The sequence below is a fragment of the Burkholderia sp. Bp9140 genome, assembly GCF_003853425.1.
Taxonomy (GTDB): domain Bacteria; phylum Pseudomonadota; class Gammaproteobacteria; order Burkholderiales; family Burkholderiaceae; genus Burkholderia.
Map to the genome: position 1 here is coordinate 1 of NZ_QTPQ01000006.1, position 57,671 is coordinate 57,671.

Below are 57,671 nucleotides of genomic sequence, written 5' to 3' on the forward strand. Positions count from 1 at the left end.
CTGCGCTCGCTCGCCAAGGGCGAGGCGATCACGCAGGACACGTCCACGCTCGAGAACCCGGCGATCCTCGACCAGCTTGGCCAGTCGCTCTGAATGACGCGGCCGGCATCGACGGCCCCACCCGACATCCTCGACGCACCGCGTTCGGGCGCCCATCCCCGCCCTGAATGCGTCGCACGCGGCCGACACCCCGCCGCGCGCGTGCGTCCCGCCGCGCCCCACCCTGCGTGCGCGGCCCGCGCGACGGACACCGCCATGCGGGCGTCCGTCGCATCCCCTGTTCGATGCATGGACGTACAACAACACTGGAGACACCCAATGAAAAGCAGAATCGTGATCGGTTGCGCCGCGCTGGCAGGCGCGATGGCCAGTTCGAGCGGCTTCGCGCAAAGCAGCGTGACGCTGTACGGCAACCTCGACGCCGCGTTGCTTTACACGAGCAAGACGCGCGACGCCGCCACCGGCGCGAACGCAGGCCGTCAGTTCGCGATGACCGACACCGGCATGACGCCGACGACGTTCGGGATGACCGGCACGGAGGACCTCGGCGGCGGCCTCAAGGCGAAATTCCAGCTCGAAAGCGGCTTTGCCGTCACCAACGGCGCGTTCGCCCATTCGAATGGCAACTTCTTCGGCCGCCAGGCGTGGGTCGGGCTCGACGGCGGCTTCGGCACGGTCAAGGCCGGCGTGCAGTACTCGCCGTTCCTGCTCGCGATCTTCGATTCGGATCCGCGCAGCTTCTCGCACTTCGGCAGCGGGCTGATCAACTACGTCGACAACGTGCTCGTGACGGGCCTGTTCAACCCGAACGCCGTGTCGTATACCAGCCCCACGATCGCCGGCCTCACCGGCAGCGCGATGTTCGCGTTCGGCGGCAAGGCCGGCGACTTCCAGGCCGGACGCCAGTATTCGGCGAGCCTCAAGTACGAGCATGATGGCTTCATGATCGATGCCGCGTTCTACGACGGCAACGACGGCACCAACCCGACGCCGACGCCCAGCACCGTCGCGTTCGTCGGACGCACGATCGGCGCCGCGTACCGGTTCGGCCCGGTCACCGCGAAGGCGTCGTTCGCGAGCTACAAGGTCGGCGGATCGTTCAGCAACAACGTGTACGGCGGCGGCCTCGACTACCAGGCGACGCCGGCCGTCGACCTGAACGGCGGCGTCTGGTTCACCAGTGACCGCAACGACACGGCGAATCACTCGCTGCTCGCGGCCGTCGGCACGACCTACAGCCTGTCGAAGGCGACCGCGCTGTACGCACAGGTCGCGATGGTCAACAACCACGGCGCGATGAATACGGGGCTCGGGATCACCAACGCGCTTTACGCGGTCACCGGTACGACCGTCGGCGCGAACGTCGGGATCCGCCACATGTTCTGATGCGCGGGGCGGCGGTTTCGGCATCGCATCGCCGCCGCCATGCATTCGCACTCCGAACCATCTCGCGCCGGATTCGGCACGCGACGGCGCGTCCGGATTCGGTGCGACCTCCCTCGCGTGCGCAACCGTGCGCAACCGTGCGCGACGCTTTGTCCGCGTCATGCCCGCACGATCCGCGACGTGCCGCGGCCCTGCGCGTCGCGCGCCCGGTATAGACTGCTATCGGCGCAGTCCGGACCGCCAGGCGCTGGCCGAGCGCCGGCCTGACGCGTTGCCCGTCTGCGCCATCCGTGTCGTTTACGACCGGTTTCCGGGCGCATGACCGATAGTCCGCTCTCCCCGTTTCTCTACACTGCTTCACACCAACACACCTGCCGGGTGTCGTGTGCCGCGCGCCGCGCCACCGACGTCACGGCGTCCCCGAGACAACCGCCTTCGTCCCCGACGGTCCCGCGCCCGCCCCGCCGCGCACCCGTTCGGCCGGTCGCGAAGGCTCCTTCCAGGAGCGTTCATTGAGTTCATCGCAAGCGCACCCCGCGAAAGCCCGGTCTTCGCGCAAGGCCCTCAAGCCGGACGACATCACGATCGTCGACCCTGCCGTCCTGAAGCGTGCCGTCGGGGCCATGGCGTTCGGCAATGCGATGGAATGGTTCGACTTCGGCGTCTACAGCTACATCGCCGTCACGCTCGGCAAGGTGTTCTTCCCGTCGAGCAACCCGTCCGCACAGCTGCTCGCGACCTTCGGCACGTTCGCGGCCGCGTTCCTCGTGCGTCCGCTCGGCGGCATGGTGTTCGGCCCGCTCGGCGACCGCATCGGCCGCCAGCGCGTGCTCGCCGCCACCATGATCATGATGGCCGTCGGCACCTTCGCGATCGGCCTGATCCCCAGCTACGCGTCCATCGGCATCATGGCGCCCGTGCTGCTGCTCATCGCCCGCCTCGTGCAGGGCTTCTCGACCGGCGGCGAATACGGCGGCGCCGCGACCTTCATCGCCGAGTTCTCGACCGACAGGCGCCGCGGCTTCATGGGCAGCTTCCTCGAGTTCGGCACCCTGATCGGCTACACGCTCGGCGCGGCCACCGTCGCGATACTGACGGCGACGCTGTCGCAGGAAGCGCTGCTGTCGTGGGGCTGGCGCGTGCCGTTCTTCATCGCCGGCCCGCTCGGCCTCGTGGGCCTGTACGTGCGGCTCAAGCTCGAGGAAACGCCCGCGTTCAAGAAGGAAGCCGAGGCGCGCGAAGCGGACGAACGGTCCCGCCCGAAGCAGTCGTTCGGCACGCTGCTCGTCGAACAATGGAAGCCGCTGCTCCAGTGCGTCGGCCTCGTGCTGATCTTCAACGTGACCGACTACATGGCGCTGTCGTACCTGCCGAACTACCTGTCGGCGACGCTGCACTTCAACGAAACGCACGGCCTCTTCATGGTGCTGCTCGTGATGGTGCTGATGATGCCGATGACGCTCTACGCGGGGCATCTGTCGGACCGGCTCGGCCGCAAGCCGGTGATGATGTTCGGCTGCGTCGGCCTGCTCGTGCTGTCGGTGCCCGCGCTGCTGCTGATCCGCAACGGCGGGATGCTGTCGGTGTTCGGCGGGATGATGATCTACGGCACGCTGCTGTCGACCTTCACCGGCGTGATGCCGTCGGCGCTGCCGGCGCTGTTCCCGACGCGGATCCGCTACGGCGCGCTCGCGATTGGCTTCAACGTGTCGGTATCGCTGTTCGGCGGCACGACGCCGCTCGTCACCGCGTGGCTCGTCGATCGCACCGGCGACCTGATGATGCCGGCCTACTACCTGATGGGCGCGTCGTTCATCGGCATCGTGTCGGTGCTCGCGCTGCGCGAAACGGCACGGCGGCCGCTGCCCGGCTCCGCGCCGTGCGTCGCGAGCCGGGCGGAGGCGCAGGACCTGATTCGCCGCGGCGCCGACGAGGGCCGCGTGCGCGACCGCAAGTTCACGCCGGTCGGCGAACGCGCATAACGCCGTATCGCAAGCCGTTGCGTGGCAACGCGACACCGCGCGGCGCCCGCCGCCGGCCGGCGTCACGCGCGGCGGTCAGCCCGCCGCGAGCTGCTGTTCGTCGAACCAGTCGAGCAGCATCCGCGTGACGAACGCGGGGTTCTCCAGGTTCGAGATATGGCCGGCGTCGGGCACCAGCGCATGGCGGCAGCCGATCACGTTCGCCATCTTCACCGTCTCCGACGGCGGGCGTGCCATGTCGCCTGAACCGCACATCAGCAGCGTGCGTTCGGCGTCCAGTCCGGCGAGCGCGGCGAGCGTATCCGGCCGCCCGAAGATCAGCCGGCCGAGCGGGACGATCGATTCCCGCAGCCGGTCGGCCGGCAGGCTCGCGAGCGCGGTGCGAAAGGCGCTCGGCACCGGGTCCGCGAGATTCACGCCCGGCCGGAAGAACAGCGGCACGATCGCATCGAGCAGCGGCGGCGCGATGCAGCCGGCGGCGGCGATCGCGTCGAGCATCCCGAAGTAGCGCCCACGTGTCGCGTCGGGTTCGGCCTCGAGCGACGCATCCATCAGCACGAGCGAGCGCACGCGCCGCGGTTCGCGCAGCGCGAGCCGCGCGCCCCACATCCCGCCGACGCTGAGCCCGACGACCGCGCACTGCTCGATCTCCAGCGCATCGAGCAACGCGCTCGCGTGCGCGGCGAGATCGTCGAGCGTGTGCGAGCCCTCGGGCAGCGGGCCCGACGCGCCATGCCCCCACAGGTCCGGCACGATCACGCGATAGCGGCTCGACAACGCGTCGATCTGCGGCGCCCACATCGCCGCGTCCCACAGATAGCTGTGCCCGAGCAGCACCGGAAAGCCGGTGCCGTGATCCTGGTAATGCAGGGTATTGCCGTGAACGATTCGAGTGGGCATCGGGCCTCCGGGTATGACGACGATCGGCAGTTGCCCGCAAGCGGGCGCTGGGTCAGCGGCGCGTTGCAGGAAACGCGGCGCCGCGCATCATCGCACAGGTCGGTGACGATGCGGACGACGGATCGCCGCCCGGTTCGCGTGGCAGCACATCCGTTCGCGTCGCGGCCGCATGGATACTTCCCGATTTCATCGACGTGCCCGGTCACGTGGCGATCTGCACAAGGCCGACTCAGGCCGGGATTCGGCCCGCGCGCTCAATCCGGAAGACCGACATCGCGGACTGCATCGAGCTGGCCTGCTGCTCGAGCGCGGTCGCGGCGGCACTGGCCTGTTCGACGAGCGCCGCGTTCTGCTGCGTCATCCGGTCCATCTGCGTGACCGCCTGGCCGACCTGGTCGATGCCCGCGCTCTGCTCGACGGTGGCCGTCGTGATCTCGGTCATGATCGTCGCCACGCGCCGCACCGACGACACGATCTCGTCCATCGCCTGTCCCGCCTGCGTCACGAGCGCATTGCCGTCGCGCACGTCGTCGATCGACGCGCCGATCAGCTGCCGGATCTCGCGCGCGGCGCCCGCGCTGCGCTGGGCCAGCGTGCGCACCTCGCCCGCGACGACCGCGAAGCCGCGCCCGTGCTCGCCCGCCCGCGCCGATTCGACCGCTGCGTTGAGCGCGAGGATGTTGGTCTGGAACGCGATGCCGTCGATCATCCCGGTGATCTCCGCGATCTTCTGCGAGCTCGTGTTGATCACGCCCATCATGTCGACGGCCCGGCCGACCAGTTCGCCGCCGTGCTGCGCGAGGTCCGCCGCGCTCGCGGCGAGCGTGCTCGCCTGCTGCGCGTTGTCCGCGTTCTGGCGTACCGTCGACGTCAGCTGCTCCATGCTCGCGGCCGTTTCCTCGAGCGACGCGGACTGCTGCTCGGTGCGGCTCGACAGGTCGAGGTTGCCCGCGGCGATTTCGCGCGCGGCCGTGTGGATCGCGTCGCTGCTGTCGCGCATGCCGGTGACGGTCGCGGCGAGCCCTGCCTGCATCCGCTTCATCGCCGCGAACAACTGGCCGATCTCGTTGCGGCCGCCGTCGGGCACCTTCACGGTCAGGTCGTTCGATGCAATGCGGTCGAGCAGCGCGGCCGCGTTCGCGAGCGGCCGCGACACGATCGCGCGCAGCGCGAAGTGCGTCGCGGCGATCAGCGCCAGTGCCAGCGCGACACCGATGCCGACCATCGCGATGATGCGCGTGTACGCGGCGTTGTCGTCGTCGATCGTGTCTTCCGCCAGCTGATTGGCCGTGCGCTGGAATTTCTCGACGTTCGCCGAATACACCTGGCCGGCGAGCGTGATTTCCTTGTCGTTGATCTCGGCATACGCGGCGGTATCGCCGTTGCGCAGTGCGTCGGTCGCGCGTGCGAGGACGCTCGCGAGATGCGTCGACGATTCGACCAGCGCCTGCTTCAGGTCCGCACCGAGGCTGCCGATCGGCGCGGCATCCTTGAACGCCAGCGTTTCCTTCGCGGACAGGTCGAATGTGCGCTGCGCGCTTTGCAGCGCCGAGTCGCGCTGCGCCGGGTCGTTGCGCTCCTTCAGCGCCGAATACGCGCGCACGAGTGCCGAGCGGGTGCGGGTGCTGTCCTTGTACGCATCGTTGACGAGCAACGTCTGCGTTGCGATGGCGTGCAGGCGTTTTGCGTTCGTGTTCGCGCTGCCGAGCGCAACGACCCCGATGATGCCGCCGATGATGATCATCGCTGCAAACGCGGCCAGAACCGCGAGCAGACTGTTCTTTACCTTCAGATCGCGCATGGTGAATCGACTCTCGAAGTTGTCCTTTGTCGGTTAACGACAGCGGCTTGTTCAACTTGAGCCGATCGAGCGCAATTTCGACGCACGACCCTGCATCGCATGCGGGTGCAAGCCGCGCAACGAGCGGCACGCCGCGGCACGCGAGCGATGCCGCCCGTTGCGGCGCAAGTGAATCAGTTCGTCCCGTCGTACGTGACGATCTCGACCCAGTTCGCGCCCTTGCCGACAGGATACTTGCCGATCGCGTCGAGGTGGCCGCTGTGCCGGTCGATCCGGTACACCGCGAGCGTCGGCGACCGTTGCCCGGCCGCGAGCAGGTACGTGCCCGACGGATCGATCGCGAAGCCGCGCGGCTGCTGCTCGGTCGCGAACGTGCCGATCCGCGCGAGCTTGCCCGACGCCGCGTCGACACGGTACGCCGCCAGCGTGCTCGACGTGCGCTCCGACGCGTAGAGGAATTTCCCGTCCGGCGTCAGGTGCAGGTCCGCGCCCCACGGCTTGTCGCCATGAAAATCCGGCGGCAGGATCGACACGGTCTGGATCGGCCTCGCATCGGCACCGCCATGCGACATCGCAAGCACGTGCAGCTTGCCGTCGAGCTCGTCGATCAGGTACGCGAACCGCCCGTTCGACGAAAACACGAAATGACGCGGCCCCGACTTCTCCGGCAGGCGGTACGCGGGCTCGGCCGCGTCGGTCAGCTTGCCGGTCGACGCATCGAACGGCAAGCGCAGCCAGGCATCCGCGCCGAGCACCGACGCGAACGCGTAACGGCCGTCCGGCGACTGGCGGATCGCATGCGCCATCGGGCCGGTCCTGACCGTCTGCTGCACGTCGCCGGCCACGCCGTTCTCGCCGATCCGGTTGACCGCGAGCAGGTTGCCGCCGTACGACGCGGAGAACAGGTAGCGGCCCGACGCATCGGTCGACACATAGGCCATGCTGTCCGCGAGCGGCGCGCGGCCCAGCTCGATCAGCCGCCCGTCGAGCGGATTGATCGCGAAGCTGACGACGCGATACGGCGTCGAGCGCAGCGCCGCGTACAGCCGGTGATGATCGGGCGACAACGCCATCGGCATCACGGTGCCGTCGACCGGCACGGTTTCGATCGCGCGCAGCGCGCCGGTCGACGTGTCGACGCCGAACACCGAGATGTCGCGGCTGTCGCCGTTCGAAACGTACGCATACGTCGCGGCGTGCGCGAGCGATGCGGCCAGCGCGAATGCGGCGGCCGCGACGGCGCGCCATGCAGTCTTCTTGTTCATGTGGATATGTGGGTGAGGCAACCGTTGACGTGATTGCAGCGCCGGACAACCTCGGTCATCCGGCGCCGCGACGGGCAAGACCGGCGGTCAGAACACCGCGTGGCCGCTGATCAGGCTCGGCAGCCAGGTCGAGAAGAACGGCATGTACGTGACGATGTTGATCGCACTGAAGATCGCGAGGTAATACGGCCACGCCATCTTCGTCGTCTCGCCGATCGACACGTTGCCGATCGCGCAGCCGACGAACTGCACCGAGCCGATCGGCGGATGCACGAGGCCGAGCGAGCAGTTCAAGAGCAGCATGATCCCGAACTGCACCGGCCCGACGCCGCACGCCATCGCGATCGGCAGGAACAGCGGCGTCGTGATCAGGATGTGCGCGGCCATGTCGACGAACGTGCCGAGGAACACCTGGATGATGTTGATGTACAGCAGCATCAGCCACGGCGCGGCGGTCGACTGCTTCAGCAGCCCTTCGATCGCATCCGGAATCTCCAGGTACGACATCTGGAAGCGCAGCATGTTGGACACGGCGATCAGCAGCAGCACGACGCCCGTCGTGCGCGCCGCATGCGACAGCGCGCGGCGCAGCTTCTCGGCGGTCAGCGTGCGGTACACGATCGCGGTCAGCACGAGCGAATACACGACGGCGATCGCGGCCGCCTCGGTCGCGGTCGCGATCCCCTTCGCGACGCACACGAGGATGATCGCGATCACCATCAGGCCCGGCACCGCGCCGACGAAGCTGCGCAGCACCGCATACCAGCCCGGGAACGACGGCAGCGCGGACGAACCGTCTTCGCGGCGCGGATAGCCGTGACGCACGGCCTGCCAGTACGCGGCGGCGAGCACGAAGCCCATCACCCACAGCACCGGCAGGAGGCCGGAGAACAGCAGGTCGCCGATCGACACGCCGCTCACCTGCTGGCCGTGCAGCATCCCCGTGATCCCCTGCGCGGCGAACGCGTAGATGATCATGTTGGTCGAGGTCGGCATCAGCGCGCCGGCGAGCGATGCGTGGGTCGTCACGTTGACCGCGTAAGCCGCGCTGTAGCCTTCGCGCTTCATCAGCGGAATCACCACGCCGCCCATCGCCGACGTATCGGCGGTCGGCGAACCCGACACGCCGCCGAACAGCGTGCACGCGACGACGTTGGCCATCCCGAGGCCGCCGCGGAAGTGGCCGACGGTCGCCTGCGCGAAGCGCAGGATCCGGTCCGCGATGCCGCCGTGCAGCATCAGCTCGCCGGAGAAGATGAAGAACGGCACCGCGAGGAACGAGAACGCGTTCATCCCCGAGATCATCGACTGCATCGCGGTCGCGATCGGCAGCCCTTCGACCATGTAGGTCAGCACGCACGAAATGCCGAGCGCGAACGACACGGGCACGCCTAGCACGAGGAAAATCAGAAAACTGACGGACAGGATCGCGAGTTCCATGGCGTTATTGTCCCGACGAAGAACGACGAAGCGCGAGCAGATGCTCGAGCGAGAAGAGGATGATGGCGATCGCCGCGGGAATCGTGATCAGGTAGCGCACGCCTTCGGGCAGCCCGATGATCGGAATGCGGTCGCCCATCGTCTCGGCGGCCATGCTGCCGCAGCCGGCCATGATCGCGATCGCGAACGCGATCAGGCTCAGGTGCTGGATCGCGATCACCACGGTGCGCGCGCCCGGCGACAGGCGCCGCACGAGCGAGTCGAGGCCGATGTGGCCGCCGTCGCGCACCTTCATCGCCGCGCCGAACATCGCGATCACGATCACCAGCAGCAGCGCGATCGGCTCGACGAAGTCGGGCGCGTTCTCGAACACGTAGCGCATCACGACCGCGTAGAACACCAGCACCGTGAGCGCCGCGAGACACAGCGACGCGATCACGGCCAGCGCGCGGAACAGCAGGTCGTTCGCGCAGCGCAGAAGCGGCGCCGCCGCGCGCGGCCGGCACGGCGCCGCGCCGTCCGCGGCGGCCGCGTCCGGCGAGCCCACGGCCGCGGCGCCATTCAGGGAAGTCCGACGGGTCACTTGGTTGCCTCGATCTCGTCGACGATCTGCTTCATCTGCGGCGTCTTTTCATACTTCGCCCACAGCGGCTGCATCGCCTTCACGAATGCCGCGCGGTCGATCTGCGCGGCCGGCAGGATCTTCGCGCCGCCCTTCGTCACCGTCTGCTGCGCCGATGCCTCGCGCGCGGTCCACAGCTTCTGGTAGTACGGCACCGAATCGGCCGCGGCCTTCCTGATCGCGGCCTGTTCCTGCGGCGACAGCGTGTCCCAGATCTTCTTCGAGAACACCAGCACCTCCGGCGTCATCGCGTGCTGCGTCTCCGAGTAGTCGGGCGCCACCTCGAAGTGCTTGGTTTCCTCGTACGACGGCAGGTTGTTTTCCGCCGCGTCGACGAGGCCCGTCTTCAGGCCCGTGTAGACCTCGGCGAACGGCATCGGCGTCGGCGTGCCGCCCATCGCCCTGATCTCGTCGACCATCAGGTCCGACGGTTGCACGCGCACCTTCAGCCCCTTCATGTCGGCCGGCGTGCGCACCGGGCGCTTCGCGTAGATCGAGCGCGCGCCGCTCTCGTAGAACGTCAGCGCGATCATCCCCTTCGCCGCGAACGCGTCGAGGATCTTCTGGCCGGCCGGGCCGTACATCGCCTTGCGGAAATGGTCGACGTCGCGGAACAGGAACGGGAACGACGGGATCAGCGACTCCGGCACGATCTCGTTGAACGACGCGCCGTTCACGCGCGCCATGTCGATCGCGCCGATCCGCACCTGGTCGACCGTGTCCTTTTCGGAACCGAGCGCGCTGTTGCCGAACACCTTGATCGAGTCCTTGCCGCCCGTCAGCTTCGACAACGTGTCGCCCATGTACTTGACCGCCATGTTGGTCGGGAAGCTGTCGCCATGCACGTCCGCCGAGCGGAACACACGGGCCTGCGCGGACACCGCGAAGCCGGCCATCAGCGCGACGGCCAGTGCGGTACGGGAGCGGGTGAATCGGTGCTTCATCGTCAGTCTCCTTGCTGGTTGCTCGTTGTTTGGCGGCGATCCCGGCGGCATCCGCAACCGTCGTGGTACGGCTTCCGCTGAATCGCAGTCATACGTTGTATGACGTGTCGGAGCGAATGTACGTCGGTTAATCGTTTAACTCACTTGGTGCATACCCCTATAAGCGCCTCTGTAGCGGCTTTGCGGCGAGACAAGGGGAAAAGCCTTCTCCGCCTGGCGGGTTATCAGCGAAACGTTTTCCGGAAACGGCTCTGCATTTGAATCGGCACGGTGCTGTGTCGTTTTCCCGACGCCGCGCACCGTCTTTCGCTTCCATTTCCTTCGTTATAGGATGACTGACCACAATGCAGCCACGGCCCCGCGACGCCACGAGCCCGCGCCGGCCGGACCGCCTGCGCGGCGCCCTCCACGACGACCTGCGCCGGAGGCCCGTCGCCGGAAGCCCGTCGCCGCCGTTTCATCGCTTGCCGGCTGGACCGGCACGCGGCGCCTGCGCGCCGTGCGGCCGTGCCCCGCCCGACTGACCCGATACCCACCCGGCGGCGTCCGCGGACGCCGCCTTACCAGGAGACATCCGTCATGACATCCCGACTTTCCGGGTCGACCGCCCGCCCGCGCGTGCTCGGCCTGTTCGCGGCGCTCGTCGCGACCGCCGCCGCGCTGAGCGCGTGCGGCGGCGACGATTCGAGCGCTGCCAGCAGCACGGCCGCGACCACGCCGCCCGCCGCCGCCGTGTTCCAGGTCGGCACGACCACCGTCGACCCGGCATTGCCGGCCGAGCCGGCGCTGCCCGCCGATACGCAGGTGTGCAGCACGCTGGAAGCCGCCAATACGCTCGTGAGCCGCCCCGACGGCTCGCTGCCGCCGGAGGCCGATCCGTCGATCGCGGGCGTCGGCAAGGCGGTGTCGACCGCGACGGCGAACCCCGACCAGGCGCGCATCCAGGCCGCGCTCGACGCGTGCGGCGCGGCCGTCGACGCCGAGGTCGGCGCGACGATCGTGGCCGCCGACGCATCGGCCACCGCCGCGCAGAAGACGGCAGCCGTGCCGAACGTGAACATCGCCGGCGCGTCCGGCGAGGAGCTGGCCAGGCCGACGTACCGCGCGAGCAAGTTCGCGGTGCGGCTCGTCGTCAACCAGACGGGGCCCGGCAACGGCTTCATCAGCGGGCCGCTGACGCTGCCGTCCGGCGTGACGCTGTGGCTCGACAAGGGCGTCACGCTGTACGCGTCGCGCGACGCGAAGGCGTATGCGCCGAACGTCGCCGGGCCGTATTGCGGCAACACGGCAGTCAGCGCGACGAAGGCCGGCAGCTCGTCGAACTGCCTCGCGCTGATCACCGGCACGAACCTCGTGAATTCGGCGGTGGTCGGCGACGGCCGGATCGACGGGCGCGGCTACGCCGAACTCGTGACGTCCGACGCGAAATACCCGCTGATGAAGGTCGACCTGACCTGCTCGAATACCTACGCGGCGTACAAGAGCGGCACCATCGCGCCGGACGGCACCGCGTGCGATGACGGCGGCACCGTCGTCGATTCGAAGTCGACCGTGCGCAACATGACGTGGTGGGATCTCGCGTATCTCGGCAACATGGTGCAGAACGGCACGACCGGCTTCGGCTCGCAGTCGAACTTCCGGCTGATGGTGTTCAACTACGCGAAGAACCTGACGCTGTACCGCATCACGCTGAATAACAGCCCGAATTTCCACGTGGTGCCGAGCGGCATCGACGGGCTGACGATCTGGAACGTGAAGGTGCAGACGCCGACGCTCGCCGCGTTCGCGAACCCGGCCGGCAACGGCAACCCGCTGTACAACGGGCAGACGTTCAACGCGGACAACGTGAAGAACACCGACGCGTTCGACCCGGGCTCCGCGTCGAAGCCGACCTCGACGACGCTGTCGACCGGCAGCGCGACCGCCTCCACCGGTGCGATCTCGTTCGACGGCTACCTGAAGAACTTCGTGTTCGCGTACAACTACGTGAGCACCGGCGACGACGACATTGCGCTCAAGGGCAGCAACAACCCGTCGCCCGCCGGCTCGGGGCTGTTCGGCATCGACGGCAATCGCGACGTGCGCTCGGATCGCAAATGGGGCGTCGTGATCGCGCACAACCACATCTACTGGGGGCACGGGATCTCGGTTGGCAGCGAGACCAACGGCGGCGTGACGAACGTTCAGGTGTACGACAATTCGTTCCGGGATTCGGAGGAAGGCTTGCGGATCAAGTCCGACTACGCGCGCGGCGGCGAAGTGAGCAACATCCACTATTCGAACATCTGCATCCAGGATGCGAAGAACGCGCTGCTGTTCACGCCGTACTACAGCACCAAGGCCGTGCCGGCGAGCGGGCCGCTGTATCCGAACTTCCACGACATCTCGCTCGCCAACGTCGTGATCATGGGCACGGCCGGCGTGAAGCTGCAGGGGTTCGAAGCGAATACCGGCGGCTACGGCGAGCCGGCGTTCCCGCTCGTGATGTCGTTGACCGACGTGGTGGCCGACACGCCCGACGGGATCTCGACGATCGCGTCGGATGCGAACCTCACGCTGCACAACGTGAATCTCCCGGTGTTCGCGTCGACCGCGAACCGCGTCGTCGTAAACGGCGCGGCCACGCGCAACGCGCGGCCGGCCGACGTGCTCGACTGCAGCAAGGCATTCGTCGACTTCCCCGGTATCGACCAGTCGAACCCGTTCGGCTCGACGTGGGCGCCGTCGTTGTAATGACGACGCGATGACGTCGATGCCCCGCCGTCATGCCGGGCATCGCGTCGTCGCTGCCGGCGCGCCTGTCGTCTGCACTTCCCGCACGCGGGCCGGACATGGCGCGCGTGTCGTCGCAGCGGGCACGCGCGATGCGTGCCTGCCTCGACATCGGCAACGCGCAAGGAGGTGTGCGATGCAGACGACCAGAAGGTCGGCGGGGCAGCGTCAGGACACGCCGTTGAACCCGGGCGACGAAGGACCTCCCGATGCGCCGGGCGTCGGCGAGGATCCGTGCGGCGTGTGCCGCGGCACCGGCATGGTCGAAGGACAGCCGTGCGTGGTGTGCAGCGGGACCGGCAAGGTGCTGCAGGGAATCGGTGGCGGGTAGTCCGGGTGAATTCCGGAATCGGGGCCGTGCGGCTTTACCGTAGCAGAGCGATGTTCTCATCGATTCGGCTTTGAATCGTGTGCAACGTCTGCTCGGTGATCACGTGTGGATACAGCTTCCTCGCCAGGGCCGCAAACTGGCTGGCCACGTTGCAAAAGCGGTCGATGATGCCGCCGGCCGCCGCCGCTTGAATTTCAGCTTCCTCCGCGAGGCGGAGCATCCCCTCTCTGCGGATCCGCAGGGCCTCCCCCATGACGTCCATCTGGTGGTACCCACCCGGCCCCTCGCAAAATGTGACGTCGTAGGCCGGTGCCAGCTTCCACTCGCCGGATCGCAACATGATGCAGGCGAAGTTCTTGGGATGATCGTCCCGATTGTTGAACGCGACATTGAAGACGGCTCGCTCAAACGCCAGCCCCTTCTGCCGTACATCATTGGTGCATAGGTGGATCGCGCGCAGGAAGTTCACATAGTCCAGGGAACCCGGGTTTCTGTAATCGGCACCGGTAAATGCGGCAAGACTTTGCATGGGCACGCGCAGGCCGTCCTGTCGGTCAAACCGTTTCGACGCGAATGCCGCCATCCGATCGGGTAAATCGAAATACAACGTGTCCGGGGTCTCGATACCGCACATGCGCAAGCATTCGGCATAGACCATCTCGATCGCACACACCTCGGGGTGTTCCTGTTGCGCCGGGAATTTGACGAGCCAGGCTTCAAAGTCCGGCTCTGCGACCGTGGTCAAGGTTCCGGAGCGCGGATCACGATAGACCAGTGCTTTTGGTCGGGCACCTTGCGGAGAGCCGCCTATCCGCAGTAACTGCTGCAGGAAGGCTCCGCCTTCACCATTGATGACGTCCTGCACCTCCACCGCAAGCTGATCGAGGGGAATGTGAATCTGCGCCTCCCGAGCCTCGGGCGCCACGGGCTCGAACGACATGGCCCCCATCGCATTGTTGCCAATGTAAGCCAGTCGCTCCAGCGGCCCGACGCGCGCCACGTTCAAGCCTCGGCGTTTGAACAGACGATCCATCAGCAACATGCCCCAGCCGTCGGGCAGCGCGTCGTAGACCGGCCCGGGCAGTCCCAACTGGTGGGACGGGAAGTCTCTCCGTAGCCTGGGCCCGTTCAAGGGGAGCGCATGGGAAGAAAGCTCCAGCCCTCTCTTCCTCGCCTCGTCGCTATACTCGAACACAACCAGCGGGCGCCCCGTGATGGCTGTCGTGGAAACCATCGATCCCCACCGCCAATGTTCCCCCCAGCCATCGTAGTAGACGTCTACTCGCTCAATCATTTCTGGTTGCCTTCCTCGAACGCTGACGTTTAGCTGTTTCTTCGTACCGGAGAATGTCGTCGAGACTGTCCAGCTTCGGCAAGAACAGCCCTTCGAGTTCCTTGCTGCGGCCAAGAACCATGGCCACACGGACCACACTCTCGAGACTCACATTGCGTCCCGCTTCCAGGTTGGACACCGTATTGGCTGCGACGCCGGCGCGTGCTGCCACATCAGCCTGTGTCATCCGCAATGCCAGCCGCTCCGTGCGAAGTCGCCCGCAAAGCAGTGTGACGACTTCACCAGGCTTACTGAAGCTCAACTCCAACATAATGGGTCTTCCTGCCTGATAGGCCTCATAACTCACAACATTATAGAATTATCTGTCGCCCGCCTCAAAGTTGAATAATTCCATATTATTGTGGTTTAACCTTGAAAATACGGAACAATTCCACAGCAAGACGGAATTAACCGCCTGAACCGGATCGCTCCCCAAAATTGACGCCTGTGCGGCCATCGAATGCTTGCTTCGTCATTCCCGCTTCGTCAGGACGATCCGGTGGGCCTGCGTATCGCCCGGGAGAGACCACTGATGAACTGGCGTCAGCGCTTTCAGCGTTCGGCGGCATGCACTGGACCCGTTACGTGAACATCCTGAACGGCTACATTCAGCCGCGCGCCCAGCGTTCAGCAAGTTCCACGAGCGCTTCTTCGCCCGTCGTCTGCGAACCGTCGCTGCATCGGGAGGTTCGTTCGAAGGCGTCACGGTCAAACGATTGTCATGGCGGGGTCAGCAGCGCCGGATTCGGATGGCGATACATGGCCGGACATCGACCTGTCATTCATTCGGCCCGATCAAACAGGAATCCTGAAAATCACGCGGCACGCACAGGCCGGTTCGACGAATCAGGCAGGACAATCGACCAGAGAACCCGACGGACAAGATCCATCCGCCGGAAGCGTGCCGCGCGAAACGCTGGAGTATCCGCCAGATCGCGTGCGTAAACGCCCTCAACGACCCAGACGCCGATCCCGCAGAAACGCATTCAACTCGCCGCCCGCATGCTCGATATGACGCTTGAGCAGCGATGCCGCCGCGCGCGCATCGCCCTTGCGGCACAGCGTGACCAGCTCGGCGTGTTCGGATTCGGCCACGTCGCGCGCGGCCTCGGACAACGACAGCTGCACGCGCGTGTAGCGGTCGGTCTGCTGCAGCAGCGACGCGACGATCGCCGCCGTCTTCGGCTGGTCGGCGCGCGACAGCAGCAGATGATGCAGTTCGGTGTTCAATTCGCCCCAGCGCCCGGACTGGCTCGCATGCAGCACCGCGCTGTATTCGTCGAGGATCGCATCGAGCCGCGCGAAATCCTCGGAGGTCAGTTTCGGAACCGACTTTTTCAGCAGCACGGGTTCCAGCAGCGCGCGCAACTCGAACAGTTCGGTGATGTCCTCCGGCGACAACTCCGAGACGATCGCCCCCTTGTGGGGCAGGATCTTCACCAGCCCTTCACTCTCGAGCTGCACGAGCGCCTCGCGCAGCGGGATGCGGCTGATGCCGAGTTCGGTCGCCAGCGCATCCTGGCGAAGCTGGTAGCCGTCGACATACTCCCCTGTCAGGATACGGCGGCGCAATTCGTTCGCAGCGGCTTCGGCGCGCGTGGCGTAGACAAGAGCAGGGCGTTTCTCGTTCATGTTGCGGTTCGGACTGGGGAAGGCGGAAAGGCAAGCGCCGACGCGGCGATGGATATTGCATATTTTCTACAATATTAGCAGAGCGCCTTGGCGGCCGAGCGCCGACGGCAGCATATCGTCAGGCCACCGCGCCCTTCGTTCAGCCAACAAAAAGTTCTCCGCGGATGTCGCTTGTCGACCCGTTTCCGCCGGTCGCGTAGTAGGGCATTCGAGGGCCGCCAACCGATTGGTCCGGTCGTCCGCGCGAGCGTATCGGCATGTCGGCGATAGCAAAATGTCCTTTGCATACGTTCGCCGATCGGCGCCACGAGGGTCGAACCTCGCCGAGAATGCGCGAAATCGTGCGTTCGCCAACGATTCGGAAACGCGACTGGACTGCAACAATCACGTTGGCCGACCGGCCTTGCCGCTTGACACCTGTCCGGGCGACAGCAAGGCCCCGACACAAAGGCCCCCATCAAGGCCCGCGGGCATCAAACGGGGGGATCGCCCTGTACGAAGGCGAAACCGAAAAACTTTTTTGTTCTCAACCTTTCGCTCCCGTCTTTTTCCCCGTTCCCGGTTCTTGCACTATTCGCCACGTCAACACCGAGCACGGTGCTGAATCGCCCGGTGAACGTGCCCCGGCCGTTCCAGCGAAGCGCCGTCATGAATGAACGGCAGCACGCAATCGTCCCATGCCCGCTGGCATGAACGGAAAAATGAAAGGAGACACCCCATGTCCTCACACCCCGCCATGCCGGTGGACGCCGAACGAGCGACCGCCGATGCAACCTTCCGGCGGGCAGCGTGGCACTTCATGCCGTTGCTGTTCGTCTGCTACGTGGTCGCATACCTTGACCGCGTGAACGTCGGATTTGCCAAACTGCAGATGCTCAACGATCTGCACTTCAGCGACGCCATCTACGGACTCGGCGCCGGCCTCTTCTTCGTTGGCTACTTTTTCTTCGAGATTCCGAGCAATCTGCTGCTGCATCGCGTAGGCGCCCGGCGCTGGATCGCGCGCATCATGGTGACATGGGCACTCCTCTCGCTCATGACGGCCTGGGTGACGACGCCTGTGATGTTCTACGTCGTGCGCTTCCTCCTCGGTGTCGCGGAAGCTGGGTTCTACCCCGGCATGATTCTTTACCTGACTTACTGGTTTCCGTCACACCGCCGCGGGAAGATGATGGCCGTGCTCACGGCCGGCAATCCCGTGTCGGGCATGATTGGCGGACCGCTCTCCGGATACATCATGCACACGTTCGCCGGAACCGCCGGCTATGCAGGATGGCAATGGCTTTTCATCATCGAGGCCGTGCCGGCGATCATGCTCGGGGTCGTCGTCTATTTCTTTCTCGACGACCGTGTGCAGGACGCGAAGTGGCTAACCGGGCAGGAAAAATCGCATATCGCGCGCGAGATTGGTGAGGACGCTGCAAAACGCTCGCATGGATCGCTCAAGGACGCCTTCACGTCCAGGTGGGTCTGGTTACTGTGCGTCATCCTGTTCGGCATCATCATGGGATCGTATGCGCTCGGATTCTGGCAGCCGACGATCATCAAAAGCGCGGGTGTCAACGATCCGTTGACGGTCGGTCTGCTCACGGTGATTCCCTACACCTGCGCGCTTGTTTCCATGATTCTGGTTGGCCGCCACGCGGATCAAACGCGGGAACGCAGGTGGCATGTGAGCGCGCCAGCTCTCGTTGCAGCCCTTGGATTCCTTCTGTGCGCGCTCAGCGGCAATCAGCTGATTCCTTCAATGATCGGCTTGTCCCTGGCGGCAGCAGGCATCATCTCCGCGTTACCCATGTTCTGGGCGCTTCCGACCTCGTTCCTCGGCGGAACTGGCGCCGCAGCCGGCATCGCATTGATCAACTCGACGGGCAACCTCGCAGGCTTCGTCAGTCCGTCGGTGATGGGATGGCTCAAGACCGAGACGCATTCGCTGACGTCAGGCCTTTACCTGGTCGCAGGCAGTCTCGCGCTTTCCGCGATTCTGATTCTGGTTTTTCTTCCCGCTCGCGTCGTCAATCGTTGAGATTCCCGGCCCGTCGAGCGCGCCGCAAGCGCCGACCAAGCCGACACGGCCCGTGCGATCGGGCGCACTGCATTCGATGTTTATCTGGAGAAAGTCATGGCTGACAAGAAAACTGCCGCCCAGGCACCCGTGGAAGCTACGGGCATGAAGCGTGGACTGACGTCTTACGGCGATCAGGGATTCTCGCTTTTCCTCCGCAAGGCGTTCATCAAGGGCGCCGGATATACGGACCAGGCGCTCGATCGTCCCGTCATCGGCATCGTCAACACCGGCAGCGGTTTCAACGCATGCCACGGCAACATGCCGCAACTGGTCGAAGCAGTAAAGCGTGGCGTCATGCTCGCGGGCGGCTTGCCGGTCGACTTCCCCACCATCTCGATCCACGAAAGCTTTTCATCGCCGACGTCGATGTATCTCCGCAATCTGATGTCGATGGATACCGAAGAGATGATTCGCGCGCAACCGATGGACGCCGTCGTGTTGATCGGCGGATGCGACAAGACAGTCCCGGCGCAACTGATGGGTGCGGCATCCGCCGGGATTCCGGCGATCCAGCTGGTCACCGGTTCGATGCTTACCGGATCGCATCGCGGTGAACGGGTCGGTGCGTGCACTGACTGCCGGCGTTACTGGGGAAAGTTCCGCGCGAGTGAAATCGACCAGGACGAGATCGCCGACGTCAACAACCAGCTCGTCGCGAGTGTCGGAACCTGCTCGGTGATGGGCACCGCCAGCACCATGGCCTGCATCGCCGAAGCGCTGGGCATGACCGTGCCCGGCGGGGCGACCCCGCCTGCCGTGACGTCGGACCGTATCCGGGTTGCCGAACAAACCGGCACGGTTGCCGTCAGGATGGCGAGCGAACGACTGACCATCGACAGGATCCTCACGCCGAAGGCCTTCGAGAACGCGATGCGCGTGCTGCTTTCGATTGGCGGATCGACGAATGCCATTGTCCACCTGGCTGCCGTTGCGGGTCGACTGGGCCACAAGATCGACCTGGACATGCTTGATCGGATGGGCAAGGAGACGCCGGTGCTGCTGGACCTCAAGCCGACCGGACAGCACTACATGGAAGACTTCCACAAGGCTGGGGGCGTGGTCACCTTGCTGCGCGAGTTGAAGCCCCTGCTGCATCTGGATGCGCTTACCGTGACGGGACGCACCCTCGGAGAAGAGATTGAAGCCGGGGGCGCAGGGTTCAGCCAGGATGTCGTGCGTTCGCTGTCCCACCCGATCTATCCGCAGGGCGGCCTTGCCGTGCTCCGTGGCAACCTCGCGCCCGCAGGAGCGATCATCAAGCAGTCGGCCGCCGATCCTGCGCTCATGGAACACGAGGGCCGGGCCGTCGTGTTCGAAGACGTCGAGGACCTGATCAACCGGATCGACGATGAAGCGCTCGACGTCAAGCCGGACGATGTCCTCGTCCTGAAGAACATCGGCCCGGTGGGCGCGCCCGGCATGCCGGAAGCCGGCTATATCCCGATCCCCCGCAAACTTGCGCGGGCCGGCGTGAAGGACATGGTGAGGATTTCGGATGGACGCATGAGCGGAACGGCTTTCGGGACGATCGTCCTGCACGTGACGCCCGAAGCCGCGATCGGAGGACCGTTTGCCTATGTGCGCAACGGCGACCGCATTCGCCTGAGCGTGTCTCGTCGCGAGATCTCGTTGTTCGTTTCCGACGACGAGATGCAGAAGCGCGCGGCAGCGGCGCCGGTCACGCGGCCAACCGCCGACCGCGGGTATCGCAAGCTTTTCCTGCAAACGGTCACGCAAGCCGACGAGGGTGTCGACTTCGATTTCTTGCGCGCAGCAAGCCTGCAGAAAGAGCCGGTGTCGAAGCCCGAATAGGAATGCAATACAGGTATCGCCTCTCCCTGCCGCATCGTGGCCCCGTCCAGGCGGGGCCTTTTTAGCTTGTCAATGCTTTGACGCGGGCTACACATCCGGTCCGCGGCGTGACCAGGACGGTCACGGCTGCAGGTCGCCTTGAGGACGATTAAACAAACCAAGCGCCTCGCGAGCAAACACCTCCACCAGCGCAAACCGGGGCGTATGGCGCGCCATGATCAGCCCAATGCGCCGAACCGGCGCGCGTTCAGGCAGCGGTATGCGCGTGATCTCCAGCCCGCTCGTCCACATCGACGGCCAATCCGGCAATAGAGAGACGCCGAGCCCCTTGTCGACGAGCGTTGCGATGGCAAGCAAGCCGTCGATTTCCAGTCGAGATCGCGTATGTATATGGTGATCGCGAAGATATCTGTCCGCGAGTTGCCCGCCGAGCACCGAGCGCGCGTAGCGAATGAACGGTTCATTTTGCAGCACCTCGTGGGCATCGCGCCCAGCCATCGACTTGTGGGCCACAACGACAAGAGGCTCCTCGGTGAGCGGTTGCCACTCGCAGGTCTTCGGGATCGCGAACTGAGGCTCCACTACGATTGCAACGTCCAGTTCGCTGGCAGCCACCTTCCGGCAAAGTTCGACCGAGCTACCGGGTTCCACGAAGAGTTTGACATCGGGATGACGGGCATAGACGCGCTGCAGCACCAGCGGCAAAACGCTCACCATTGCCGACACGAACACCCCAACCCTCAACTCCCCAATCTGCGTTTGACCATCCTGCGCGATCGCCTGCATGTCGCGCATGGCACGCAGCAGCGCCTGCGCGCTGTCGAGAACCTTCATGCCTTCCGCTGTCGGTCTGACATATCGGCCGGAACGCTGGATGAGCGACGTGCCCAGGGTCTCTTCCAGCGACCGGAGGCGAGCCGCTACTGCCGTTGCGGTCAGTCCAAGGCGTCGCGCGGCTTCTGCAATCGACCCGCTTTCGACCACCGCGACGAAACTTTGCACGTAACGAATGTCCATGACCCATTCTACGATGTGACGCACGATATCCAAAAGCTGACACTCGCGCGTGCCGACCTGACACAAATAACTTTTGGGTGTGAAGGTGACTTCCTGTTGGTTCAGTCCGTGTTCTCCTTGCGATACTTTTCCTGACCTTGAAGCCTCACCGGCAGGTGATGGTCGAACAGAATCGCAGAGGAGACGGGCATGACGGAGTTTGACAGGAAGCGGCGAACGACGCTCATTGCATTGGGCGCATTGGCTACTTCGAGTGGCGGATTGGGCATCGCCGGATGCGCACAATCGCTTCCCGCGAACGTCCCGTGGTCAACGGGGGCAACACGCACCCGGATCAGAATGCCAGCCGACGCAACCGATTGCCACCATCACATTTATGACCATGGCTATCCATGGGCACCCGAGGCAACCTTGAAGCCCGGAAGCGCAACGGTCGACGATTATCGACTGCTGCAGCAGCGCATCGGCACAAGCCGCAACGTCGTCATACAGCCGTCCAGCTACGGCATCGACAACCGCCTGTTGCTCGCCTCGATTGCACGATTCAACGGTCGCGCGCGCGGTGTGGCGGTCGTCAACACGAGTGTGACCGACGCACAGCTGGACGAACTTCATCAAGGTGGCGTTCGCGGAATCCGCTTCAACCTCGCGCCACCGGGGACCACAACGCTGGATATGGTCAAGCCTCTCGCGAAACGAGTGGGACCGATGGGCTGGCATATTCAGGTGAACGCACCGGCGGATTATCTTCTGGATGCCAAAGATATATGGTTCGATCTGCCATGTCCGGTGGTCTTCGATCACCTTGCCCATGTACCCGAGCCGGATCCGCTGAATCACCCCGCATTCGAAATGGTGGCGAATCTCCTGACGAACGGCAAAGCCTATGTCAAGTTGACCGGCTTTTACATGGATACGCGCGTCGGGCCACCCGCCTATGCAGACAGCGTCAAGGTTGCATCGGCCTATGCAGCGATCGCCCCTGATCGCGTATTGTGGGGCAGCGACTGGCCACACCCGACCGAGCAGGCCCGTCACCGGATTCCGGACGATGCGCTGTTGGCTGATCTGTTGAAGATCGTCATCCCGGACGAAACGATGAGGAACAAGGTATGGGTCGATAACCCGGCTACGCTCTACCAATTCGCGTAGGCTTGCGCTTGCGTCCTTTCGATGCCTGCTTAAATCACAATCGGAGTCGTATGTAACGACCGCAGACCAACCGCCGCCTCGCTCCATTAAGCGGGTGCGCTTGTTTCGTGCCATGGGTGATGGGCACCCGACAGGCTATGGAGATTCAGGCAATTGCTGCCCCATCGTTTCCGGCGCGCGTTCGGCCGGTTCCGAAGGCAACCGGCCGTTGAAATGACAGCGAAGTCCGCCTCGCGAACGGCAACTATTTGCCGAACGCCGACGGCCCTCCCCCGCGCTCCGCGAAAACCGGCGACGAACCACAAAAAAGCCACCCTCTCGAGTGGCTTCCCCTTTGCGATCACGCCCGCATCACGCGTGCGTCCGGCGGCTTGCCTCCGCATCGACCTCACGCAGCGACTTGCCGCGCGTCTCCTTCGCAAGCCCGACGCACACGATCGAGATCACAGCCGCGGCGACCAGATACAGCGCGATCGGCGTCGACGAGTGATACCGCTCGAGCAGCGACAGCCCGATCAGCGGCGCGAGCGAGCCCGCCATCAGCGGCGCGACCTGGTAGCACAGCGACAGCGCGGTGTAGCGCACGTTGGTCGGGAACATCTCGGTCATCAGCGCCGAATACGGCGAGTAGGTCATCGATTCAATGAACAGGCCGAGCACGATCGCGGCCATGATGATCCAGTCGTTGCCGGTGTCCATCATCGGGAACGCGACGAAGCCCCAGCCGGCGGTCAGCACCGCCCCCGTCAGGTACACGGGCTTGCGGCCGACGAGGTCCGACATCAGCCCCATCAGCGGGATGAAGAGGAAGTGGATCGCGTTGGCCGCGAACATCAGCTTCAGGATCCGCGTGGTGTCGAAACCGACGACGAGCTTCAGGTACGTCAGCGAGAACGTGACGACCATGTAGTACAGGATGTTCTCGGCGAAACGCGCGCCGATGCCGATCAGCACCTGCCGCCAGTGATGCTTCAGCACGTGGGCCACGCCGAGCTGCTTTTCCTGCTTCTGCTCGCGGCGTGCCTGCGCCTCCTTGAAGATCGGCGCATCGTCGACCTTGCGGCGAATCCAGAAGCCGATCAGCACGACCACCGCCGAGAACCAGAACGCCGCGCGCCAGCCCCATGACAGGAAGTCGGCCTCGGACAGCGAGCTCGACAGCACCAGCAGGATGATGGTCGCGACCAGGTTGCCGGCCGGCACGCCGGCTTGCGGCCAGCTGGCCCAGTAGCCGCGGCGGTTGTCCGGGCTATGCTCGCTGACCAGCAGGATCGCGCCGCCCCACTCGCCGCCGAACGCAAAGCCCTGGATCAGGCGCAGCGACACCAGCAGCACCGGCGCCCAGTAGCCGATCGCATCGAAGGTCGGCAGGCAGCCCATCAGGAAGGTCGTGATGCCGACCACGATCAGGCTGACCTGCAGCAGATACTTGCGGCCGAACTTGTCGCCGTAGTAGCCGAACACCAGCCCGCCAATCGGGCGCGCGGCGAACCCCACCGCATACAGCGCGAACGCGGCGAGCAGGCCGTCGATCGGGTTGCCCGTCTTCTTGAAGAAGTGCGTGCCGAACACCAGCGCCGATGCCGTTCCATACAGGAAGAACTCGTACCACTCCGCCACCGACCCGACCATCGACGCCGCGACGACCCGCTTCAATTCCCGTTTCGATGCCGTGTCCTGCACGGCTGCCGCACCACCAGGCGAGACTGCCTCGCCGACCTGACTTGTCATCTCCGTATCTCCTCTCGTTGCCTTCCATTTCCCTTGACGGGCCGGTTCGCGAGCATGCGCGCCGAAAGATTTTATACAATATCCAATACACAATCCATGCAATCTCAAAAATGCTTTCGGCGGAAATGCGATACGCCGGGCGGTGTTTGCCGACCGGGCCGGGAGCCTGCGGGGCGAGCGATTCTGGTCAGAAGAAAGTGCCGCGGGAACGGGCTTGAGGGCGACAGGTCGGGCGCAGATGGCCGCCGGACGGAGCCGGGACGCGCATCGACCGGCTGCGCGGGAATCGTCTGCGATCCCCGCCGGAGGCCGCTGCGGCGCGGTTCGCCGCCCTCCCCGGCACCCCGGAACGACGACCTGCGTCACGCCCTTTTTATTTTATATTGTATAAAATATGCGGACTGGCTAGAATGCACTCGTCGATGGCTGACTCTCGGGCGAAACCGGAGGCACGTTTCGGCACCGAGGCAAACAAGAGGTGGCCAGCCGCCGTCCGGATCACATGAAGCACCGGCGAGACGGCGAGCGCGCGTACAGCCCAGGTTGCCAGCAATGGCAGTTGACCCTATCTGAATGTGAGGAAACGAGATGAGCGACAACATTTTTACCGGCACCATTCCGGCCCTGATGACTCCGTGCACCGCTGATCGTCAGCCGGATTTCGACGCGCTGGTGAAAAAGGGCAAGGAGCTGGTGGCACTCGGCATGCGCGCGGTGGTGTACTGCGGCTCGATGGGCGACTGGCCGCTGCTGACCGAAGCACAGCGCCAGGAAGGCGTCGCGCGCCTGGTCGAAGCCGGCGTGCCGACCATCGTCGGTACCGGCGCGGTGAACTCGAAGGAAGCCGTATCGCACGCCGCGCATGCGGCGAAGGTCGGCGCGCACGGCCTGATGGTGATCCCGCGCGTGCTGTCGCGCGGCGCGTCGCCGGCCGCACAGAAGGCCCACTTCGCCGCGATCCTGAACGCGGCGCCGAACCTGCCGGCCGTGATCTACAACAGCCCGTACTACGGCTTCGCGACCCGCGCGGACCTGTTCTTCGAACTGCGCCGCCAGCACCCGAACCTGATCGGCTTCAAGGAATTCGGCGGCGCCGCCGACATGCGCTACGCAGCCGAGAACATCACGTCGCAGGACGACAGCGTGACGCTGATGGCCGGCGTCGACACGCAAGTGTTCCATGGCTTCGTGAACTGCGGCGCCGCCGGCGCGATCACCGGCATCGGCAACGCGCTGCCGCGTGAAGTGCTGCAACTGGTCGACCTGTGCAAGAAGGCCGCGCAAGGCGATGCCGTGGCGCGCGTGCGTGCGAAGGAACTGGAAGCGGCGCTGGCCGTGCTGTCGTCGTTCGACGAAGGCTGCGACCTGGTCCTGTTCTACAAGCACCTGATGGTGCTGAACGGCGACAAGGAATACACGCTGCACTTCAACGAAACCGATGCTCTGAGCGACGCGCAGCGCAACTACGCGGAAGCGCAGTACACGCTGTTCCGCAACTGGTACGCGAACTGGTCGAAGACGATCGCCTAAGCTGTGCGATTGGCGGCCGTGAATCGGCTGCGTGATGGAACGGAAAAGCCACGGATTGCTCCGTGGCTTTTCGTTTATCCGCGCCCCGCGCTGAAACAGCGGGCCGGCGCACACTCGACAGGCACCTGTCGCATCAGTGTTGCTGCATGGCCGCCCCGCTCGCGCGCTCCTGCTCAGTGATCTCCGTTCCGCAATGGCCGATTGCATACAACGCACCGGCCGCGGCGAGCGCCGGCACCGCAAGCAGGCTGAACACATCGCCGAAGCGCCAGCCGAGCCCCATCAGCATCGCGCCGGCGAACGCGCCGGCCACGCCGCCGATCCGTCCGATGCCGAGCATCCAGGCCACGCCCGTCGCACGGCAACGCGTCGGATACAGGCTCGCCGCATACGCCGACATCGACGTCACCGCGCTCGTCACCACGGTGCCGCACAGGAAGATCAGCGTGCCGAGCCACGCGGCATGTCCGATCGTGCGGCTCACCACGAGCACCAGCAGCGCTGCGACGACGTACGCACACACGATCGTCCGGTTCGGATTGAAGCGATCCATCAGCCAACCGACGCCGAGGTTGCCGAGCACGCCGCCCAGCGGGAACAGCGACGTCATCAGTGCGCCGCCCTCGGCGCTGAAGCCCGCGTCGCGAAACAGCGTCGGCATCCAGTTGGTCAGCAGGTAATAGATCAGCAGCCCCATGAAGTAGGCCGCCCACAGCATCAGCGTGCGCGAGCGAAACTGCGCGGACAGCACCTGCGCGAGCGCGGACGCCCCGCCCGCTTGCGGGCGCGCGCCGGCGGCCGCGAACGTGCAGTCGTCGAAGCGCCCGCCCGGCGCGATCCGCGCGAGGATTCGTGCGATGCGCGCATGCGTGCCCGGGCGTGCCGCGAGATACTGAGCGGACTCGGGCAGCAGCATCACGAGCGCCGCCGCCAGAACGATCGGCCCGATGCCGCCGGCGGTCAGCACGCTTTGCCAGCCGAAATGCGGAATCAGCCATGCCGACGTGACGCCGCCCGTCGCGAGCCCGCACGAGAAGCCGCAGAACATCGCGTTGACGGCCACGCCGCGGATCCGGGCGGGCGCATATTCCGACATCAGCGTGACGGCGTTCGGCATCGCCGCGCCGAGACCGAGCCCGGTCAGGAAGCGCAATGCGGTCAATGCCTCGATCGACTGCGCATGCGCGGACACCATGCTCCACGCGCCGAAGCAGGCAACCGACAGCACGAGCACCGTCTTGCGGCCGAGCCGGTCCGCGCAGGGGCCGGCGGCGAGCGCGCCGATACCGAGCCCGGCCAGCGCCGCGCTCATCACCGGGCCGAGCGCGCTGCGCGCGATGCCCCAGTCGTGCGTCAGCGCGGGCGCGATGAAGCCGATCGCGGCCGTGTCGTAGCCGTCGGCGGCCACGACCAGAAAGCACAGGATCAGGATCAGCCACTGGCAAGGGGAAAAGCGCTCGGCGTCGATGAACGACTGCACGTCGAGCGTACGCGGTTGGGTTTTCATCTGTGTCTCCTTCGGTCCGGGCGCACGGCAGCGCTGATGCGCCGCATGCGCGCGGACATCTCCATGGTCATGTTTCGTTGTGAAGCGGTTTCGGATGCGCGGCGCAGGTCAGCCGCCGGGCGGTGAATCCGCCGCGCCATAGGCCACCCAGCCGCCGTCGACGTTCAGCACGGTGCCGGTGACGCAGCTCGCCGCGTCCGATGCGAGGAACACGATCGCGGCCTTCGCCGCACCGTACGCATTGCGCGTCGGCATGCCGCCCTGGCCGGCGATCGAGTGGTCATCGTCATGCTCAGCGCGTCAGGTACGCAAGGCTCGGGAACGCGACGCGGCGGATGATGCGGCTCTCCTGCGCGACGATCAGATGGCCGGACGCCTGCAGATACGCGGGCCAGTCCGGATCGGCATCGCGCGCCGTGCGCCGCGCGTCGTAGTCGGCGATGCTGTCGTAGCCCCACAGATGCACGACCTGGTTCAGTGCGCCGATGTCGCTCATGTAGAAGCCGACGGGCGCACCGAGATACTTCACCTGGATCGGCATCGCGAGCCGGTCGAAGATCTCGATGAACTCCGCCATGCCGCGCGGGCGGATCGTATAGATGCGATGGTCGATGAATGCTTTCGAGGGTGTCATGGTCTGCTCCGGGTTCAGGCGGTCGCGCGCGTGTCGACGCGATGCGCCGCGGCAGCGCGCGGCGTCGGTTCGGGGAGGCCGGTCTGGTCGACAAGACCCGCGATATGGCGCGCGCTCAGGTAGCCGAACGTCATGATCGGACCGAGCGTGATCCCGGCGCCCGGGTAGTTGCCGCCCATGATGCTGGCGCGATCGTTGCCGACCGCATACAGGCCGGCGACCGGCCGGTCGTCGGCGGCCAGCACCTGCCCGACCGCGTTGGTCCGGATTCCGTCGAAGGTGCCGAGATCGCCCATCACGACCTTCAGCGCGTAATACGGCCCGTCGCCGAGCGGCGCCACGCACGGATTCGGACGATGGTCGGCGTCGCCGAGATAGCGGTTGAACGACGTCGTGCCGCGGCCGAACTCGGGATCCTCGCCGCGCGCGGCGTCGTGGTTGTAGCGCCGCACGGTCGCCTCCAGATTCGCCGCATCGATGCCGGCCCGCTGCGCGAGTTCCGCCAGCGTGCGGCCCTTCACGAGATAGCCGTGGCGCAGCAGCGGCCCGAGCGGCACAGGTGCGGGCTTCGCAAAGCCGAGCCCGTACTTGCGGATCGTCGCGTGGTCGCACACCAGCCACATCGCCGTCTCGGTGTCGTCGCGGCATGCCTCGATCATCGCGGCGCCGACGTCGTGATATGAATTCGATTCGTTCGTGAAGCGCACGCCGCGACGCGTCACGCCGATGACACCCGGCTTGTAGCGATCGAGCAGATGCGGGAACACACCGAAGCGGCCGTCGCCGAGCGGCACGCGCGAAACGGGCATCCATGCGGCCGGTTGCGGATAGCGCATCTCCACGCGGCCGCCGGCCCGCTCGGCGAATGTCGCGCCGTCGCCGGTGTTGCCGGTCGGGACGGGCGACACATGCTCGCCGCCGCGCGCAACGTGCGGGTATGCACGCGCGATTCGCGCGACGTCGTGCGAGAAGCCGCCGCTCGCCAGCACGACCGCACGGTGCGCGGTAATGCGATACGTCGCACCGTCCGCCCCGACCGTCGCGCCGACGATGCGTGCGCCTTCCGTGACGAGCTCGCGTGCGGGCGTGTCGGTCAGGATCGGGATCCCGAGGTCCAGCGCGGACTTCGCGAGCCGTGCGGCGAGCGCGTTGCCGCTCGTGACCTGCACGCCGCGCCGGTACAGCGCGAGATCCTTCAGATGCGCGGCAAGCCGCTTCGTCACGTACCACGCCGACTTGAGCGAGCGCGTCGCGTTGAAGAAGTGCTTCAGGTCCGCATTCGACGAATTGAACATCATCCCGATGAACGTGATCGTCTTCAACGGCGGACGCAGGCGCTCGAGATTGCGCCCGAGCCGCCGCGCATCGTACGGCGCGGCGACGACCGAGCGGCCGATGTCGACCCCGCCCGGCACGTTCGGGTGATAGTCGGGATACAGCGTCGGGACGAATTTCACGTCGGTTTCCCGCTCGAAGAAGTCGAGCATGCGCGGGCCGTGCTCGAGGAACGCCTCGATCGCGGCATCGTCGTGACATGCGCCCGTTTCACCGCGCAAATACGTGCGCGCCGCATCGCGCGTATCCCGTACGCCGTTTGCGCTTGCATGGCGATTGCCGGGTATCCACAGCACGCCGCCGGAAAACGCGGTCGTGCCGCCGAAGCACGCCTCCTTCTCGACGACGATCACGTCGAGGCCGGCCTTGCGCGCGGTAATGGCGGTGGACAGGCCGCCCGCTCCCGATCCGATCACGAGCAGGTCGCACGTGACGTGCTTCGAGCGCTGCTGATCGTTCATCATGTCTTCCTCCATCCATATGGAATCACCGCGCGGCCGCATCGCCTGACACGGCGAGCCTGCATGCAGCGCGGCACCGTCGTTGAATCAGCTGGCGCCGGCACCGGCCTCGAAGCCCGGCCGCGGCACGAGATCCATCAGCATCGCGTCGAGTCCGCCGTCGACCACCAGTTCCGCGCCGTTCACATACGCGGCACGCGGACTGGCCAGAAAGGCGACGACGTTCGCGATGTCGTCGGGCCGGCCGATGCGGCGGCTCGCGGTCATCGCGCTGCGGCGCGCCTCGATGTCGCCGCTCGCATAGAACGACTCGGACAGCGGCGTGCGAATCATCCCGGGGCACACGGTATTGCTGCGGATGCCGCGCGGCCCCCACTCCGCCGCCAGTTGCCGCGCGAGCATCGCGACCGCCGCCTTGCTCGCGCTGTACGCGCCGCTATGCGTCTGCGGGTAGCGGGCCGCAATGGACGCGACATGCACCAGCGAGCCCGAGCCGCGCGCGAGCATCGCGCGCCCGAACGCTTGCGAGCACAGCATGTAGCCGGTGAGGTTGACCTGCAGCATCGCGTTCCATGCGTCGAGGCCGATGGTCTCGATGCCGCCCGCACGCAACAGGCCCGCGTTGTTCACGAGCACGTCGGCCGGGCCGAGATCGCGTTCCACGCGTTCGGCGGCCTGGGTCACGCTGGCGGCGTCGCCGATATCGCACCCGATTGCGACGACGTCGCCGCCGCTCGGACGCAGCCGCTCGGCGAGCGCAATGGTCTTGTCCGCGTCGCGGTCGAGCAGGGCGACCCGCGCACCGGCGGCCACGAACGCTTCCACGATCGACGTGCCGATGCCGCCCGCCGCCCCCGTCACGACACACACCTGCCCGTCGAGACGAAGCCAGTCCTGCTGCTGATGATCTGCTTGCGATATCATTAGTTATCCTTTTTAAATAGACTGGAAATGTCCGGATCGATCCGGTACACGCTGCCCGAACGTCGCGCGATGTGTTAATTGCAAGCGCTACGTCGATGAGAAAAGTATAGAAGCGCGCATCGCGCGAAAATTGGACAAACGCCGCAAGCAACAGGACAATTTGTACACAGGAGGCCGCGCGGCATGAGGAGAATCCCTAACTACGATCTGTATGGCGAATCGGCTCGTCCGCCTTGGTACGACGCGTTCAACTTCGAATGGATACCGGAGCGCAGCCGGCCGAACGACTGGCATATCGCCGCGCACCGTCACGATGCGCTATTGCAGATTTTGTACATCCGGGGCGGGCACGGGCACGTCGTGATCGAGAGCGAGAAGCACACGTTCACGCCGCCGTGCCTCGTGCTGCTGCCCGCGCAGACGGTTCATGCGTTCGAGTTCTCGCCGCAGATCGACGGTCTCGTGATCACGGTCGTGCAGCGCGCGCTGGAAACGCTGGTCAAGACGGCCGCACCGGGTGCGCTGTCGATCCTGCAACGTGCGGCGGTGATTCCGGTCAAGGGGTCGGACGCGAGCGTGGCGATGCTGATGCCGCTGTTCGCGTTGCTCGAACAGGAGTTCCGCAGCACGTCACGCGGCCGCGGCGCGGCCGGGATGGCGTTGCTGGTGGCGCTGGTCGTTCACGTCGCGCGCGTGAGCGATCTCGCGGCGGCACCGTCGCATGCCGGCACCGACCGGCGCGGCAGGTTGCTGCGGCGTTTTCGCGAGTTGATCGACACACATTTTCGCGAGCATCGACCGGTGGAATTCTATGCGGACCGGCTCGGCGTGACGGCCGCGCAGCTTGCGCGCGTCTGCCGGGAGGAGTTGGGGATCTCGACGACGGCCGTCGTCAATGCGCATCTGATTCGCGAAGCGCAGCGCGATCTCGTTTATTCGAACCTGAGCGTGAAGCAGATCGCGCACGAGATGGGCTTTGCGGACAGCGCGTATTTCAGCCGCTATTTCCGCAAGCAGACCGGCCTGACGCCGGGCGAGTTCCGGGAATCGGCCCATCGCGACCTGATGCCGGGCCCGTCGTAAGCCAGACCGGTTTCGCACGGCGGAGCCGGTCGCGGCGCATGGATGCCGCGACCGGGAACGCCGACTCCGTCGCGCCGCGTCAGACCGCGACTGCGCCGACGTAGTTTTCGGCCATCGCCATCGCCGCCGGGCGCGACGTCGTCACATGCTCGAGCTCCGCGACCTGCAAACGCTGCTCGAACGGCGACGCGTCGTCGAGGCGGTGCATCATGCGCGTCATCCAGTACGAGAAGTGTTCGGCGCGCCAGATCCGGCGCAGCGCGGTTTCGCTGTACGCGTCGAGCAGGTCGGTGCTGTCTTCGTCATAGAACGCCTGCAATGCGGACGTCAGGATGCGCACGTCCGACACGGCCAGGTTGAGGCCCTTCGCGCCGGTCGGCGGCACGATATGCGCGGCATCGCCGGCGAGGAACAGGCGGCCGTGCTGCATCGTCGTCGACACGAAGCTGCGCATGCCGACGATGTTCTTCTGGAAGATCCGCCCTTCCACGACCTGCTGGCCGTCCGCGGAGTCGACGCGCGCATGCATCTCCGCCCAGATGCGATCGTCGGACCAGTTGTCGACTGAATCCTTCGGGTCGCACTGGAAATACATGCGCTGCACGTTCGGCGAGCGCGTGCTGACGAGCGCGAAGCCGCGTTCGTGGCGTGCATAGATCAGCTCGTCCGACGACGGCGGCGCTTCGACGAGGATGCCGAACCAGCCGAACGGAAAGACCCGCTCGTAGTCCTGCCGCAATGCGGCGGGGATCATCGTGCGCGACACGCCCTGCGAGCCGTCGCAGCCGATCACGAAATCGCAGTCGAGCGTCTGTTCGACGCCGTCGTGCACGAAGCGGATCGACGGCGCGTCGGTATCGATGCCGGAGATCGTCGTCCCGGACACGTTGAAGTACAGCGCGCCGCCGGTCGCGACGCGCGCGGCCACGAGATCCTTCAGCACCTCGTGCTGCGCGTAGACGGTAATCGCCTTGCCGGTCAGCCCGGTCAGATCGATGCGGCGGCGCTTGCCTTCGAACGCCAGCTCGAAGCCGTGATGCAGCGCGCCTTCCGCTTTCATCCGGTCGCCGACGCCCGATTCGGCCAGCACGTCCATCGTGCCCTGCTCGAGCACGCCGGCGCGAATGGTGGATTCGATCTGTTCGCGTCCGCGCGTCTCGAGGACGACCGACTCGATGCCGCGCAGATGAAGAAGATGGGAAAGCAGCAGGCCCGCGGGCCCCGCGCCGATGATGCCGACTTGCGTACGCATGAATGTCTCCGGGTGGAATTGATTTTGCGCAAGTGTGGCGGCGGCACGTGCTATCCCGCAACGCGATATCCGGAATATGGACTATCTCGATAATGGATAAAGGCGGGACGTGCGCGTCAGGCCAGGTGCGGCGCGCATTCGCCCGGTCAGGACTTCGTCGTCGCCGGCCGCGACTCCATCCCGTCGATCTTCGCGAGCAGTGCGTTGCCGAGTATCGGCACGTGGCGCGGCATGCCGGGGATCGCCAGCAGCGCTTCGATCCGTTCGCGCCAGTAACCAGGACGACTCACGCGCATCGCGTACGGCATCGCCGCAGCGCCGGTACCCGCATCGCTTTCCAGCAGCGCGACCATTCTCTCGATATGAGAGAGCTCGCGCTCCACATAGTCTCTCGTCAGCATGTGATTGCCACTCCCCGTAACACGGCATCCGGCCTGTCGTCGTCGGTGTGTCGTCGCATGGACTTTTCGCCCGACACGTCGTCCTCTTTTCCCGTCACGGTACGCGCGTCGTGTGTCAGGCAATCGCCGACACGCGCGACGATTTTGTTCGTATCGTCGGATCAATGTCGCACGGCGCAGCCGATGCGATTTCACCGTCGTGCAGCGCACGCCTCGTCCGCGGCCTCACTCCGTTGCCGATCGTAGACACTCCGCGTCGCGACGGCATCATCAAAATTGAGGATGCTTGCCAGAATCGATCGCACCGCATTCGCACGACATGCCGGCGTGCACGATGCGGCGACGCGCGCGGCAACCGGGGAACGGGGGGTGCCGAGGTACAGCACGATGCCAAAGTCGTCGAAGTAGACATCGGCATCGGCGGGATACGGAACGCCCGCGGATAGCCGCCACTGTCGCCATTGCGTCCCGTCGTCTTCATGAAGCAATCGATAGTGGACGATATCCGACGGCTTGCGGATCGCATGCGGCCCACGCAGCAGCTGCGGGCTGCATACAGCGTCATTTCGACACCGTGCATGGGTTGGGACCAGAAGCCGGGCCAGGGCGGATTGCCATACACCGCGGCCACATCCGTCCTGCGCCAGTCGACGCGTTCGGTGCGCGGATCGTCAGCACATGCAGCTTGATGTGCCGGTTCTCCGCCATGAATGCAAACAGCCGGGTTGCCAGCCAGCACACGCCGAACGTGGGCGGGACGGAGACAGTCAGGTTCGCGGCGGACGGGCGTTCTGCCGATGCCGCCGCGATCTGTCGAACCCCATCCGCGATGCCCTCCGATGCGGCTGACACCGCACGCCGCAACACGGCTCCATTGGCGGTCAACGGGAGCCGGTGGCCCCGCCTCTCGAACAGCTCCGCACCGATCGAGGCCTGAACGTTCCGCTGAAGATTTACGTGCGTCGCCAGTGTGAAGGTGCCGGTCAGCGGAATCGGCAGGTACCGATCTCCGCAGCCTTCTTTGCTGTTGCCGGGGATTTAGTTGACCCTGTCGCGCAGTTTTGGCGTATCACCCGAGAAGTCCACCCAGGCATTCGTGTTCAACAGTTCCGCGCGCGGGACGCTGGGTTCCTCGAAGCGGATGACGAACCTTTCGGGACCATGCGCGAATGCGACGATCACACCCTGCGGCGGATCCATATAGCCAGCATGCATGCCCAGGCCGGGATAGCTGAGTCGCACGGCCCGCCCATCGGGATCGATAGCGAAAACGGTCAATCGAGCGAGCACGCCGTCAGGCAGGACGAACACCCATGTGAACGGACCACCCGAAACGACCGTCATCACCTCGTCGATTCCAATCCCGTCTTCCGCCGTATTGACGTGAAGACGACCGTAACGGTTCAGCACCCAAGTCCGCATCTCGGACGTCAGCGCTTTCATGTCGTATACCTTCGGGTAGGGCGCCGTATCCCCTTCGCGCGTTCCCAAAAACCCGCCGCGGCGCATCTCGGGCGTGCGACCGGCGAGCTGAATCTGCTCCAGCAGGTCGCCGCGATGGAGGTTGAAGAGCGCAATCAGCCTGCTCTGCTCGTCTTCGCTGATTGCGCGGTCAACCGACGCTTCAAGGATGGGCTTTGCCGCTTCCGGGATGGCCACGGTACTGGCACGCACACCGACCGGGCGCAGAATTGCATTGACGCTCTCGATACCCTCGACGTCGGGACGGCCGTCGCTGAATTGCAGTTTCACGTAGTTCATTTCTCACTCTCCTATCAGAGCCTTGCTTGGAAGACGAGCTGACAAAAACCGGCTTTCGCTCGCATATGGACGATTGCTAGCGACATGCACGATTCGAACGCCTGTCGCGGCATGTCGCTCTCAATCGGTTGACACATCAATTAATCAGGAATACGTATTTAATTGCACAATGAAACGCTGTTGACGTACTTCGGAACCTCAGTGCATGCCGATGATCACTAACGCACCGGTCAGCGCCAGGTTGGTCTGCCACGTGCTGATGGCAGCGGTGCGTGCCGCGCCGGTTCTGCTCCAGAAATCCAGGAAGATGAACGATGCCGCGATCGTGAATGCAGCGAGCCCGAGCGCGGAGAGACGAACGTCCGCCTGCAGGGCCAACGCAATACCGGCGATGATTTGAAAGCTCGAGCCGAGCGCGAGGCTGATTCCCGGAAGCGGAATGCGTCGTGCGGACATGGCATCGGACAACTCGCGGAAATGCTTGAAGTGCACCACGCCATTGGCAACATAGAACAGGCCGAGCAGAACATACCCGACATGGGCCAGCAGGTCAGAATCGAACATGATGTCCCCCATCAAATGCAGTTGCGATGGCGGAATCATCGATTATCCAAATGGATTATGGAAATCGTTTCGGTGCACCAGAACTATTCTTGGCATGCATGATCGACGAACACCGCGGATAGCGGATAGCGGATAGCGGATAGCGGATAGCGGATAGCGGATAGCGGGTTGCCGCGCTGCCAGTGCAACGACGCATACTTTTATGCGAGCAGGTCTTGATACGGGTTCGTTTTATAACGCGCCCCGCATTCGAGAATGACGGATCGCAGCCAGCGATGTGCGGGATCGGTATCTCGCCGGACATGCCAGGCCTGTTGATAGGAAAACCTGGGCAGAGCCAGCGGTGGCCTGAAGGCGTGCAGCGCGTCCATGTCAGGCATGGTGCGCAGCGCGTGGCTCGCGATCGTCAGTATCAGATCGGTGCCTGCGATCAGCTTCGGCGCCACGCTCCAGTGAGGAAGCGCCACCGCGATATGTCGCTTGATACCCTTGGCGGCCAGGGTTCGGTCGATCTCGTCGACTGCATCGGGGCGCAGCGCCAGCATGACATGCGGGCGGCTCAGCCAGTCGTCGAACGACAGGTTCCGGCTCGGCGGCAGCGTAACGCTGTCCGCCACGCACACGAAGCCTTCTCCGAACAGATCCTCGACCTGTATTTCCGGCGGACGCTCGGGAAAAATACCGAGCGCGAGATCGATCTCGCCGTCAAGCAATTGCGCGAGCATGGCTTCCCGGCTGCCCTGGCTGACGCCAAGGTCGACACCCGGAGCGACGGACCGGACATGCCTCGTCAAGCCAGGAAGCAGCAGGTGTGACGCGTAGTCCGACAGCGCGAGACGAAAGCGGTTTCGCGCAAGCGCGGGATCGAACATCGGTGTCGCCAGCAATGCATTCAGATTGCCGAGTGCATCGTCGAGGGGTTCGATGATCTGCTGCGCACGTGCCGTCAGTTCCATGCGGCCTTGACGGCGGACCAGCAATGGATCGTCGAATCTTTCCCGCAACTGGGACAGGGCATGGCTGACGGCCGGCTGGCTCTTGTGCAGCCGTAGCGCGGCCCGCGTAACGTGCTTTTCCGTCAGCAGCGCATGCAGGGTAAGCAGCGAGTTGAGGTCGATCCGGCGAAGTTCATCCATGGCGCGAATACAGCACGTGCAATTAAGGAATTTCCATAAATCTAGCAGATGAACGACGCTGTGCGTATCACGTTGTCACCGGCCGGGAGCCCATTTCGATGATTGATCGACCTGCTGTCATGACGGCGATTCCGTTTGCATTTGCGTTGGCCGCAGGCGCAGTCGTTCCGTTTCAGGCCGCCAGCAACGCGGCACTCGGTCGAACCCTGGGCAATCCGCTATGGGCCGCGATGGCGTCACTATTGACAAGCCTGATCGTGATCGTCGCCACCGTACTCGCAATGAAGACGCCTTTGCCGGCCCTCGGTGCGGCGGGCCATCGCCCGCCGTGGCTATGGCTCGGCGGGATTGCCGGGGCCGTCTATATTGCTGGCGCAGTGATTCTTCCGCCCAAGCTCGGAGCAGGTGGATTCATCGTCGGTGTCATCGCAGGTCAGATGCTCGCTTCGACCCTGATCGATCATTTCGGGCTGATGGGCCTGGAGCCGAAGCCGATGACGTTGGCGCGAATCACCGGTGTCGGCTTGATTGCAATCGGAATCCTGGTCGTCCAGTCGACCGGCAAGGCCTCCTCGGCGCCCTTGCCGGACGCCACCGCCGATAGTCGCGGAAACGATCGGTGAAATCCCAATGGCGGTGGCTTTTGTTGGCGCTCCACGGGGTGACATACGCGATAGCGCTGGCAAGCATTGTTTGTCTTGTCGCTCCATTGGCCGGTATCCGAATCGCGCTGCCGGATATCGCGTCCGTGGCGGCGGCAGTTGCGATCGTCTGGTCCGTGTTCCGACTTTGCTGAAGACGAATCGATGGCGTGAATCGAGTGCTCGTCGACAAACCGCTAAACCAGCGGCGTATTGGCCACGCAGAATCTGCTTTTCGGCTGAGGGGCGCGCTAGCGATATTCACCGGCACGCACTCGACCGAACAGGCAATGGTGTCTTCAAACCAACCTGAATCATTTGGAGGATTGAATGAGTCCATTTGAAGTCAAACATATTGACCATATCGTGCTTCGCGTAAATGACGTGGAGCGCAGCATCGCGTTCTACGAAAGCGTTCTCGGTTGCAGCGTTGATCGACGCCGAGATGATCTCGGCATGGTCCATCTTCGTGCCGGCAATTCGATGATCGACCTCGTCGATGTCCACGGGCCCATCGGGCGCAACGGTGGCGGTGCCGCCGGATCTGGCCGGCGCAACGTGGATCATTTCTGTTTGCGCATCGAGCCCTTCGACGAAGACGCAATACTTGCCCATCTGGAGACATTCGACTTGACCGCGGACAAGGCCGTGATGCGCTATGGCGCGGAGGGCGATGGGTCGTCACTGTATTGCTTTGATCCCGATGGAAACCAGATCGAACTGAAAGCCGCGGCACTCACGAAATGAAGCGGCCGCTATGCCGGTACCGCTGCACATACCGTACGAGATCGGGATAGCGGTAGAGTGCGAAGGAGCCACACAGCCGTGTTCGGCAGCCGAAACCGCGCTCAGCCCCGCCGGCCGCGCGTGCCCTTGCCCCTGCCCCTTCCCGCCGGCGGTCCGCCCGCGCTCATCCGGTCCAGCTGCCGGACGATCTCCGCACGCAGCTCGGCCGACATCTCCACGCTGTCGAGCAGTTCCGAGATCCAGAGCCCGTCGGCCGCCAGCCGGCAGATCATCAGCGTCGCCGCCTGCTCGAGCGGCACCGGGTCCGGCCGCGTCCACTCGCGCATCGGCACCGACCAGCGCGTGCGCGTCTCCTGCTCGGTAATCATCGACGCGACCAGCACGCGCAGCACGTCGGTGCTCGCGGCCGGCTGCGCGGTGTCAAGCACCGCATGCAGATACGCGCGCGCCGCCGCGCCGTCGCCGTGCGGATCGGCCGCCCGGCGCGCGGCCATCTGCGTCGCGAAGCGCTCGGTCGCCTGCCCGAACAGCGCATCGAGCAAGCCCTGCTTGTTCGCGAAGTGATACTGCAGCGCGCCTTTCGTCACGCCCGCGCGCTCGGCGACCGCGTCGAGCGTCAACGCGGCCACGCCTTGATGGGTCGCGATCTCCGACGCGGCGTCCAGCAACTGCGCACGCACCTGCTCCGGCGCCTTTTTCCGCCGCACGCCGGCGACGGGCGCGGGCCCGTGCGCGTCCCGTGCGTCGGCCGGCCCGGCCGTGTCGGCAGGCATGGAGATGTCGCGTGGAGCGGATTCGAGGCGTTTTTTCATGGGGGCGATGGTAGCACCCGCGGTCTCGAGATAAACATTCCGGCTGGATGGTATGATCCGCCGCATGAACAAACCCGCCCCTTCCTCCTGGTCCGCGCTCGACACCGCGATCGCCCGTGGACGCGACGCGCTGATGCGTCTTCAGCAGCCTGACGGCAGCTGGTGTTTCGAACTCGAATCCGACGCGACGATCACCGCGGAATACATCCTGATGATGCATTTCATGGACAGGATCGACGACGCGCGCCAGGAGCGGATGGCGCGCTACCTGCGTGCGATCCAGCGGCTCGACACGCATGGCGGGTGGGACCTGTACGTCGACGGCGACCCGGACGTGTCGTGCAGCGTGAAGGCGTACTTCGCGCTGAAGGCCGCCGGCGACAGCGAGCATGCGCCGCACATGGTCCGCGCGCGCGACGCGATCCTGAAGCTCGGCGGCGCGGCGCGCTCGAACGTGTTCACGCGCATCCTGCTCGCGACGTTCGGCCAGGTGCCGTGGCGCGCGGCGCCATTCATGCCGATCGAATTCGTGCTGTTCCCGAAGTGGGTGCCGATCTCGATGTACAAGGTCGCGTACTGGGCGCGCACGACGATGGTGCCGCTGCTCGTGCTGTGCTCGCTGAAGGCCCGTGCGCGCAACCCGCGCAACGTCACGATCCCCGAGCTGTTCGTCACGCCGCCCGACCAGGAACGCCAGTACTTCCCGCCCGCGCGCGGGATGCGCCGCGCGTTCCTCGCGCTCGACCGCGTGGTGCGCCATGTCGAGCCGCTGCTGCCGAAACGCCTGCGGCAACGCGCGATCCGGCACGCCGAGGCGTGGTGCGCGGAGCGCATGAACGGCGAAGACGGCCTCGGCGGGATCTTTCCGCCGATCGTGTACAGCTACCAGATGATGGACGTGCTCGGCTACCCGGACGATCATCCGCTGCGCCGCGACTGCGAGAACGCGCTGGAGAAGCTGCTCGTCACGCGGCCCGACGGCAGCGTGTACTGTCAGCCGTGTCTGTCGCCGGTATGGGACACCGCATGGAGCACGATGGCGCTCGAGCAGGCGCGCGGCGCGGCCGTGCCGGAAGCCGGCGCGCCCGCGCGTGCGCCGGATGAACTCGACGCACGCATCGCCCGCGCATACGACTGGCTCGCCGAGCGCCAGGTGAACGACCTGCACGGCGACTGGATCGAGAACGCCCCCGCCGACACGCAACCGGGCGGCTGGGCGTTCCAGTACGCGAACCCGTACTACCCCGACATCGACGACACCGCGGTCGTCACCGCGATGCTCGACCGCCGCGGCCGCACGCATCGCAACGCGGACGGCTCGCATCCGTATGCGGCGCGCGTCGCGCGCGCGCTCGACTGGATGCGCGGGCTGCAGTCGCGCAACGGCGGCTTCGCGGCCTTCGACGCCGACTGCGACCGCCTGTACCTGAACGCGATCCCGTTCGCCGATCACGGCGCGCTGCTGGATCCGCCGACCGAGGACGTGTCGGGCCGCGTGCTGCTGTGCTTCGGCGTCACGCAGCGCGCGGACGACCACGCGTCGCTCGTGCGCGCGATCGACTACGTGAAGCGCACGCAGCAACCCGACGGCAGCTGGTGGGGCCGCTGGGGCACGAACTACATCTATGGCACGTGGAGCGTGCTGGCCGGGCTCGCGCTCGCGGGCGAGGATCCGTCGCAGCCGTACATCGCCCGCGCGCTCGCGTGGCTGCGCGCCCGTCAGCACGCGGATGGCGGCTGGGGCGAGACGAACGACAGCTACATCGACCCGGCGCTCGCCGGCACCAATGCGGGTGAAAGCACGTCGAACTGCACCGCGTGGGCACTCCTCGCGCAAATGGCGTTCGGCGACGGCGAATCGGAATCGGTCAGGCGCGGCATCGCATTTCTGCAATCGGTGCAGCAGGACGACGGCTTCTGGTGGCACCGGTCGCACAATGCGCCGGGCTTTCCGCGCATCTTCTACCTGAAGTATCACGGCTATACCGCGTACTTTCCGCTGTGGGCGCTCGCGCGCTATCGGCGTCTGGTCGGCGGCGCGTCTTCGGTCGACGCGCGCACCGTGTCTTCTTCCAACGCAGCGGACGCCGCGCTCGCCTGAGCAACGGCGCAGCGGACGCGCGTTGCCGCGTCCGCCGGCGCCCGTGATGCCATCCCGACGATGGCTGGAGCGGTTCTCCCCCGTCGGCCGGTGACACGCGGCCCCCTCACCGGCATTGCCCGCCCGTCACAGACATTTCCGTTCGGGCGGGCACGACGCGCGCTACCACACTACTGCTTGCCGTCCAGCGACTCGACGATCCGGTACGCGGTCTTCACGCGATCCTCGATCGGAAAGCTGCGGTTCGCGAGCATCACGATCGCGATCCGCTTCGCGGGGACGAACGCGACATAGGTGCTGAAGCCGTTGGTCGAGCCGGTCTTGTTGATCCACGTGTCCGGGCGCGGCGCGAGCGGCGGCTCGAGTGCGGTCGCGGGCGTCGCGTCGTGAAGCATCGGCGGCGCATTCCCTGCGAGCAGCGTCGGCAGCGCGACGGGATACGGATACTGCTCCCACATCAGGTCCTGCGTGAGCGGGCCCGCGCGGAAATAGCCGGTATGCGTGCGTTCGAGCGCGCGCTGCAGCCGCGGCGCCGTTTCGACGAGCCCCATGTTCGCCTGCACGAAGCGCAACAGGTCCGCCGCCGTCGTCCTGACGCCGTATGCCGGCTGCCACAGCATGCCGCCCGTCATCCGGACCGGCTTGCCGTCCTGCGTATAGCCCTGCGCATAGTCGGCCTGCCGCGCGGCGGGCACGTTGATGTAGGTGTGCGTCATCCCGAGCGCGGGAAACAGCCGCTGTTCCATCAGCGCCGCGAAGTCGCGGTTCATCGCCTTCGCGGTGAGCTGCCCGAACATCCCGGTCGCGACGTTCGAGTACGTGCGGCGCGTGCCCGGCGCGTACGCCGGCCGCCATGCGTCGAGATAGCGCATCAGCTCCGCGTCGTCGCGGATGCTGTCGGGCACCTGCAGCGGCATCCCGCCCGGCGTGTGCGTGCCGAGCTCGAGCAGCGTCACGCCGCCGAACGGCTTGCCCCGCAGCGCGGGCAGGTACTTGGCCGCAGGGTCCGACAGCGACAGCTCGCCGCCTTCCTGCGCGTCGGCGGCGAGCGTCGCGGTCAGCGTCTTGCTGACGGAGCCGATCTCGAACAGCGTGTCGCCGGTCACCGGCTTGCCGGTTTGCGTCGACACCACACCGTAGTCGAACACGTAAGGCTTGCCATCGGCGACGATGCCGATCGCCATGCCGGGAATGGCGAACTGCTTCATCAGCGGCGCGACGTTGCGGGTCACGGTGTCGTGAATCTCGTCGGCTGCGGCGGCGGCCGCGCGGCCGGCCGTGGCGGCGGCGCACGCGGCGACGAACAGGGTCGCGGCGATGCGTATCGCGTTGAATCGCATGGTTGCGGTTCCTTCGATTTTCTGATGGTTGTGTGAACAACTGGTCCGGCCGCGCCGCGCGGTGGCCGCGGCAGCCGGTCTGTCGAAGCACGACTATCCGCTGCCGGCCGCCCGTCAACAATCGATGATATGTTGCGCGAGCCTAAAGAAAATCTTATGCGACGCGTGAACCGGCCATGCGGACGTCAGTCCGGCAACCGCTCGAGAAACGCCAGCATCGCGGCGTTGAAGCGCGCCGGCCGCTGCAGCGGCGCGAAATGGCTCACGCCGGGCAGGATCGTCAGCGTCGCGCCCGGAATCGTGCGCGCGAGATACGCCGCATGCTCGGGGCGAATGAACTCGTCGTGCTCGCCCTGCACGATCGCCACCGGCACCGCGATCGCCGCGAGGTCGGCCGCGCTGTAATCCGGTTGCGTGCGCATCATTTCGCTGACGGCCGCAACGAACGCATCGAACTGGCCGGGCGTCGCGGACAGCCGCGCGTAGTCCTTGCGGTGCCGCGCGAAGCAGCGGTCGATCAGCGGGCTCGGCGCCATCTCCTTCGTGCCGCCCGGATCCATGTTGCACGCGAAGAAGAACACGCCCGCCGCCCGTTGCGGCGCGCGGGCGGCCAGCACGAGCGACACGCACGCGCCGTCGCTCCAGCCGACGAAGCGCGCGCGCTCGATGCGCAGCGCATCGAGTACCGCGAGCACGTCGGAGGCCATGCGTTCGTAGGAATAGGGGCGATCGTCGCGCGTGCTGCGGCCGTGGCCGCGGCTGTCGATCACGATCGCGCGGTAGCCGGCCGCGACGAGCGCCGGCACTTGGTTACCCCAGTTGCCGCCGTGGCCGAGGCCGCCGTGCAGCAGCACGACCGGCGGGCCGTGGCCGAACGACGCGTGCCGGATGCGCGCGCCGTCGTGGTTCAGCCATCCTTCGGCATCGGCCGCGGGCAGCGGCGTGCCGCCTTGCGCGTCGAAGCGGACGAGGTCGTCGTCGGCGAATTCCGCATTCATCGTTCTGCCGTCCTTTCGAGGGAGACGAGCTTGCGATTGTAATGCGTGGGGTGGCACGCCGCGGTGCGGCGCCGGGGCGTCAGGCCTGCGTCGACACCAGGCCGCCGGACGTCGAGCCGCCCGACTTCTGGATGGCCTGCGCGATCGCCGTCGACAGCGCGGCCGAGATCGTGCTCGCTTCCGCGCTCAGCGCCTGCTGTTCGACCGCGGCAGCCGGATCGTCCTTCGCGCGCTGCGCGGCGGCCGCCATTTGCTGCTGCAGTTGCGCGAGCTGTTTCTGCAGGCGCTCGATGAGCTGTTTCAGCTGCGTGACCGCGGGATCGTCGGCGGAGGATCCCGACGCGCCCGGCGTCTGCCCCGTGCCGTCGGACGGCGCGGCGCCGCCCGTCGGCGACGACGCGGCGGCCTTAGCCGTCGACGCGGCACCGTTGCCTGACGGGTTGGCGGTGGCGTTGCCGGTGGCCGGCGAGGTCTGCGCGGCGGAAGAAAGATCGATCTGCATCGTGTCGGTCCGTAACGAGTGCGACTCGGGTCGTTTGAACAGGGAATGCCTTGCAACCGGTTTACGGTATTCGTCGGATCAAACTTGAGTCCCGCCTTGCGCACAGCGCCGATGCTGCCGCCAGGCGGTTGCCGCGCGCAAGGCCGTGGGCGGGATGTCGATTGTCGCGAAGGGGCCAGAATGACCCGCCGTTCACGCTGGTAAAATCGCCAGTCGGCCTGCCTCCGCAGCACCCGGCTGCGTTCGGCAAGTCTTGCGGGCTTCCCCGCACCGGCGCCCGCCCGGTCGGGCGCAACGCGCGATGCCGTCCGGCGCCGTCGCCGTGCGCGCGTCGCGCGCGCAGCGACACGACGACGCGACGCCTTCGGCGCCCCCCCTTCACCACGCATTTCGAGGAATTCACGATGGCCCGCATCGGCGCCTTCTGCCTGACCACGTGGCTCGCGGCCGCGATTCTCTATTTCGGCCAGCATTCAGTCGCGATGATTGCGCTCAGCGGCGTGGTCGTGTTCGGCGGATTCGACCTGCTGCGTCCGTAACAACGGCGGGCGCGTGGCAGGCACGCCTCGCCGCGCGCCGCACTTTACCGCGGCAATGTCCGCAACGACGACGGCCCGCCCGACAGCGCGATGCGCTCGCCCGTATCGCGCAGCTTGCCGCCCTCCACCGCATACAGCGCGAGCTGCCGCTCGACGTTGAACTGCACGATCACATGCCGGCTGTCCGCGGTAAATGCGATGCCCTGCGCGGCTTCGCCGCCCGGCACAGCCCCGCGGGTGCGGACGACGACGCGTGAAACGCCGTGCCGCGGCAGTCCCGCACGCGACGCATTGACGACAGGATGCCGGAAAGCCGGCCGCGGATGATCCGCGCAAGCATGGATGCGTGCGGCACGAATCGTGGACAGTCGCGATGCGCACGTCGCGCGCCCGGCTCAGGCATCCAGCAGTTCGAAAGCCAACCCGGCATGCCGCACGAGGCGCTCGACGAAGCGCTCGTCGAACATCGTCGCGGGCGTCCAGAAACCGCCGCCGCGCCCGGTCTTCGTGCCGTCGCGGGCACAATCCAGCACGAGGCTGAGCGCGGCCTGGCCCAGCATCTTGCCGGTCGAGCCGTAACCGGGATCGCGATCGCCGGTGACTTTCACGCGCAGGGTCCGCCCGTCGTCGGCGCGCCCGAAGAAGCGCAGATCGTAGCGGCCGGCCAGTTGCGCCGCGGCACTCGGCCCCTCACCGGGCTTCGGCAGCAGGAAGCGCTCCATCAGGCTACGTACCGGCTTGACGAGGACGCCGACCATGAACGCGCCGAGGCCGGCCACCATCGTCAGCGCCGCAATGCGGCCCTTCATGCCCGTACCCATGATGACCGCCTCGTCATAGGTGAACCGGTCGCCATACGCGTTGTCCGCGAGGGCATTGGAGCGATGCACGACGCGCTCGTTGACGGCCGCCATCACGAACGGCGCGATCCACGTGCCGCCGTCGCGATCGAATTCCGCCGAGCGAACCGCATGTTGCCGTACCGTGAAGCGGTGATCCTTCGGGCATAACGCATACGGATCGAGCAGTTCACGGCGCACTGCGGGATCGGCCGCGGCTTCGCGCACGACGTTGATCACGCTCGCGACCGTTCCGCCCGACGCACCGCCCTTCAGCGTCTTCACGCGCATCTTCACCTGCGTGGCCGGCACGCCCCACTGCCGCCGCGCGTGCTGCTGCAGGAACAGCACGCCGATGTCCGACGGCACCGAATCGAAACCGCAGCAATGCACGATGCGCGCGCCCGATTGCCGGGCCGCCGGCTCGTACCGTTCGATCATCCGCTTGATCCACTGCGTCTCGCCGGTGAGGTCGCAATAATCCGTGCCGGATTGCGCGCAGATCCGGACCAGCGGCTCGCCATAAAGCGCGTACGGACCGACGGTCGACACGACGACGCGCGTCCGCGCGCACAACGTCCGCAATTGCGCTTCGTCGGCCGCATCGGCCACGATGACCGGCAGCGCCTGCCACGCGGCACCCAGCCCGTCCCTGACCTTGCGGAGCTTCGCCTCGGAGCGGCCGGCGATCGCCCAGCGCAGCGCTTCTCCGCTGCCCGACAGGTGCTCGGACAGGTAGCGCGTCAGGATTTGCCCGACGAAGCTGGTGGCACCGAATACGACGAGATCGAGATCATGGGTCGGCTGGGTCATCGATGCTTCCTCTGAAACGGGTTGGCTACGGGCAGCCGGGTTCATCGAACGGGTTCGTCGAACACCTTCAACGGCTTCGGCAGAGAGTAGAAGTTCGGCGCCCAGGTCGGACTGGACACCGCCGCCAAACGACTGAGCGCGCTGCGATATTTGTCAGCGGAATCATACGTCTTCCGTATGAACTCGCCTGAACAACGGCCGAAGCCCCATCATTCATGCAGTTCAACCAGAACGTTCAATCGAACCAATCGCTTAAAGGAACACGCTTCAGGCCCAGTGCGCCTTGAACTCCCGCGCATACTGCTCGAAACGAATCGGCGCCTTTCCGGTGATACGCCGCACTTCATCAGTGACGTGCTCGGCATGACCAGCTTTGAACTCCTGCAGGAGGGCCAGCAGCAATTCCGTGTAGTCCGCCGACAGGCCCGCATTCAGCAGCCCATGACGCATCTCGTCTTCGGCGATATCGGTATGGACGATCGTGCGCCCCGTCACCTTCGAGAGAATCGCGGCCACCTGTGCATGGTCCAAGGCCTCGGCACCGGTCAGGTCGTGCGCTGTATTCAAGAAGTCGTCGCCACTCAACAACCGAGCGGCCACCGCCGCGACATCGCGCGTGTCGACAAAGCTTCCCTTCGCCGTTCCCGCGGGCACGACGATCTGGCCTTCGGTCTGGATTCCATGCAGCCAGAAGGTATGGAAGTTCTGCATGAACCAATTCGGCCGGATTGCGTTCCAGACCATACCCGACCGCTCCAGATGCAATTCCGCCCGACGCAGGGGGATGTTGTCGTCGACGTCGACACCGAGCGCAGAAAGAAGGAGCACCTTGCATACGCCGGCTGACTTCGCTGCGTCGATGGCAGGAATCAACAACTCGTCATGGTTGGCGAAACCGGGAGGTGGCATCAGGAACAGTTGGTCGGCACCAGCGAGCGCCTGCGTCAATCCCGCGCCGGTCGCCAAATTGACCAGGACTTCGCCTGGCCGCAAGGCTCGGCCGGTAGCACGGCGCACGTTCTGACCTTGAGCCGTGAGTCGAGACGACAGAGCGGAACCAATTTGACCGCTGGCGCCGATTACGAGGGTTGTGGTCATCGAGAACTCCTTGGAGGGTGTTGAATAGCCCCGAGTGTGCCCTCTTGAAAAAAGAACCAGAATGCATGAAAGTCCAGACTTCATGTCTAGGAGTCTTCGGAATTTCTAAATGGACATACTTTCAGACATTCTTCATGTCGCTGGACTGCAGTGCCGCCTGCTTGACATGCACGCCCTGTCGCCCGGTGACGCACTGCGATTTCCATGCGAGCGTAGCTTTGGCCTGCATACCGTGACGCGTGGCCAAGCCTTCGTGCACGCGCCCAATCTCGATGAGCCCCTGGCACTACTGGCGGGGGATATGGTGTTAATGGCTCGCGGCAGCGTTCACCTGCTCTCTCTCGACCGTCAGCCGCCCGCGTGCACCAGCGCGATACCCGTCGCGGACTTCCCAGGGGCTGAGCGCCGCGCCGTGCCGGTGCACGGTAGCACCTTGGTCATCTCTGCCGCCTATCAACTTTGGCACGAGCCACTGCATCCATTCCTGCGAAGCCTGTCGCCATGGTTCGTCATCCGCGGCAACACACTGCAGCAGCTTTCAGCACTGCCGCTGACCATCGGTTTGCTTGATCGCGAACTCGGCGATCGGGCGCTAGGCGCGACCTCAGCCACGCATGGCCTGCTGGATGCACTGTTCGTCTTCGCTCTGCGCGAGATCGCCGAGCGAGAGCACCCCTCGGGAGCATCAGGCTGGCACCACGCCATTGCCGACCGGTCTATCCGCGAGGCATTGACCTTCATGCACGGCAACCTCAGCCATGGCTGGACGCTGGAAGAACTCGCCCGACAAACCGGACTATCGCGCTCGGCTCTGGCCGAACGCTTCCGCAATGCACTGGGCGACACCCCGCTAAGCCATTTGCGGACACTACGCATGCAAAAGGCCATGCAGTTGCTCTCCGACACCCAACAGTCGTTGGAGCAAGTTGCGCAGGCCGTGGGTTATCAGGATGCGTTCGGTTTTTCTAAAGTATTCAAGCGATCCACCGGTCAATCTCCAAGCCAATTTCGCAAGCAGGACGCGTTGGAGAAACTGACCTCCGACCGTTTCCAGCAGGTCTGAGTGCTCGGCCGGACGCACATGCCCCGCTCCTTTGGCGCGCTCAACACCCAATCCGATCCGTTCGCGGGCACGGCACGGCACGGCGCGGCGTGGTGCCGTTGCCGCCGGCGGCCCACGCGGATCCCGTGCGAATACCGCAAGCCGCCAGCCATGCGATCGTCATCGGCAACGGTGCACGCATGACGCTCTCCCTGAACGAACCCTGAAACACGAACGCCTTCCTTGTCGCCAGACCGCGCGACAGGCGACGCGGTCGTCCTTCCAGAAAGAAAGACTTCGACCTGGAAGGCGCGGACCTGTCGCGGCTCGATTTGCGCGGCGTGCGGTTCGAGCGCGGCGCGCTCGCGGAAGCGTCGTTCGTCGGCGCGACGCTCGCGCAAACGGCCTGGATTCGCTGCCGCGCGCGCCAGACGAGCTTCGCCTCCGCCGATCTCGAGGACGCGCGGTTTCAGTCGTGCGATCTCCACGACACGAACCGGCGACGCAGCAAGCTCGGCTCGTGGTGCTTCGACGAATGCCATCAGAACCGGTGAATGATCCCCGCGCCGAACGCGAACTGGTTGCCGGTCGACGACGGAGCGGAATTGAACCCGTCGCCCAGCGTCGCGGTCGCATCGACGATGCTGCCCGCGCCGCTCGTGCCGAGCGTCTTGCCCTTCGCGTGCTGATACGCCTCGAGCAAATACAGCCCGGTGCGCTTCGACAACGCGTAGTACTGCGACAGGTTGAACTGGTGATACCGCGCGCTGTCGGTGATGCCGTTCGCCTCGGTCGCGCGCGTGTATGCATAGCCCGCGCCGAAATCCCAGGCCGCCGACGGCTTCCAGTGCAGCACCGCGCCGGCCGTGTTGAAGATCGCAGTGTTGACGAACTTCGACGCCGCGCCCGGGATGTATTCGGTGTTGGTGTACGTCGCGGACGCATCCCACGCGTCGCTGAACCGGTAGCTGAGCCCGACCGCGAAGCGCTGCTGCGCCTTCGCGGTCTGGTAGCCGTTCGTGAGCGCCGACACGCCGACCTGCGCGCCGCCGTTCGACGTCGTCGAGTTCGCGCCCCACGTGCCGCCGGCCGTGTTCGAATTGTTGATGCGCTCGAACGCCACGCCAACGCCGAGCGGGCCGGCCGCGTACTGGATGCCGGTCGCCCACGTCGACCCGGCGTTCGTGCTGCCGGCCACGCCGCCGAGCGAATACGAACCGCTCAGCGTCACACCGTACCATTTTGGCGACCTGTACTCGAGCGTGTTGTTCGCGCGGTAGATCGTGTCGAGCCCGTCGACGTCGCCCGGGTGCGCGCCATAGTAGCCGGTGATCCAGGTCGTCGGGCTGAACGGCGACATCGTCTGGTAGTACGACGCGTATTGCCGCCCCGCGGTCAGCGTGCCGTAGGCCGCGTTCGTCAGCCCGACCCACGCCTGCCGTCCGAACATCGCATCGGTGTACTGCGTGGCCCCCGTGCCGGAGTTGAAGCCCGATTCGAGCGTGAAGATCGCCTTCGTGCCGCCGCCGAGATCTTCCGCGCCCTTCAGGCCGAAACGGCTGCCGGCCCATACGCCCTGGTTCATCCTGACGACCGACTTGCCGCCGCTCGTCGAGCCGAGCGTCGTCGCGTTGCTCTGGTAGCCGATCCCGTTGTCGACGATCCCGTACAGCGTGACGCTGCTCTGCGCGAATGCCGGCGCGACCGCCGCCATCGCGACGCCGGACGTCAGCACCACGCGTAATGCCTGCTTCCTCATCGATCAGTCTCCTTCCTTGCCTTGTTGAATGGGAAATGGGTTGTTATGGTGGCGGCCCGCCGGCGTCGGGTCACGGACGATACGCATGCCAGCCGTTGCCGCCCTTGCAGACGAGTTGCGCACCCTGGACCTGGCACTGCGCCTCGTAACCCGGCGAATACAGCCATTCGCCGGCCCAGTGCAGGTCGACGTACGGATCGGCCGCCGGCATATCGGCGACGAAGTTCGCCGCATCGTCGGTGCTGCCGCTGCCCGTGTAGTGCGCGGTGGCCGGATACGGGAACACCGGGCGCGTGCGCGTCGTGTTGCCGTTCGCATCGACGATCGACGCGACGATCCGGCCGGGCGTCGCGCCCGTTTCGGTCCAGGCCATCAGCGGCGTGAGGATGTCGAACACGTTCGGCCCCTGCCCGCCACCGCAGTGCGCGACGCCCGGGAACAGGTAGAAGCGCGCGAAACGGTCGACCTTCGCATCACCCATGTCGTGCTTCATCGCTTCGTAGTATTCGATGCTCGAGCGCGGCGAGATGTGCTGGTCTTCCAGACCGTGCCACAGCAGCAGCTTGCCGCCGCGGCCGGCGAAGCGGCTCAGGTCCGGATCGGTCGCGGCCAGGTAGTTCGACACCGGCACCGTCTTCGCGAACCCGTCGAGCGTGAACTTCAGGTCGCCGATCGTCGCGGACGGATACGACGCGTTGTAGTCGTCGAGATAGCGCAGGAACGGCAGCACGAAGCTGATCGTGCCGCTCTGTGCGGTGGCGGTCGCCGGGACGAACAGGCTCCAGTTCAGCTCCGAGCCCCATTCGCGCGACACGAGCGGTTCCAGACGCGTACCGTCGGCGGCCGTCGCGCCATCGTGGATCCGGCGCACGACGTCGGCTTCCTGCGACGTCAGGCAGGTCGCGGTGGATTGCCCCTGCGCGCAGACGATCGTCGCGGGATCGAAACGGCACGCGCGCGGGTTGTCGATCACGCCGTCGACCACGCCGTCCAGCCCGTCGCAGGCCGTCAGCACGGCCGCGTGCAGCATCGGCAGCTTGCCGGCGAGCAGGATCGCGTTGCCCGTCTTCGGGTCCGTGTTGACCGCGTTCGGCCATGCATGGTGGAACGTGTTCTGCACGATCAGGTCGTTCGCGGGCGCGCCGGCGGCGATCCCGTCGAAGTCGTCGGGGAAGCGCTGCGCCTCCATCAGCGCCTCGCGGCCGCCGTCGGAACAGCCGTCGAAGTACGCGTAGCGCGCGGGCCGAGCGTAGAACTTGCCGATGATCGCCTTCGCCACCTGAGCCGTCGCATGTTCGGCGCGATACGCGAAATCGAGCTTCGCCTTCGGGTCGAGCGCCCACGAACCGTCGTTGCCGCCCTCGTGGCCCATGTCGGTCGCGGCCATCGCGATCGTCCCGTTCGTCACCGGCACGCAGGTCGACGCCATCGGCGCATTGACCGACAGGTTGCCGCACAAGCCGCCGCAGCCCGTCTGCAGATAGCGCTGCGTCCAGCCCTGCGTCGGCAGCTGCAGTTCGAACAATGACGCGCCCGGACCGATCGTGCCCTTCACGTCGCATACGGGCGCCGGCAGCGTCTTGTTGCCGACGACCGTGCCGGCCGGCAGCAGCACCGCCGACGTGATCGTGACGGTGCCGTCGGTCACGCCGCTCAGGTCGAGCGCCGCGACCGACGGGCACGACATCGCGGGCATCACCGCCGGAAGATTCGTGAGGCCGCCGGTGCTCGCGGAACTTGCCGCGCTCGCCGCGCCCGGCCAGCCGGCCAGCGCCGCGCACAGCCACACGGCCGCGATTGCCAGCACCCGGACCAGCGCATCGCGCCGGACCCGTGCGGCGCGATTCCGCGCGCACACCATCCACCCTGCCCTGCAGTTCGTCTGCATGCCTGTCTCCTGTCTTTCTGTTGGATACGCCGCTCGCCCGCACGGACGATGCGGCAACGTTGTGTCTGTCTTGCGGTGCATCGGGCGACGCGGGTCTGCCCGGATCGCCCGTCACTTCTTCATCAGCATAACTAAGCTCGTCGTCCGTTCCCGTTGCGAAGAATGCCGAATCCCATCTGATCCGTTTATCGATTCGTGCCGCCCGGACTCACGCGGGTTCCATCCCGTGTTCGCGCTTGACGCGATCGGCTTGCGGCGACGCGAGATACGCGAGAAACCGTGCGGCGGCCGCGCGATCGCGTGCGGTGCTGCATAGCGCGGCGGCGAACACCGTCACCGCCTGAACCGGATCCGGCAGCGCGCCCGCGACATCGATGCCCGGCACGTGCATCAGCTCGCTCAGTTGCTGAAAGCCGAGCTCGACGTCGCCGGATGCGATCAACGCGCCGACCGGCACGCCCGGCGGCGCCTGCACGATACGCGGTGCGATCGCGTCGACGATGCCCCAGCGCGCGAACAGACGATTCAGGTGCGTGCCGCTCGGCCCCGTCGAATAACCGATCCGGCCGGCGCGCAGGATCGCGTCGCGCAACGCCGCCTCGGTGCCGATATCCGGCCGCGTCGCGCCGCTCGCCACCGCGACCGCGATGCCCGAGCGCGCGACGTCCACGCGGCTGCCCGCGTCGACATGGCCGTCCGCCGCCAGCCGCTCGATCGCATCGGACGCGAGCACGACGAAATCGAACGGCTCGCCATCCCGCACGCGCCGCGCGGCATCGACGCCGCCGACCGACGTGATCGATACGCGACATCCCGTATCGCGCGCATGGTCGGCGACGAGCCGCGCCAGCAGCGGCCGCGTCGCCATCGACGAAATGCCCGAGGCGGCCGTCGCCGCGCCTCGCGTCTGCTCCATCGTCGCCGCCTGCATCAGTCGATGTAGCGCAGGCCGGCCTGACGCAGCGGCTCGCGCATGTCGTACATGTCGAGCCCGAGCACGCCGGACGCGAGCTTCGCGCGCTTCGCGGCTTCGTTCGACTCGCGCGCGATGGCTTTCTCGAGCACCTGCGCCGCACGCGCGGCCGGCACCACGACCACGCCGTCGTCGTCCGCGACGATCACGTCGCCGGGATTGACGAGCGCCCCCGCGCACACGACCGGCACGTTCACCGAGCCGAGCGTCGCCTTGATCGTGCCTTTCGCCGAAATCGCCTTGCTCCAGACCGGAAACTGCATCGTCTCGAGCACCGCGACGTCGCGCACGCCGGCATCGATGATCAGCGCGTGCGCGCCGCGCGCCTTGAAGCTCGTCGCGAGCAGGTCGCCGAAATAGCCGTCGGTGCAATCCGCGGTGACTGCCGCGACGACCACGTCGCCCGGCCGGATCTGTTCGGCCGCGACATGCATCATCCAGTTGTCGCCCGGATGCAGCAGCACCGTGACGGCGGTGCCGGATGCGTGCGCACGCGGATAGATCGGCCGCATGTATGGCTTGAGCAGCCCCGTGCGGCCCATCGCCTCGTGCACCGTTGCCGAGCCGAGCGCGCCGAGGCGCGCGGCGACGTCCTGGTCCGCCCGATGGATCGTGCGGTACACCACGCCGAGTTCAGTCATGATCAGAGCCCCTTCGCTTTCAGTTGCGCATCCAGGCGCGGATACACGCGCCGCGCATTGCCTTCGTAGATCTTGCGACGCGCGTCTGCATCGAGCGACGATGCGTCGATGTAGCGCTTCGTGTCATCGTAGTAGTGACCGGTTTCGGGATCGATGCCGCGCACCGCGCCGATCATCTCGCTCGCGAACAGGATGTTGTCGACTGGAATCACGCCGGTCAGCAGGTCGATGCCCGGCTGGTGATAGACGCACGTATCGAAGAACACGTTGTTCAGCAGGTGGGCCTTCAGCAGCGGCTTCTTCAGCTCCTGCGCGAGCCCGCGAAAACGTCCCCAGTGATACGGCACCGCGCCGCCGCCATGCGGGATCACGAAACGCAGCGTCGGAAAATCGCGGAACAGGTCGGAGGTCAGGCACTGCATGAAGGCCGTGGTGTCGGCGTTCAGGTAGTGCGCGCCCGTCGTGTGGAAGCACGCGTTGCAGCTCGTGCTCACGTGGATCATCGCGGGAATGTCGTACTCGACCATCTTCTCGTAGATCGGGTACCAGTAGCGGTCCGACAGCGGCGGGCTCGTCCAGTGGCCGCCGGACGGGTCCGGATTCAGGTTGATCGCGACGTTGCCGTATTCCTCGACGCAGCGCACGAGCTCCGGAACGCAGGTCGCGACATCGACGCCCGGGCTCTGCGGCAGCATCGCGGCCGGCACGAAATGATCGGGAAAGAGCTGCTGGACGCGATGGCACAGCGCGTTGCACACGGCCGCCCACGTGCTCGACACCGCGAAGTCGCCGATGTGATGCGCCATGAAGCTCGCGCGCGGGCTGAAGATCGTCAGGTCGAGGCCGCGCTCGCGCATCAGCCGCAGCTGGTTGTGTTCGATCGATTCGCGCAGTTCGTCGTCGCTGATGTTCAGCTCGGCCACCTTCGGTTGTTCCGACGGACTGCCGATCGCCGCGACCTGGCGATTGCGCCACGCTTCCAGCGCCTTCGGCGCGGTGGTGTAGTGGCCGTGAATGTCGATGATCATTGATGCTCCTGCGTTTGATGATGTGTCCGGCACCCTGCCGACAACCGCGCCGGACGGCGGTCCGCAACGTGCGTCAGTGCGCCGGGTTTTCGAGTTCCTGCGGTTCGGGCGCGGCCGCGCGCTGCGTCGTCATGATCGCGATCGCGGCCAGCGTGGCCGGCACCGCGAGCATCGACAGGATTGCGTCGAACTTCCAGCCGACGCCGAGCAGCGCGCCGCCGATCGCCGAGCCGAAGATGCTGCCGAAGCGGCCCATCCCCAGCATCCAGCTCACGCCGGTTGCGCGCGCAACGGTCGGATAGCGTCCCGGCGCATACGCGTTCAGCCCCGTCTGCGCGCCGCTCATGCAGAATCCGGCGGCGAACACCAGCAGCGCGAGCGACGACGACAACGCACCGGCCCACGCGATCACGGCCACGCACAGCCCGCCGCCGAGATATGCGGCGCCGATCACCGGCGCCGGCCGCACGCGGTCCATCAGCCAGCCCACGCCGATCGCGCCGATCGTGCCGCCGATCTGGAACATCGCGGTCACGTTCGCCGCCGTGCTGACGGACAGGCCGGCGTCCTTGATCAGCGTCGGCAGCCAGCCGGTCAGCAGGTAGATCACCAGCAGCCCCATGAAGTACGTGATCCACAGCGACAGCGTCACGCGGCCATAGCCTTGCGAGAACAGCACGCCGATCGGCTTGCGCGTCGGCAGCGGCGGCTCGTTCGACACGAACGTCTCGTTGCCGCTGAACTGCCCGCCGCACACGCGGTTCAGCAGCGCGCCGATGCGTTGCGACGGCGCGCCGCGCACGGCCAGCAGGCGCGCCGATTCGGGCAGCAGCCACAGCTGCAGCGGAATCAGCAGCAGCGGCAGCGCGCCGCCGAACAGCAGCACCGTGCGCCAGCCGTGCAGCGGAATCAGCCAGCCGGCGACGAAGCCGATCAGCGCCGAGCCTAGGTTGAAACCGGTGAACATCACGGTGATCATCAGCGCGCGCATCCGCTGCGGCGCGTACTCCGACAACAGCGTCGTCGTGTTCGGCATTGCCGCGCCGAGACCGATGCCGGTCAGCAGCCGCAGCATCGCCATCTCGAACGGCGAATGCGCTTGCGCGGTCACGATCGTGAACACGCCGAACAGGAACACCGACGCGATCAGCACGCGCTTGCGCCCGAACCGGTCGGCGCTTGGGCCGGCCAGCAGCGCGCCGATCACGAGACCGATCGGTGCCGCGCTCATTACGAGCCCGAACTCGGGCCGCGAGATCGCCCAGTCGCGAATCACCGACGGTGCGACGAAACCCATGATCGCGACGTCCATCCCGTCGGCGATCACGACGAGGCAGCACAGCACGACCAGCAGCCACTGGTACCGCGACACCGGCCGTTCATCGATGAACGCCTTGATGTCGATTGTCTTTCCACTTGCCATCATGACTCTCCTGTCTCCTTGTCGACGATCGACCAATAGATCGATCGATTCGTCATCCTATTTATATGGCTTGATTCACTTCCGAACTTGCGGTCATGAAGGCGCTACGTTCCCGCGCGCCTTCGTCACGCGTTACGTGTTGCGCGGCTTGTCCGCGTCGTCCCAGCCCAGCGGCCCCGCACTCTTGCCGGCCACCGAGTACAGCGCGCCCGGCGCGTTGCGCGTGCGCTGGAATTCCTCCAGCGATTCGCCGCGCATCGCCGCGTAGATGTGCAGGTTCGATACACCCGTCACCGCGCCCAGTTTCTCCAGCAGGAAGAAGATCACGCCGTAGCGCAGCAGGCCGAGCCAGTCGCGCTGGCGGATCAGGTCGCGCTCGTCGGTGCTCAGGCCCGCGGCTTCGAAACTCGCTTCGGGGTCGCTCAGGAACCGCGCGCGATGCGCGGGCTCGATCATCCGGTGCAGGTAATCGTTGATCCGGTATGCGCGAACGGCCCGCTCGATCGTGAACGGATAGGTCCCCGGCAGTTGCTCGACGCCGGCGAGCTCCGCCGCGATCCGCTGCCGATGGCGTTCGGCGGCCGCTTCGTCGATGTCGGTGTCGGCCGGCTCGTAGACGGCCGTCGCGATGCCCGTCATCGACGGCAGGTAGTAGCTGCGGTGACGGCACACGACGCCGGCCGGCAACGCACCGCGCATCGTGAGCCACATCACGACCTCGGCGCCTTCAAAGCCGCCGAGCGTCGCGTATTCGGCGAGCGGCATGTCGGCCAGGCGTTCGGGGTCGCGCTCGAGCAGGTCGAGGAAGCGCGCGTCCCATTCGGGATTGTTGAAGCCCGAGCGCTCGCCGTGCACCTGGTGCGACAGCCCGCCGGTCGCGACGATCGCGACGCGCAGGTCTTCCGGATAGCTTTCGATCGCGCGGCGCAGCGCCTGCCCGAGCCGGAAAAACCGGCGCGCGGACGGCACCGGCAACTGCAGCACGCCCATCTGCAGCGGCACGAGCCGCACCGGCCAGTCGGGCCGGTGCGGACACAGCACCGACAGCGGCGAGAAGCAGCCGTGGTCGAGCGGCTTGTTCTGGAAGAACGACATGTCGAACTCGTCGGCCATCAGCGACTGGCCGATATGCGCGGCCAGCGCCGGGTGGCCGGCGATCGGCGGCAGGTCGCGCGCGCCGCCGCCTTCGTCCGCCGGATCCCACTGCGGCCCGACGCCGAGCGAGAACGCCGAGTAGTGGTCGAAGAAGAACGACGTCACGTGGTCGTTGTAGATGAACAGCAGCACGTCGGGGCGCTGGTCGGCGAGCCACGCGCCCAGCGGCGCGAAGTTCTCGAAGATCGGCGCCCAGACGGGATCGTCATGCTTGTTCTTGTCGAACGCGAACCCGATCGTGGGCGTGTGGGAGGCTGCGATGCCTCCGATAATCCGTGCCATGCCAATGCTCCTTCGTGATGCTCGAATGCGGTCCGGCCTCGCCGTCCGCCACTGATTGAATGCGTGCGCGTCCGCTTACGAGACGCGGCCGTGCGGCTGCGGCGCGAGGCTGCGCTTGACGACCAGCGCAAGCGGAACGGTGAAGACGAAATGCGACATGAACCCGCCGATGATCACGTTCGGGTCGAAATAGTTCGGATGATTGCTCGATGCGATCATGATCAGCGCGTGCATCACGATCCACGCGACGATCGCGAAGAACAGCGCGACGAAC

General features: G+C 65.9%; 50 protein-coding genes and 1 pseudogene (1 of these 51 running past the window's edge). 15 read left to right on the forward strand and 36 right to left on the reverse strand.

The window, feature by feature from the left end; genetic code table 11:
* Positions 1-318 precede the first annotated feature (318 nt).
* Entirely contained in the window at positions 319-1,386 is a 1,068-nt protein-coding gene (locus DIE21_RS06860; RefSeq protein WP_124497131.1) for a porin, read from the forward strand.
* Between the two features lie 512 nt (positions 1,387-1,898).
* Positions 1,899-3,368: a glycine betaine/L-proline transporter ProP gene (gene proP, locus DIE21_RS06865; protein ID WP_124496973.1), complete on the forward strand. Its 1,470-nt coding sequence runs from the start codon at positions 1,899-1,901 to the stop codon at positions 3,366-3,368.
* Positions 3,369-3,443: 75 nt separating this feature from the next.
* On the opposite strand, the gene DIE21_RS06870 is transcribed toward proP, so the two are convergent.
* From DIE21_RS06870 to DIE21_RS06895, 6 genes are all read right to left on the reverse strand, one after another.
* Positions 3,444-4,268 carry an alpha/beta fold hydrolase gene (locus DIE21_RS06870; RefSeq protein WP_124496974.1) on the reverse strand — a complete coding sequence of 275 codons (825 nt, stop codon included), beginning with the start codon at positions 4,266-4,268 and terminating at the stop codon, positions 3,444-3,446.
* A gap of 229 nt (positions 4,269-4,497) precedes the next feature.
* A complete protein-coding gene (locus tag DIE21_RS06875) occupies positions 4,498-6,069 on the reverse strand; it encodes a methyl-accepting chemotaxis protein (protein ID WP_124496975.1) in 1,572 nt (523 codons plus the stop codon).
* A gap of 173 nt (positions 6,070-6,242) precedes the next feature.
* On the reverse strand, positions 6,243-7,334 hold the full coding sequence (locus DIE21_RS06880; protein WP_124496976.1) for a lactonase family protein: 1,092 nt from the start codon (positions 7,332-7,334) through the stop codon (positions 6,243-6,245).
* 87 nt (positions 7,335-7,421) lie between these two features.
* A complete protein-coding gene (locus tag DIE21_RS06885) occupies positions 7,422-8,774 on the reverse strand; it encodes a TRAP transporter large permease (RefSeq protein ID WP_124496977.1) in 1,353 nt (450 codons plus the stop codon).
* A gap of 4 nt (positions 8,775-8,778) precedes the next feature.
* Positions 8,779-9,357, reverse strand: coding sequence for a TRAP transporter small permease (locus DIE21_RS06890; protein ID WP_124496978.1), 579 nt, complete (start codon positions 9,355-9,357; stop codon positions 8,779-8,781).
* Positions 9,354-10,340, reverse strand: coding sequence for a TRAP transporter substrate-binding protein (locus DIE21_RS06895; protein ID WP_124496979.1), 987 nt, complete (start codon positions 10,338-10,340; stop codon positions 9,354-9,356). The genes DIE21_RS06890 and DIE21_RS06895 overlap by 4 nt, the downstream gene beginning before the upstream one ends.
* A 579-nt stretch (positions 10,341-10,919) precedes the next feature.
* On the opposite strand from DIE21_RS06895, the gene DIE21_RS06900 reads away from it, so the two are divergent.
* Entirely contained in the window at positions 10,920-13,073 is a 2,154-nt protein-coding gene (locus DIE21_RS06900; RefSeq protein WP_124496980.1) for a glycoside hydrolase family 28 protein, read from the forward strand.
* 175 nt (positions 13,074-13,248) lie between these two features.
* Positions 13,249-13,443 (forward strand): hypothetical protein, encoded by a 195-nt coding sequence (locus DIE21_RS06905; protein ID WP_124496981.1) that lies wholly within the window; start codon positions 13,249-13,251, stop codon positions 13,441-13,443.
* A gap of 34 nt (positions 13,444-13,477) precedes the next feature.
* On the opposite strand, the gene DIE21_RS06910 is transcribed toward DIE21_RS06905, so the two are convergent.
* The 3 genes from DIE21_RS06910 to DIE21_RS06920 all read right to left on the reverse strand — a co-directional run bounded on the left by DIE21_RS06910 (position 13,478) and on the right by DIE21_RS06920 (position 16,408).
* The gene (locus tag DIE21_RS06910; RefSeq protein WP_124496982.1) at positions 13,478-14,737 is read right to left on the reverse strand and encodes a type II toxin-antitoxin system HipA family toxin; all 1,260 of its coding nucleotides are present in this window, start codon (positions 14,735-14,737) and stop codon (positions 13,478-13,480) included.
* Positions 14,730-15,044, reverse strand: coding sequence for a helix-turn-helix domain-containing protein (locus DIE21_RS06915; protein ID WP_409364619.1), 315 nt, complete (start codon positions 15,042-15,044; stop codon positions 14,730-14,732). The genes DIE21_RS06910 and DIE21_RS06915 overlap by 8 nt, the downstream gene beginning before the upstream one ends.
* A 683-nt stretch (positions 15,045-15,727) precedes the next feature.
* Positions 15,728-16,408, reverse strand: coding sequence for a GntR family transcriptional regulator (locus DIE21_RS06920; RefSeq protein WP_124496984.1), 681 nt, complete (start codon positions 16,406-16,408; stop codon positions 15,728-15,730).
* Between the two features lie 718 nt (positions 16,409-17,126).
* Here DIE21_RS06920 and DIE21_RS06925 point away from each other — a divergent pair.
* A complete protein-coding gene (locus DIE21_RS06925; protein WP_185642729.1) occupies positions 17,127-18,434 on the forward strand; it encodes an MFS transporter in 1,308 nt (435 codons plus the stop codon).
* Between the two features lie 96 nt (positions 18,435-18,530).
* On the forward strand, positions 18,531-20,288 hold the full coding sequence (locus tag DIE21_RS06930; protein WP_124496985.1) for an IlvD/Edd family dehydratase: 1,758 nt from the start codon (positions 18,531-18,533) through the stop codon (positions 20,286-20,288).
* A gap of 120 nt (positions 20,289-20,408) precedes the next feature.
* On the opposite strand, the gene DIE21_RS06935 is transcribed toward DIE21_RS06930, so the two are convergent.
* The gene (locus DIE21_RS06935; protein ID WP_124496986.1) at positions 20,409-21,305 is read right to left on the reverse strand and encodes a LysR family transcriptional regulator; all 897 of its coding nucleotides are present in this window, start codon (positions 21,303-21,305) and stop codon (positions 20,409-20,411) included.
* A gap of 189 nt (positions 21,306-21,494) precedes the next feature.
* On the opposite strand from DIE21_RS06935, the gene DIE21_RS06940 reads away from it, so the two are divergent.
* Positions 21,495-22,457 carry an amidohydrolase gene (locus DIE21_RS06940; protein ID WP_124496987.1) on the forward strand — a complete coding sequence of 321 codons (963 nt, stop codon included), beginning with the start codon at positions 21,495-21,497 and terminating at the stop codon, positions 22,455-22,457.
* A 351-nt stretch (positions 22,458-22,808) separates the two neighbouring features.
* Here DIE21_RS06940 and abaF read toward each other — a convergent pair whose 3' ends face one another.
* The gene (gene abaF, locus DIE21_RS06945; protein WP_124496988.1) at positions 22,809-24,188 is read right to left on the reverse strand and encodes a fosfomycin efflux MFS transporter AbaF; all 1,380 of its coding nucleotides are present in this window, start codon (positions 24,186-24,188) and stop codon (positions 22,809-22,811) included.
* Positions 24,189-24,776: 588 nt separating this feature from the next.
* On the opposite strand from abaF, the gene DIE21_RS06950 reads away from it, so the two are divergent.
* Positions 24,777-25,718 (forward strand): dihydrodipicolinate synthase family protein, encoded by a 942-nt coding sequence (locus DIE21_RS06950; RefSeq protein ID WP_012372215.1) that lies wholly within the window; start codon positions 24,777-24,779, stop codon positions 25,716-25,718.
* Positions 25,719-25,851: 133 nt separating this feature from the next.
* Here DIE21_RS06950 and DIE21_RS06955 read toward each other — a convergent pair whose 3' ends face one another.
* The 5 genes from DIE21_RS06955 to DIE21_RS06970 all read right to left on the reverse strand — a co-directional run bounded on the left by DIE21_RS06955 (position 25,852) and on the right by DIE21_RS06970 (position 30,579).
* Positions 25,852-27,225, reverse strand: a complete 1,374-nt coding sequence (locus tag DIE21_RS06955; RefSeq protein WP_124496989.1) for an MFS transporter — start codon at positions 27,223-27,225, stop codon at positions 25,852-25,854.
* 108 nt (positions 27,226-27,333) lie between these two features.
* On the reverse strand, positions 27,334-27,480 hold the full coding sequence (locus DIE21_RS37120; RefSeq protein WP_185640690.1) for a hypothetical protein: 147 nt from the start codon (positions 27,478-27,480) through the stop codon (positions 27,334-27,336).
* A gap of 37 nt (positions 27,481-27,517) precedes the next feature.
* A complete protein-coding gene (locus tag DIE21_RS06960) occupies positions 27,518-27,859 on the reverse strand; it encodes an NIPSNAP family protein (protein WP_124496990.1) in 342 nt (113 codons plus the stop codon).
* 14 nt (positions 27,860-27,873) lie between these two features.
* A complete protein-coding gene (locus DIE21_RS06965) occupies positions 27,874-29,655 on the reverse strand; it encodes an FAD-dependent oxidoreductase (RefSeq protein WP_260432342.1) in 1,782 nt (593 codons plus the stop codon).
* 87 nt (positions 29,656-29,742) lie between these two features.
* Complete coding sequence (locus tag DIE21_RS06970) at positions 29,743-30,579, reverse strand: SDR family oxidoreductase (protein WP_185640689.1); 837 nt, start codon at positions 30,577-30,579, stop codon at positions 29,743-29,745.
* 183 nt (positions 30,580-30,762) lie between these two features.
* Here DIE21_RS06970 and DIE21_RS06975 point away from each other — a divergent pair, with 183 nt between their 5' ends.
* Positions 30,763-31,662, forward strand: coding sequence for a helix-turn-helix domain-containing protein (locus DIE21_RS06975; protein ID WP_124496992.1), 900 nt, complete (start codon positions 30,763-30,765; stop codon positions 31,660-31,662).
* 79 nt (positions 31,663-31,741) lie between these two features.
* Here DIE21_RS06975 and DIE21_RS06980 read toward each other — a convergent pair whose 3' ends face one another.
* The 5 genes from DIE21_RS06980 to DIE21_RS07000 form a co-directional block, all read right to left on the reverse strand.
* Positions 31,742-32,914, reverse strand: coding sequence for a 4-hydroxybenzoate 3-monooxygenase (locus DIE21_RS06980; RefSeq protein ID WP_124496993.1), 1,173 nt, complete (start codon positions 32,912-32,914; stop codon positions 31,742-31,744).
* A gap of 146 nt (positions 32,915-33,060) precedes the next feature.
* A complete protein-coding gene (locus DIE21_RS06985; RefSeq protein WP_124496994.1) occupies positions 33,061-33,315 on the reverse strand; it encodes a hypothetical protein in 255 nt (84 codons plus the stop codon).
* Positions 33,316-34,353: 1,038 nt separating this feature from the next.
* Entirely contained in the window at positions 34,354-35,076 is a 723-nt protein-coding gene (locus tag DIE21_RS06990; protein ID WP_124496995.1) for a hypothetical protein, read from the reverse strand.
* 198 nt (positions 35,077-35,274) lie between these two features.
* On the reverse strand, positions 35,275-35,679 hold the full coding sequence (locus DIE21_RS06995; RefSeq protein WP_124496996.1) for a DoxX family protein: 405 nt from the start codon (positions 35,677-35,679) through the stop codon (positions 35,275-35,277).
* Between the two features lie 161 nt (positions 35,680-35,840).
* Positions 35,841-36,776: a LysR family transcriptional regulator gene (locus tag DIE21_RS07000; protein WP_124496997.1), complete on the reverse strand. Its 936-nt coding sequence runs from the start codon at positions 36,774-36,776 to the stop codon at positions 35,841-35,843.
* 98 nt (positions 36,777-36,874) lie between these two features.
* Between DIE21_RS07000 and DIE21_RS07005 the strand changes: the two genes are divergently transcribed.
* Positions 36,875-37,399: a DMT family transporter gene (locus DIE21_RS07005; protein WP_124496998.1), complete on the forward strand. Its 525-nt coding sequence runs from the start codon at positions 36,875-36,877 to the stop codon at positions 37,397-37,399.
* Positions 37,400-37,747: 348 nt separating this feature from the next.
* Positions 37,748-38,164 carry a VOC family protein gene (locus DIE21_RS07010; protein ID WP_124496999.1) on the forward strand — a complete coding sequence of 139 codons (417 nt, stop codon included), beginning with the start codon at positions 37,748-37,750 and terminating at the stop codon, positions 38,162-38,164.
* 101 nt (positions 38,165-38,265) lie between these two features.
* Here DIE21_RS07010 and DIE21_RS07015 read toward each other — a convergent pair whose 3' ends face one another.
* Positions 38,266-38,976, reverse strand: a complete 711-nt coding sequence (locus DIE21_RS07015) for a TetR/AcrR family transcriptional regulator (RefSeq protein ID WP_124497000.1) — start codon at positions 38,974-38,976, stop codon at positions 38,266-38,268.
* 52 nt (positions 38,977-39,028) lie between these two features.
* Here DIE21_RS07015 and shc point away from each other — a divergent pair, with 52 nt between their 5' ends.
* Positions 39,029-41,077, forward strand: a complete 2,049-nt coding sequence (gene shc / locus DIE21_RS07020; RefSeq protein ID WP_124497001.1) for a squalene--hopene cyclase — start codon at positions 39,029-39,031, stop codon at positions 41,075-41,077.
* Between the two features lie 170 nt (positions 41,078-41,247).
* Here the strand turns inward: shc and ampC are convergent, their stop codons facing one another.
* The 3 genes from ampC to DIE21_RS07035 all read right to left on the reverse strand — a co-directional run bounded on the left by ampC (position 41,248) and on the right by DIE21_RS07035 (position 43,917).
* Positions 41,248-42,417: a class C beta-lactamase gene (gene ampC, locus DIE21_RS07025; protein WP_124497002.1), complete on the reverse strand. Its 1,170-nt coding sequence runs from the start codon at positions 42,415-42,417 to the stop codon at positions 41,248-41,250.
* A gap of 185 nt (positions 42,418-42,602) precedes the next feature.
* Positions 42,603-43,415: an alpha/beta fold hydrolase gene (locus tag DIE21_RS07030; protein ID WP_124497003.1), complete on the reverse strand. Its 813-nt coding sequence runs from the start codon at positions 43,413-43,415 to the stop codon at positions 42,603-42,605.
* 79 nt (positions 43,416-43,494) lie between these two features.
* Complete coding sequence (locus tag DIE21_RS07035; protein WP_124497004.1) at positions 43,495-43,917, reverse strand: hypothetical protein; 423 nt, start codon at positions 43,915-43,917, stop codon at positions 43,495-43,497.
* Between the two features lie 404 nt (positions 43,918-44,321).
* On the opposite strand from DIE21_RS07035, the gene DIE21_RS37650 reads away from it, so the two are divergent.
* Entirely contained in the window at positions 44,322-44,456 is a 135-nt protein-coding gene (locus DIE21_RS37650; protein ID WP_006750603.1) for a hypothetical protein, read from the forward strand.
* 44 nt (positions 44,457-44,500) lie between these two features.
* On the opposite strand, the pseudogene DIE21_RS07045 reads toward DIE21_RS37650, so the two are convergent.
* The 3 genes and pseudogenes from DIE21_RS07045 to DIE21_RS07055 all read right to left on the reverse strand — a co-directional run.
* A pseudogene (locus DIE21_RS07045) lies at positions 44,501-44,680 on the reverse strand (YncE family protein); the annotation flags it as partial.
* A gap of 171 nt (positions 44,681-44,851) precedes the next feature.
* Positions 44,852-46,108 (reverse strand): trans-acting enoyl reductase family protein, encoded by a 1,257-nt coding sequence (locus DIE21_RS07050; protein ID WP_124497005.1) that lies wholly within the window; start codon positions 46,106-46,108, stop codon positions 44,852-44,854.
* 267 nt (positions 46,109-46,375) lie between these two features.
* Complete coding sequence (locus tag DIE21_RS07055) at positions 46,376-47,206, reverse strand: SDR family oxidoreductase (protein WP_185640688.1); 831 nt, start codon at positions 47,204-47,206, stop codon at positions 46,376-46,378.
* Positions 47,207-47,315: 109 nt separating this feature from the next.
* On the opposite strand from DIE21_RS07055, the gene DIE21_RS07060 reads away from it, so the two are divergent.
* Together DIE21_RS07060 and DIE21_RS07065 are read left to right on the forward strand one after the other, a co-directional pair.
* Positions 47,316-48,269: an AraC family transcriptional regulator gene (locus DIE21_RS07060; protein ID WP_124497007.1), complete on the forward strand. Its 954-nt coding sequence runs from the start codon at positions 47,316-47,318 to the stop codon at positions 48,267-48,269.
* Between the two features lie 320 nt (positions 48,270-48,589).
* The gene (locus DIE21_RS07065; RefSeq protein ID WP_409364618.1) at positions 48,590-48,802 is read left to right on the forward strand and encodes a pentapeptide repeat-containing protein; all 213 of its coding nucleotides are present in this window, start codon (positions 48,590-48,592) and stop codon (positions 48,800-48,802) included.
* On the opposite strand, the gene DIE21_RS07070 is transcribed toward DIE21_RS07065, so the two are convergent.
* From DIE21_RS07070 to DIE21_RS07105, 8 genes are all read right to left on the reverse strand, one after another.
* Positions 48,790-50,007 (reverse strand): porin, encoded by a 1,218-nt coding sequence (locus DIE21_RS07070; protein WP_124497009.1) that lies wholly within the window; start codon positions 50,005-50,007, stop codon positions 48,790-48,792. The genes DIE21_RS07065 and DIE21_RS07070 overlap by 13 nt on opposite strands.
* A 70-nt stretch (positions 50,008-50,077) precedes the next feature.
* A complete protein-coding gene (locus DIE21_RS07075) occupies positions 50,078-51,895 on the reverse strand; it encodes a tannase/feruloyl esterase family alpha/beta hydrolase (protein WP_124497010.1) in 1,818 nt (605 codons plus the stop codon).
* Positions 51,896-52,103: 208 nt separating this feature from the next.
* The gene (locus DIE21_RS07080) at positions 52,104-52,811 is read right to left on the reverse strand and encodes a substrate-binding domain-containing protein (protein ID WP_124497011.1); all 708 of its coding nucleotides are present in this window, start codon (positions 52,809-52,811) and stop codon (positions 52,104-52,106) included.
* A 14-nt stretch (positions 52,812-52,825) separates the two neighbouring features.
* A complete protein-coding gene (gene ligK / locus DIE21_RS07085) occupies positions 52,826-53,509 on the reverse strand; it encodes a 4-carboxy-4-hydroxy-2-oxoadipate aldolase/oxaloacetate decarboxylase (protein WP_124497012.1) in 684 nt (227 codons plus the stop codon).
* Positions 53,510-53,511: 2 nt separating this feature from the next.
* Complete coding sequence (locus DIE21_RS07090) at positions 53,512-54,537, reverse strand: amidohydrolase family protein (protein WP_124497013.1); 1,026 nt, start codon at positions 54,535-54,537, stop codon at positions 53,512-53,514.
* 73 nt (positions 54,538-54,610) lie between these two features.
* Positions 54,611-55,960 carry an aromatic acid/H+ symport family MFS transporter gene (locus DIE21_RS07095; RefSeq protein ID WP_124497134.1) on the reverse strand — a complete coding sequence of 450 codons (1,350 nt, stop codon included), beginning with the start codon at positions 55,958-55,960 and terminating at the stop codon, positions 54,611-54,613.
* Positions 55,961-56,092: 132 nt separating this feature from the next.
* Entirely contained in the window at positions 56,093-57,397 is a 1,305-nt protein-coding gene (locus tag DIE21_RS07100) for a gallate dioxygenase (RefSeq protein ID WP_124497014.1), read from the reverse strand.
* Between the two features lie 75 nt (positions 57,398-57,472).
* Positions 57,473-57,671, reverse strand: partial view of a hypothetical protein gene (locus DIE21_RS07105; RefSeq protein WP_124497015.1) — the final stretch only. Its footprint extends 344 nt past the window's final position; the window shows 199 of its 543 coding nt (coding positions 345-543); its start codon lies off the right edge, out of view; its stop codon occupies positions 57,473-57,475.

Excerpts from the sequence above, each read along its gene's own strand:
- DIE21_RS07005 (WP_124496998.1), top strand. The coding sequence starts at position 36,875 with ATGATTGATCGACCTGCTGTCATGACGGCGATTCCGTTTGCATTTGCG.
- DIE21_RS06910 (WP_124496982.1), bottom strand. The coding sequence starts at position 14,737 with ATGATTGAGCGAGTAGACGTCTACTACGATGGCTGGGGGGAACATTGG.
- DIE21_RS06995 (WP_124496996.1), bottom strand. The coding sequence starts at position 35,679 with ATGATTCCGCCATCGCAACTGCATTTGATGGGGGACATCATGTTCGAT.
- DIE21_RS06950 (WP_012372215.1), top strand. The coding sequence starts at position 24,777 with ATGAGCGACAACATTTTTACCGGCACCATTCCGGCCCTGATGACTCCG.
- DIE21_RS06860 (WP_124497131.1), top strand. The coding sequence starts at position 319 with ATGAAAAGCAGAATCGTGATCGGTTGCGCCGCGCTGGCAGGCGCGATG.
- DIE21_RS06970 (WP_185640689.1), bottom strand. The coding sequence starts at position 30,579 with ATGATATCGCAAGCAGATCATCAGCAGCAGGACTGGCTTCGTCTCGAC.
- DIE21_RS06975 (WP_124496992.1), top strand. The coding sequence starts at position 30,763 with ATGAGGAGAATCCCTAACTACGATCTGTATGGCGAATCGGCTCGTCCG.
- DIE21_RS06990 (WP_124496995.1), bottom strand. The coding sequence starts at position 35,076 with ATGAACTACGTGAAACTGCAATTCAGCGACGGCCGTCCCGACGTCGAG.
- DIE21_RS07100 (WP_124497014.1), bottom strand. The coding sequence starts at position 57,397 with ATGGCACGGATTATCGGAGGCATCGCAGCCTCCCACACGCCCACGATC.
- DIE21_RS06960 (WP_124496990.1), bottom strand. The coding sequence starts at position 27,859 with ATGACACCCTCGAAAGCATTCATCGACCATCGCATCTATACGATCCGC.
- DIE21_RS07030 (WP_124497003.1), bottom strand. The coding sequence starts at position 43,415 with ATGAATGCGGAATTCGCCGACGACGACCTCGTCCGCTTCGACGCGCAA.
- DIE21_RS07070 (WP_124497009.1), bottom strand. The coding sequence starts at position 50,007 with ATGAGGAAGCAGGCATTACGCGTGGTGCTGACGTCCGGCGTCGCGATG.
- ampC (WP_124497002.1), bottom strand. The coding sequence starts at position 42,417 with ATGCGATTCAACGCGATACGCATCGCCGCGACCCTGTTCGTCGCCGCG.
- DIE21_RS07090 (WP_124497013.1), bottom strand. The coding sequence starts at position 54,537 with ATGATCATCGACATTCACGGCCACTACACCACCGCGCCGAAGGCGCTG.
- DIE21_RS37650 (WP_006750603.1), top strand. The coding sequence starts at position 44,322 with ATGGCCCGCATCGGCGCCTTCTGCCTGACCACGTGGCTCGCGGCCGCG.
- DIE21_RS37120 (WP_185640690.1), bottom strand. The coding sequence starts at position 27,480 with ATGCCGACGCGCAATGCGTACGGTGCGGCGAAGGCCGCGATCGTGTTC.
- DIE21_RS06980 (WP_124496993.1), bottom strand. The coding sequence starts at position 32,914 with ATGCGTACGCAAGTCGGCATCATCGGCGCGGGGCCCGCGGGCCTGCTG.
- DIE21_RS06965 (WP_260432342.1), bottom strand. The coding sequence starts at position 29,655 with ATGAACGATCAGCAGCGCTCGAAGCACGTCACGTGCGACCTGCTCGTG.
- DIE21_RS06935 (WP_124496986.1), bottom strand. The coding sequence starts at position 21,305 with ATGGACATTCGTTACGTGCAAAGTTTCGTCGCGGTGGTCGAAAGCGGG.
- DIE21_RS07080 (WP_124497011.1), bottom strand. The coding sequence starts at position 52,811 with ATGGAGCAGACGCGAGGCGCGGCGACGGCCGCCTCGGGCATTTCGTCG.
- DIE21_RS06885 (WP_124496977.1), bottom strand. The coding sequence starts at position 8,774 with ATGGAACTCGCGATCCTGTCCGTCAGTTTTCTGATTTTCCTCGTGCTA.
- DIE21_RS06940 (WP_124496987.1), top strand. The coding sequence starts at position 21,495 with ATGACGGAGTTTGACAGGAAGCGGCGAACGACGCTCATTGCATTGGGC.
- DIE21_RS06875 (WP_124496975.1), bottom strand. The coding sequence starts at position 6,069 with ATGCGCGATCTGAAGGTAAAGAACAGTCTGCTCGCGGTTCTGGCCGCG.
- DIE21_RS06985 (WP_124496994.1), bottom strand. The coding sequence starts at position 33,315 with ATGCTGACGAGAGACTATGTGGAGCGCGAGCTCTCTCATATCGAGAGA.
- DIE21_RS06870 (WP_124496974.1), bottom strand. The coding sequence starts at position 4,268 with ATGCCCACTCGAATCGTTCACGGCAATACCCTGCATTACCAGGATCAC.
- DIE21_RS07010 (WP_124496999.1), top strand. The coding sequence starts at position 37,748 with ATGAGTCCATTTGAAGTCAAACATATTGACCATATCGTGCTTCGCGTA.
- DIE21_RS06930 (WP_124496985.1), top strand. The coding sequence starts at position 18,531 with ATGGCTGACAAGAAAACTGCCGCCCAGGCACCCGTGGAAGCTACGGGC.
- shc (WP_124497001.1), top strand. The coding sequence starts at position 39,029 with ATGATCCGCCGCATGAACAAACCCGCCCCTTCCTCCTGGTCCGCGCTC.
- DIE21_RS07050 (WP_124497005.1), bottom strand. The coding sequence starts at position 46,108 with ATGACCCAGCCGACCCATGATCTCGATCTCGTCGTATTCGGTGCCACC.
- DIE21_RS06895 (WP_124496979.1), bottom strand. The coding sequence starts at position 10,340 with ATGAAGCACCGATTCACCCGCTCCCGTACCGCACTGGCCGTCGCGCTG.
- abaF (WP_124496988.1), bottom strand. The coding sequence starts at position 24,188 with ATGACAAGTCAGGTCGGCGAGGCAGTCTCGCCTGGTGGTGCGGCAGCC.
- DIE21_RS06900 (WP_124496980.1), top strand. The coding sequence starts at position 10,920 with ATGACATCCCGACTTTCCGGGTCGACCGCCCGCCCGCGCGTGCTCGGC.
- DIE21_RS07060 (WP_124497007.1), top strand. The coding sequence starts at position 47,316 with ATGGACATACTTTCAGACATTCTTCATGTCGCTGGACTGCAGTGCCGC.
- DIE21_RS06920 (WP_124496984.1), bottom strand. The coding sequence starts at position 16,408 with ATGAACGAGAAACGCCCTGCTCTTGTCTACGCCACGCGCGCCGAAGCC.
- DIE21_RS07055 (WP_185640688.1), bottom strand. The coding sequence starts at position 47,206 with ATGACCACAACCCTCGTAATCGGCGCCAGCGGTCAAATTGGTTCCGCT.
- DIE21_RS07095 (WP_124497134.1), bottom strand. The coding sequence starts at position 55,960 with ATGGCAAGTGGAAAGACAATCGACATCAAGGCGTTCATCGATGAACGG.
- ligK (WP_124497012.1), bottom strand. The coding sequence starts at position 53,509 with ATGACTGAACTCGGCGTGGTGTACCGCACGATCCATCGGGCGGACCAG.
- DIE21_RS07015 (WP_124497000.1), bottom strand. The coding sequence starts at position 38,976 with ATGAAAAAACGCCTCGAATCCGCTCCACGCGACATCTCCATGCCTGCC.
- DIE21_RS06925 (WP_185642729.1), top strand. The coding sequence starts at position 17,127 with ATGTCCTCACACCCCGCCATGCCGGTGGACGCCGAACGAGCGACCGCC.
- DIE21_RS07000 (WP_124496997.1), bottom strand. The coding sequence starts at position 36,776 with ATGGATGAACTTCGCCGGATCGACCTCAACTCGCTGCTTACCCTGCAT.
- DIE21_RS07075 (WP_124497010.1), bottom strand. The coding sequence starts at position 51,895 with ATGCAGACGAACTGCAGGGCAGGGTGGATGGTGTGCGCGCGGAATCGC.
- DIE21_RS06955 (WP_124496989.1), bottom strand. The coding sequence starts at position 27,225 with ATGAAAACCCAACCGCGTACGCTCGACGTGCAGTCGTTCATCGACGCC.
- DIE21_RS06905 (WP_124496981.1), top strand. The coding sequence starts at position 13,249 with ATGCAGACGACCAGAAGGTCGGCGGGGCAGCGTCAGGACACGCCGTTG.
- DIE21_RS06880 (WP_124496976.1), bottom strand. The coding sequence starts at position 7,334 with ATGAACAAGAAGACTGCATGGCGCGCCGTCGCGGCCGCCGCATTCGCG.
- DIE21_RS07035 (WP_124497004.1), bottom strand. The coding sequence starts at position 43,917 with ATGCAGATCGATCTTTCTTCCGCCGCGCAGACCTCGCCGGCCACCGGC.